The 57,671-nt window shown below is 60.0% G+C and carries 50 protein-coding genes and 1 tRNA gene (2 of these 51 running past the window's edge); 34 read left to right on the top strand and 17 right to left on the bottom strand.

Going from position 1 to position 57,671, the window contains the following annotated elements; genetic code table 11:
- Both ASE04_RS01865 and ASE04_RS01860 read right to left on the bottom strand, forming a co-directional pair.
- Window positions 1-111: the start of an MFS transporter gene (locus tag ASE04_RS01865; protein ID WP_056811017.1), read on the bottom strand. Its footprint begins 1,275 nt before the window's first position; only the first 111 of its 1,386 coding nucleotides appear in the window; its start codon is at window positions 109-111; its stop codon lies off the left edge, out of view.
- Window positions 112-142: 31 nt separating this feature from the next.
- Complete coding sequence (locus ASE04_RS01860; protein WP_056811014.1) at window positions 143-4,918, bottom strand: NAD-glutamate dehydrogenase; 4,776 nt, start codon at window positions 4,916-4,918, stop codon at window positions 143-145.
- A 250-nt stretch (window positions 4,919-5,168) separates the two neighbouring features.
- Here ASE04_RS01860 and pdxY point away from each other — a divergent pair, with 250 nt between their 5' ends.
- Window positions 5,169-6,044, top strand: coding sequence for a pyridoxal kinase PdxY (gene pdxY, locus ASE04_RS01855; protein ID WP_056811011.1), 876 nt, complete (start codon window positions 5,169-5,171; stop codon window positions 6,042-6,044).
- 69 nt (window positions 6,045-6,113) lie between these two features.
- Window positions 6,114-6,755: a carbonic anhydrase gene (locus ASE04_RS01850; RefSeq protein WP_056811008.1), complete on the top strand. Its 642-nt coding sequence runs from the start codon at window positions 6,114-6,116 to the stop codon at window positions 6,753-6,755.
- Between the two features lie 42 nt (window positions 6,756-6,797).
- On the opposite strand, the gene ASE04_RS01845 is transcribed toward ASE04_RS01850, so the two are convergent.
- From ASE04_RS01845 to ASE04_RS01800, 10 genes are all read right to left on the bottom strand, one after another.
- On the bottom strand, window positions 6,798-7,619 hold the full coding sequence (locus ASE04_RS01845) for a lytic murein transglycosylase (RefSeq protein WP_056811005.1): 822 nt from the start codon (window positions 7,617-7,619) through the stop codon (window positions 6,798-6,800).
- Between the two features lie 164 nt (window positions 7,620-7,783).
- Window positions 7,784-8,818, bottom strand: coding sequence for an aspartate-semialdehyde dehydrogenase (locus ASE04_RS01840; RefSeq protein WP_056811002.1), 1,035 nt, complete (start codon window positions 8,816-8,818; stop codon window positions 7,784-7,786).
- A gap of 319 nt (window positions 8,819-9,137) precedes the next feature.
- Complete coding sequence (locus ASE04_RS01835; RefSeq protein WP_056810999.1) at window positions 9,138-10,364, bottom strand: OpgC family protein; 1,227 nt, start codon at window positions 10,362-10,364, stop codon at window positions 9,138-9,140.
- 98 nt (window positions 10,365-10,462) lie between these two features.
- Complete coding sequence (locus ASE04_RS01830; protein ID WP_056810995.1) at window positions 10,463-18,982, bottom strand: GH36-type glycosyl hydrolase domain-containing protein; 8,520 nt, start codon at window positions 18,980-18,982, stop codon at window positions 10,463-10,465.
- A gap of 300 nt (window positions 18,983-19,282) precedes the next feature.
- The gene (locus tag ASE04_RS01825) at window positions 19,283-20,059 is read right to left on the bottom strand and encodes a crotonase/enoyl-CoA hydratase family protein (RefSeq protein WP_056810991.1); all 777 of its coding nucleotides are present in this window, start codon (window positions 20,057-20,059) and stop codon (window positions 19,283-19,285) included.
- Window positions 20,059-20,934 carry a hydroxymethylglutaryl-CoA lyase gene (locus ASE04_RS01820; protein WP_056810988.1) on the bottom strand — a complete coding sequence of 292 codons (876 nt, stop codon included), beginning with the start codon at window positions 20,932-20,934 and terminating at the stop codon, window positions 20,059-20,061. The genes ASE04_RS01825 and ASE04_RS01820 overlap by 1 nt, the downstream gene beginning before the upstream one ends.
- The gene (locus ASE04_RS01815) at window positions 20,931-22,922 is read right to left on the bottom strand and encodes an acetyl/propionyl/methylcrotonyl-CoA carboxylase subunit alpha (RefSeq protein ID WP_056810985.1); all 1,992 of its coding nucleotides are present in this window, start codon (window positions 22,920-22,922) and stop codon (window positions 20,931-20,933) included. Before ASE04_RS01815 ends, ASE04_RS01820 begins: the two co-directional genes overlap by 4 nt.
- 8 nt (window positions 22,923-22,930) lie before the next feature.
- Entirely contained in the window at window positions 22,931-24,538 is a 1,608-nt protein-coding gene (locus tag ASE04_RS01810; RefSeq protein ID WP_056810982.1) for a carboxyl transferase domain-containing protein, read from the bottom strand.
- A gap of 35 nt (window positions 24,539-24,573) precedes the next feature.
- Window positions 24,574-25,737, bottom strand: a complete 1,164-nt coding sequence (locus ASE04_RS01805; protein WP_056810978.1) for an isovaleryl-CoA dehydrogenase — start codon at window positions 25,735-25,737, stop codon at window positions 24,574-24,576.
- A gap of 231 nt (window positions 25,738-25,968) precedes the next feature.
- Window positions 25,969-26,283, bottom strand: coding sequence for a DUF6074 family protein (locus tag ASE04_RS01800; RefSeq protein ID WP_056811313.1), 315 nt, complete (start codon window positions 26,281-26,283; stop codon window positions 25,969-25,971).
- Window positions 26,284-26,448: 165 nt separating this feature from the next.
- On the opposite strand from ASE04_RS01800, the gene ASE04_RS01795 reads away from it, so the two are divergent.
- The 4 genes from ASE04_RS01795 to ASE04_RS01780 are packed head-to-tail and all read left to right on the top strand — an operon-like array spanning window position 26,449 to window position 29,079.
- On the top strand, window positions 26,449-27,093 hold the full coding sequence (locus tag ASE04_RS01795; protein ID WP_056810975.1) for a lysophospholipid acyltransferase family protein: 645 nt from the start codon (window positions 26,449-26,451) through the stop codon (window positions 27,091-27,093).
- Entirely contained in the window at window positions 27,090-28,040 is a 951-nt protein-coding gene (locus tag ASE04_RS01790; protein ID WP_056810972.1) for a phosphatidate cytidylyltransferase, read from the top strand. Before ASE04_RS01795 ends, ASE04_RS01790 begins: the two co-directional genes overlap by 4 nt.
- Entirely contained in the window at window positions 28,037-28,429 is a 393-nt protein-coding gene (locus ASE04_RS01785) for a hypothetical protein (RefSeq protein ID WP_056810968.1), read from the top strand. Before ASE04_RS01790 ends, ASE04_RS01785 begins: the two co-directional genes overlap by 4 nt.
- Window positions 28,426-29,079, top strand: a complete 654-nt coding sequence (locus ASE04_RS01780; protein WP_056810964.1) for a CDP-alcohol phosphatidyltransferase family protein — start codon at window positions 28,426-28,428, stop codon at window positions 29,077-29,079. The genes ASE04_RS01785 and ASE04_RS01780 overlap by 4 nt, the downstream gene beginning before the upstream one ends.
- Before the next feature lie 156 nt (window positions 29,080-29,235).
- On the opposite strand, the gene ASE04_RS01775 is transcribed toward ASE04_RS01780, so the two are convergent.
- Window positions 29,236-30,003, bottom strand: a complete 768-nt coding sequence (locus ASE04_RS01775; protein ID WP_056810960.1) for a class I SAM-dependent methyltransferase — start codon at window positions 30,001-30,003, stop codon at window positions 29,236-29,238.
- A gap of 326 nt (window positions 30,004-30,329) precedes the next feature.
- Here ASE04_RS01775 and galE point away from each other — a divergent pair, with 326 nt between their 5' ends.
- Window positions 30,330-31,313 carry a UDP-glucose 4-epimerase GalE gene (galE, locus tag ASE04_RS01770; protein WP_056810958.1) on the top strand — a complete coding sequence of 328 codons (984 nt, stop codon included), beginning with the start codon at window positions 30,330-30,332 and terminating at the stop codon, window positions 31,311-31,313.
- Window positions 31,314-31,325: 12 nt separating this feature from the next.
- A complete protein-coding gene (locus tag ASE04_RS01765) occupies window positions 31,326-32,846 on the top strand; it encodes an alkaline phosphatase family protein (RefSeq protein WP_056810955.1) in 1,521 nt (506 codons plus the stop codon).
- 4 nt (window positions 32,847-32,850) lie between these two features.
- Here ASE04_RS01765 and ASE04_RS01760 read toward each other — a convergent pair whose 3' ends face one another.
- Entirely contained in the window at window positions 32,851-33,360 is a 510-nt protein-coding gene (locus ASE04_RS01760; RefSeq protein WP_056810951.1) for a DUF1993 domain-containing protein, read from the bottom strand.
- 261 nt (window positions 33,361-33,621) lie between these two features.
- Here ASE04_RS01760 and ASE04_RS01755 point away from each other — a divergent pair, with 261 nt between their 5' ends.
- The 12 genes from ASE04_RS01755 (at window position 33,622) to copC (ending at window position 43,984) form a co-directional block, all read left to right on the top strand.
- Window positions 33,622-34,671 carry a dipeptidase gene (locus ASE04_RS01755; protein WP_056810947.1) on the top strand — a complete coding sequence of 350 codons (1,050 nt, stop codon included), beginning with the start codon at window positions 33,622-33,624 and terminating at the stop codon, window positions 34,669-34,671.
- A gap of 53 nt (window positions 34,672-34,724) precedes the next feature.
- Window positions 34,725-36,368 carry an ABC transporter substrate-binding protein gene (locus ASE04_RS01750; protein WP_056810945.1) on the top strand — a complete coding sequence of 548 codons (1,644 nt, stop codon included), beginning with the start codon at window positions 34,725-34,727 and terminating at the stop codon, window positions 36,366-36,368.
- Window positions 36,369-36,386: 18 nt separating this feature from the next.
- A complete protein-coding gene (locus ASE04_RS01745; protein ID WP_056810942.1) occupies window positions 36,387-37,454 on the top strand; it encodes an ABC transporter permease in 1,068 nt (355 codons plus the stop codon).
- Window positions 37,451-38,386: an ABC transporter permease gene (locus tag ASE04_RS01740; RefSeq protein WP_056810939.1), complete on the top strand. Its 936-nt coding sequence runs from the start codon at window positions 37,451-37,453 to the stop codon at window positions 38,384-38,386. Before ASE04_RS01745 ends, ASE04_RS01740 begins: the two co-directional genes overlap by 4 nt.
- Window positions 38,383-39,216 (top strand): ABC transporter ATP-binding protein, encoded by an 834-nt coding sequence (locus ASE04_RS01735; RefSeq protein WP_056810937.1) that lies wholly within the window; start codon window positions 38,383-38,385, stop codon window positions 39,214-39,216. Before ASE04_RS01740 ends, ASE04_RS01735 begins: the two co-directional genes overlap by 4 nt.
- A complete protein-coding gene (locus tag ASE04_RS01730) occupies window positions 39,213-39,962 on the top strand; it encodes an ABC transporter ATP-binding protein (protein ID WP_056810934.1) in 750 nt (249 codons plus the stop codon). Before ASE04_RS01735 ends, ASE04_RS01730 begins: the two co-directional genes overlap by 4 nt.
- 160 nt (window positions 39,963-40,122) lie before the next feature.
- The gene (locus ASE04_RS01725; RefSeq protein WP_056810932.1) at window positions 40,123-40,305 is read left to right on the top strand and encodes a hypothetical protein; all 183 of its coding nucleotides are present in this window, start codon (window positions 40,123-40,125) and stop codon (window positions 40,303-40,305) included.
- A 120-nt stretch (window positions 40,306-40,425) separates the two neighbouring features.
- Window positions 40,426-40,587 (top strand): hypothetical protein, encoded by a 162-nt coding sequence (locus ASE04_RS31105; RefSeq protein ID WP_200960668.1) that lies wholly within the window; start codon window positions 40,426-40,428, stop codon window positions 40,585-40,587.
- A 226-nt stretch (window positions 40,588-40,813) separates the two neighbouring features.
- Window positions 40,814-41,182 (top strand): hypothetical protein, encoded by a 369-nt coding sequence (locus ASE04_RS01720; protein ID WP_338012481.1) that lies wholly within the window; start codon window positions 40,814-40,816, stop codon window positions 41,180-41,182.
- A gap of 85 nt (window positions 41,183-41,267) precedes the next feature.
- Window positions 41,268-42,638: a PepSY-associated TM helix domain-containing protein gene (locus ASE04_RS01715; protein WP_056810926.1), complete on the top strand. Its 1,371-nt coding sequence runs from the start codon at window positions 41,268-41,270 to the stop codon at window positions 42,636-42,638.
- A gap of 11 nt (window positions 42,639-42,649) precedes the next feature.
- The gene (locus ASE04_RS29785; protein ID WP_082597224.1) at window positions 42,650-43,552 is read left to right on the top strand and encodes a copper uptake system-associated protein; all 903 of its coding nucleotides are present in this window, start codon (window positions 42,650-42,652) and stop codon (window positions 43,550-43,552) included.
- Window positions 43,553-43,618: 66 nt separating this feature from the next.
- Complete coding sequence (gene copC / locus ASE04_RS01700; RefSeq protein ID WP_056810925.1) at window positions 43,619-43,984, top strand: copper homeostasis periplasmic binding protein CopC; 366 nt, start codon at window positions 43,619-43,621, stop codon at window positions 43,982-43,984.
- 140 nt (window positions 43,985-44,124) lie between these two features.
- Here copC and ASE04_RS01695 read toward each other — a convergent pair.
- A tRNA-Ser gene (locus ASE04_RS01695) sits at window positions 44,125-44,214 on the bottom strand.
- Between the two features lie 302 nt (window positions 44,215-44,516).
- On the opposite strand from ASE04_RS01695, the gene rplU reads away from it, so the two are divergent.
- From rplU to ASE04_RS01675, 4 genes are all read left to right on the top strand, one after another.
- Window positions 44,517-44,834 carry a 50S ribosomal protein L21 gene (rplU, locus tag ASE04_RS01690; protein WP_007528566.1) on the top strand — a complete coding sequence of 106 codons (318 nt, stop codon included), beginning with the start codon at window positions 44,517-44,519 and terminating at the stop codon, window positions 44,832-44,834.
- 34 nt (window positions 44,835-44,868) lie between these two features.
- Window positions 44,869-45,138 (top strand): 50S ribosomal protein L27, encoded by a 270-nt coding sequence (gene rpmA, locus ASE04_RS01685; RefSeq protein WP_056810922.1) that lies wholly within the window; start codon window positions 44,869-44,871, stop codon window positions 45,136-45,138.
- 126 nt (window positions 45,139-45,264) lie between these two features.
- Window positions 45,265-45,921 carry a GNAT family N-acetyltransferase gene (locus ASE04_RS01680; protein WP_056810919.1) on the top strand — a complete coding sequence of 219 codons (657 nt, stop codon included), beginning with the start codon at window positions 45,265-45,267 and terminating at the stop codon, window positions 45,919-45,921.
- Window positions 45,918-46,505 (top strand): GNAT family N-acetyltransferase, encoded by a 588-nt coding sequence (locus tag ASE04_RS01675; RefSeq protein WP_056810916.1) that lies wholly within the window; start codon window positions 45,918-45,920, stop codon window positions 46,503-46,505. Before ASE04_RS01680 ends, ASE04_RS01675 begins: the two co-directional genes overlap by 4 nt.
- 40 nt (window positions 46,506-46,545) lie before the next feature.
- On the opposite strand, the gene ASE04_RS01670 is transcribed toward ASE04_RS01675, so the two are convergent.
- A complete protein-coding gene (locus ASE04_RS01670; protein WP_056810915.1) occupies window positions 46,546-47,409 on the bottom strand; it encodes an endonuclease/exonuclease/phosphatase family protein in 864 nt (287 codons plus the stop codon).
- Window positions 47,410-47,493: 84 nt separating this feature from the next.
- Here ASE04_RS01670 and obgE point away from each other — a divergent pair, with 84 nt between their 5' ends.
- From obgE to modC, 7 genes are all read left to right on the top strand, one after another.
- Complete coding sequence (obgE, locus tag ASE04_RS01665; protein ID WP_056810910.1) at window positions 47,494-48,576, top strand: GTPase ObgE; 1,083 nt, start codon at window positions 47,494-47,496, stop codon at window positions 48,574-48,576.
- Window positions 48,563-49,732, top strand: a complete 1,170-nt coding sequence (gene proB / locus ASE04_RS01660; RefSeq protein WP_056810907.1) for a glutamate 5-kinase — start codon at window positions 48,563-48,565, stop codon at window positions 49,730-49,732. Before obgE ends, proB begins: the two co-directional genes overlap by 14 nt.
- Complete coding sequence (locus ASE04_RS01655; protein WP_056810904.1) at window positions 49,725-51,008, top strand: glutamate-5-semialdehyde dehydrogenase; 1,284 nt, start codon at window positions 49,725-49,727, stop codon at window positions 51,006-51,008. Before proB ends, ASE04_RS01655 begins: the two co-directional genes overlap by 8 nt.
- A 37-nt stretch (window positions 51,009-51,045) precedes the next feature.
- Complete coding sequence (locus ASE04_RS01650) at window positions 51,046-51,657, top strand: nicotinate-nucleotide adenylyltransferase (RefSeq protein ID WP_244490311.1); 612 nt, start codon at window positions 51,046-51,048, stop codon at window positions 51,655-51,657.
- A 404-nt stretch (window positions 51,658-52,061) separates the two neighbouring features.
- Window positions 52,062-52,847, top strand: a complete 786-nt coding sequence (gene modA / locus ASE04_RS01645; protein ID WP_056810898.1) for a molybdate ABC transporter substrate-binding protein — start codon at window positions 52,062-52,064, stop codon at window positions 52,845-52,847.
- A gap of 70 nt (window positions 52,848-52,917) precedes the next feature.
- Window positions 52,918-53,619, top strand: coding sequence for a molybdate ABC transporter permease subunit (gene modB, locus ASE04_RS01640; protein WP_056810895.1), 702 nt, complete (start codon window positions 52,918-52,920; stop codon window positions 53,617-53,619).
- Window positions 53,616-54,680: a molybdenum ABC transporter ATP-binding protein gene (gene modC, locus ASE04_RS01635; protein WP_056810892.1), complete on the top strand. Its 1,065-nt coding sequence runs from the start codon at window positions 53,616-53,618 to the stop codon at window positions 54,678-54,680. Before modB ends, modC begins: the two co-directional genes overlap by 4 nt.
- Here modC and ASE04_RS01630 read toward each other — a convergent pair.
- Window positions 54,618-55,055, bottom strand: a complete 438-nt coding sequence (locus tag ASE04_RS01630) for a winged helix-turn-helix domain-containing protein (protein ID WP_082597223.1) — start codon at window positions 55,053-55,055, stop codon at window positions 54,618-54,620. The two genes, modC and ASE04_RS01630, sit on opposite strands and share 63 nt — an antisense overlap.
- A 198-nt stretch (window positions 55,056-55,253) precedes the next feature.
- Between ASE04_RS01630 and rsfS the strand changes: the two genes are divergently transcribed.
- The 3 genes from rsfS to ASE04_RS01615 form a co-directional block, all read left to right on the top strand.
- Window positions 55,254-55,697 (top strand): ribosome silencing factor, encoded by a 444-nt coding sequence (rsfS, locus tag ASE04_RS01625; RefSeq protein ID WP_056810889.1) that lies wholly within the window; start codon window positions 55,254-55,256, stop codon window positions 55,695-55,697.
- A 103-nt stretch (window positions 55,698-55,800) separates the two neighbouring features.
- Window positions 55,801-56,283 carry a 23S rRNA (pseudouridine(1915)-N(3))-methyltransferase RlmH gene (gene rlmH, locus ASE04_RS01620; RefSeq protein WP_056810887.1) on the top strand — a complete coding sequence of 161 codons (483 nt, stop codon included), beginning with the start codon at window positions 55,801-55,803 and terminating at the stop codon, window positions 56,281-56,283.
- A gap of 121 nt (window positions 56,284-56,404) precedes the next feature.
- Window positions 56,405-57,671: the 5' portion of a murein hydrolase activator EnvC family protein gene (locus ASE04_RS01615; RefSeq protein ID WP_056810884.1), read on the top strand. Its footprint extends 179 nt past the window's final position; the window shows 1,267 of its 1,446 coding nt (coding positions 1-1,267); it begins with the start codon at window positions 56,405-56,407; the stop codon falls past the right edge of the window.

The following is a 57,671-nucleotide window of genomic DNA, read 5'->3' as shown; positions in this document are numbered from 1 at the left end:
CGTAACAACTGTAAAGAACGGTTGAGCCGCCCAGTCGAAGAACATCCAGCCCCAAATGCCTGCCCTTGTGGCTTTTGCAGGTCGGGCTCCCGTCCAGTCAATGCGATTCACCGGTCTGCTCCAATTTTTGGAGCGGACTGTCTCACCTCATCCCATCTCGTGCAAGGTCGGTCAGCAAACCGGCAGCAACTGTTATGCGGGCGAGGTTTGGATCGCCGTTTTCGCTGAGCGTGGAGAGTTCCTCGGCGATGCGGTTGATCTTGATACGATCGCTCGCATGCCAGGCATGAACGGGGAGCTTCTCGCTGCCATGATTGGAGAGGGCTGACACAACGATGTCCCGCCTTGCGCTGGCAATCTGATCGAGGCTGCGCGCAAGCGCCAGATAATCGTAATGATCCGACGTGACGATCCGGCCGCCGGCAGCAAGCAGACGCCCAATTCTGAAGGTCTGGCTTACGGCGAAGTAGCTTTCCGCGGAGCGTACCAGCGGCTCGCTGGTTCGTTCGGCGATCTGCATGATCTCGGGCACAAGGACGAACCGCAGTAGATGCGCGATCTCGGCGGCAAGCTTCTCCGGAACGCCGGCGCTCTGGTACTCGCCTTGGCGAGCTTCGAGTTCCGGAACAACCTGCCCGGCAAAGACCGGCTGCAGTTTCTTGAGTGCCGCGCGCAGTCGCTCGATCGTCTCGGACATGTCGCCCTTGGTCATCTGCATCTTGAGCAGGAGGCGGGTCAGCACCGTGAAGACATGGCTGATCTCTTCGTAGATCCTGTTCTGCATCGCACCTGATATCTTGCCGTCCAAGGCGTCGGTCTCGGCCCAAAGCTTGGTGAGGTCAAAGCCGTCCCTCGCAATGATCGCGGCACGGACAACCTCCGGCGCAGCGGCAGCCGTCGCATCCATCATGCTGACCACGAAACCAGGCCCCCCCCGGTTGATGGCATCATTGGCAAGAACGGTGGCGATGATCTCGCGGCGCAGACGGTGGCTTCCGATGTCGGCGGCGTTCGTCTTGCGCATCTTGGCGGGGAAGTATTGTGACAGGGTTGCCGCGAAATAGGGATCGTCGGGCAGTTCACTGGCTGCCAAGGCGTCGAACAAGACGATCTTTGCGTAAGACAGCAGCACGCCGATCTCAGGACGCGTCAGCGGCTTGGATGCGGCATAGCGTTCGGTCATGACGGTCTCGTCCGGCAGCAGCTCGACCTTGCGATTGAGCTGCTTGGCGGCTTCCAGCACATTCATGAAGCGTGCGAGTTCGAGGCCGTTTGCCGTCCCTTTGCGTTCGATCAGCGATATTGCCAGCGACTGCAGATAGTTGTTCCGGAGAACGAGATCTGCGACTTCACTTGTCATCGAGGAAAGAAGCTGGTCGCGCTTTCCTCTCGTCAGGCGCCCATCGTGCATGGCAGCCGCTAGAGCAATCTTGATGTTCACTTCAACGTCGGAGGTGTTGACGCCGGCGGAGTTGTCGATTGCGTCGGAGTTGCAGCGCCCGCCTCGCAGACCGTAAGCGATACGGCCGCGCTGGGTGACCCCCAGGTTTGCGCCCTCACCGATGACCTTGGCACGCACGTCCTCCGCGCTGATGCGGATGGGGTCGTTTGCGCGGTCGCCCACTTCGGCGTCGGTCTCGAAGGCCGCCTTGACGTAGGTTCCGATGCCGCCGAACCAAAGCAGGTCAACCTGGCTCTTCAGGATGGCGGTGATGATCTCGAATGGTGTCGCGACTGTCTTGTCGATCCCGATCACGGCCGCTGCCTGCGGGGTCAGCGAAACGGATTTCGCCGAGCGTGAGATAATCATCGCCCCTTCGGAAAGAACGCTCTTGTCGAAGTCCTGCCAGCTCGATCGCGGCAGGTTGAACAGGCGTTGCCGTTCGGCCAGCGTGTTTTCCATATCCGGCTCCGGATCGATCACGATGTCGCGGTGATCGAATGCTGCGACCAGTCTGATCTTCGGAGACAGAAGCATACCATTGCCGAAGACGTCGCCGGACATATCGCCCACCCCTGCAACGGTGAACGGCGTCGTCTGGATGTCGATGTCCATTTCGCGGAAGTGGCGCTTCACCGTCTCCCACGCGCCGCGCGCCGTGATGCCCATCTTCTTGTGATCGTAGCCGGCAGAGCCGCCAGAGGCGAATGCATCGTCGAGCCAGAAGCCGGCTTCCTGAGACAGCGCGTTGGCGGTATCGGAGAAGGTTGCAGTGCCCTTGTCGGCGGCGACAACGAAGTACGGATCGTCGCCATCGAGCCGAACCGTATTGTCGGGAGGCACGATATCGGCGCCGGAAATGTTGTCGGTGATCGAAAGCAGCGTGCGGATATAGGTCTTGTAGGCTTCGCGACCAGCATTGAAGATTTCATCGCGATTGCCGCCGACCGGCAGCTTCTTGGGATAGAAGCCGCCCTTTGCGCCGACGGGTACGATGACGGCGTTCTTGACCTGTTGCGCCTTGACCAGGCCAAGCACCTCTGTGCGGTAATCTTCCGCGCGGTCCGACCAGCGCAGGCCTCCGCGAGCGACGCGACCGAAGCGCAGATGCACACCCTCGACCTCAACACCGTAAACGAAGATTTCGCGGAACGGTTTCGGCTGCGGCAGGCCTTCAATCAGCTGCGGATCGAGTTTGAACGAGAGCATCGCTTTCGCCGAGCCATCGGCGCTGCGCTGGAAATAGTTGGTGCGCAGGGTGGCGTCGATGACGTTCACATAGCGGCGCAGGATACGGTCATCGTCCAGGCTCGGCACGTCTGCGAGAGCGCTTTCGATCTTGTCGTGAAGCTCGACCACCTTCTTTCCGCGGTTCTTTTCAGACAGCTTGGGGTCGAGCGCCTCGTGGAACAGGCGGAAAATTAGCGCGGCGATAGCCGGATACTTGTCTAGCGTATTCGCGATATAGTCCTGAGAGTAGGCAATGCCGGCCTGACGCAGATAGCGCGAATAGGCGCGCAGGACACTCGTCTCGCGGGCCGAGAGGCTTGCCGACACGATCAGCCGGTTGAAGCTGTCATTGTCGATGACGCCGCCGAAAGCTGCCAGAAAAGCCTCTTCGAGTGTGGCACCGTGGCGCTCCAGGTCGATTTTGCCGCTTCCCCGTGCCTCCAGTTCCATATCGTGAAGAACAACCAGTCGTTCCGAACCGTCGTTCAACGTGACATCGATTTCGAATGTGCCTTCGCTGACGACGTTGAAGCCGAGGTTCTCCAAGAGCGGCACGCGTCGAGACAGAGCCAACTGATCGCCGGCATGGAAGATCTTCAGGCAAAGCAGATCCTTGCCGTCCTTCGACCGCGTATAGAAAGCGATACGGATCTGTTCGCCGGATGCGCAGGCGGTGATGTCGGCGAGATCGCTGAAGGTTTCTTCCGGTGGAAACAGGTCCTGGAAGGCATGGCTTACGGAAATACGCGGTGCCTTCGGCCCGGCAAGCAGTTCAAACTGGCTGTCCCAGCGCGCGGTGATTGCGCGGATCGCTTCTTCGAGTCTTACCTGCGGGATACGCGCCGTCTTGCCGCCGGAGCGGCCGATGATGAAATGGACGCGCGCGACGCCGCCTTCCGGGAACGCCGGATAGTAAGCCGAAACGCGGCCGTCATAGACGGTCTTCAGGAAGGTGCCGATCCGTTCGCGTACGATAGAGTCATACTCTTCGCGCGGCACATAGACGATAACCGAGACAAACCGATCGAAATGGTCGATGCGCGGCAGAGCCCTGACCCGTGGTCTGTCCGCGAGATCATTGATCTGCTCGGCAAAGCCTGCGAGCAGGGTCGTGTCGATCTGGAACAGATCATCGCGCGGGTAGGATTCCAGCGTGTTGTCCAACATGCGGCCGGAGTGGCTCATCGGGTCGAACCCGAAGTGATCCTTCACCTTCGCGATCTTCGATCGCAGGAGCGGAATCTCCGCCGCCAGGGACGTGTAGGCCGTCGAGGTGAAAAGCCCGACAATGCGCAGTTCGCCGGTTACATTTCCATCGGCATCGAAGCGCTTGATCCCGACATAGTCCATGTAGGCGCGGCGATGCACGATCGACTTCACATTCGCCTTCGTCACGATCAGGAATTCGGGACCGTCGAGGAAGGCCAGAATCTCAGGTGTTGTCGTGACCGCGTCCTTGCCGGTGCGAAGCACCAGAACATCGGGGTTGGCAAGTATGCCCAGTCCGGTTCCCTTGCCGCGTTCGACCTTGGCGTTGGAACCTTTCCCAGAATAGACGTACTCACGCATTCCGAGGAAGGTGAAATTGGCATCGCGAAGCCATTTCAAGAATGCCAGGGCCTCGTCGCGATCAGCCTTGCGTCGGCCAGCGTTGTGCGATGCGAGTTCGTCGATGACGGTGCTCAGTTTTGCAAGCATGGGCTTCCAGTCGGAAACCGTCAGTCGCACCTGCTCAAGCACTAATTTGATGCGCTTGATGAGATCCGCGGATTGCGCTCCGGTCAGCGGCGCGAGGTGGAGCTGTATATGGCTGACGCGGTTGGCGGGTTCGCTGGCATGGTCGGATGAATAGAGCTCAGCGGCCCTTCCCGGCTCGATGACCAGGATCGGATGCACCGCCATGAAGAGATCGCGATAGGTGCTCGTCACCTCGCCCATCACTGACTCATAAAGGAAGGGCATATTGTTGTCGGTGACCGATAGGATCGAGACGGCGATGCCATCGGGTTCGACGTTCGCGACGGTCTCTATGCTGATGCGCGGTGCAGTGCCGGTCCAGGCGGAAAGCTCCTGGGCGCAATGGATCGCGGACAGGGCGAGCATTTCCGGCGTATAGCGCTCGAGATCATCTCCGCTGGCGCGGCCAAACAGCACCTCGGGTGCGAGAAAGTTCTCTCCCGTCGCTGCCGCGATCTTCGCGGCGCTTTCGATCTGTTTCTCTCGTTTAGGATTATTTCGAGCAGCCATTGAAAATGTTTCCTCACTTCCCTGATTTCGGGAGACTAGCAGAAGATTTGGCGGAAAAATCTCTAAAATAGTGGCATCGGAGATAGTTTTCGTGCGTTTTTATCGCAATTCTCGCCGGATTCGAAAAGGTTAGGACTCGCTAAATCCGCACCGGCCGTTCCCGCAAGACAGATCATCTTCTCGTGACGAAGAGTTGACAGTCGAACAGTAAAAAGACGATCAACGCGAGGCCACAAACGGATCGGATGCCATGTCGCAGAATGCCGCAGGAACAGTCATCGTCATCTCCAGTCATGTCGTGCGTGGCTCCGTTGGAAATCGTGCTGCGGTCTTCTCTCTCGAGACACTGGGGCATCAAGTTTGGGCATTGCCAACGATCGTGCTGCCGTGGCATCCGGGTCATGGCCGATCGACGCGTTTGACCTTTGCCGAAAGCGACTTCGACGCGGCGGTTGACGATCTTATTCGCGCCCCGTGGATCGGCGAGGTGAAAGCGGTTCTGTCGGGCTACTTCGGAAATGCGGCGCAGGCTCGCTCGGTGGCGCGGCTTATCACCGCTCTGCGGGAGCAAAATCCTGAGCTGCTTTATGTTTGTGATCCAGTTATGGGTGACTTTGGCGGCCTCTACGTTCCGCAGGCAACCGCCGAAGCGATACGTGACCATCTGATACCGCTGGCGTCGCTTTCAACGCCCAACCGCTACGAACTGTCCTGGCTGGCTGGCGCGCCGCTGGAAAGCAACATCGACATCATGGATGCGGCGCTTTCACTGGGGCCACCGCGAATGCTCGTTACCTCTGCGGTACCCATGATGGCCGGAGGAACGGGAAACCTTTACTTGTCCGGGCGGCATGCGCTGCTCGCCGAGCATCGCATGATCGAGAATCCGCCCAACGGCTTGGGCGACCTGCTGGCAGCTCTCTTCCTCTCGCGCCTGCTCTCAGGCATGGAGGACGAAAAAGCCCTGCAGCTTGCGACAGCCAGCGTCTATGAGGTGCTGGCGCGCGCTGTGAAGCGCGGCAGTGACGAGCTCACGCTGGCCAGCGATGCATCCAGCCTTTCCACTCCAATGGCGATGGTGCAAATGCGTCGGCTTATCCATCCTGCGCAGAAACATCGGCGCTAGATATCGAGCGGCTGTCATTCTAAAGTGTGGCGGTTGATATTGTTGGGTCCTGACTATAAGCGGAGAGCTATGCTGCGTTTTCCAAATACCCTTCTAGACGGCTATCGAAACTTCATGAGCGGGCGTTATGCCGATGCCCGCGATCGATACAAGACGTTGGCTGAGAATGGTCAAAGCCCGAGCACGCTGGTCGTTGCCTGTTCCGACTCCCGGGCAGCTCCGGAACTGATCTTCGATTCAGGACCGGGCGAGCTCTTCGTCGTCCGCAACGTTGCCAACATGGTCCCGCCCTACGAACCGGACGGTCATTTCCATGCGACCTCTGCAGCGCTGGAATTTGCTGTTCAGGTTCTGAAGGTGTCGGATATCGTCGTGATGGGTCACGGTCGATGTGGTGGCATCCGGGCCGCGCTCGATCCGAACGCTGAGCCGCTTTCGCCGGGCGATTTCATCGGTCGTTGGATGTCACTTGTGCGGCCGGCCGCCGAGCAGATCCAGAGCAATGACGTGATGACTCCGTCGGAACGGCAAACCGCGCTGGAGCGCGTTTCCATCCGTAATTCGATCGAGAATTTGCGGACGTTTCCCAATATCAAGGCGTTGGAAGACGCTGGTCAGATCCAGCTTCATGGTGCCTGGTTCGATATTTCGACCGGCGAGCTCTGGGTCATGGACGCCGAGACGCGGGACTTCATTCGTCCGGACGCCTGATAAGAAGCGCGTCGAGGTCTCCCCCGACGCGCTCTGCGAACGTTAGTTCGCGTCGATCTGCTGACCGATATAGGCGATAGCCTGCTGATACACGGTTGCGGCATTCCAGCCCGCGATGGCCGTGAAGTTCGGCTCGCCCGGCTGATAGCCGGCGCCGGGCTGCCAGCCGTGGCCCTTCAGGAAGTTCGCTGTGGAAGCCAGCGCGTCCGCACGCGAGCCGACCATGTCGACACGACCATCACCATCACCATCCGCGCCGTAAAGAACGACGTTACGGGGCAGGAACTGCGTCTGGCCGATCTCGCCGTGCGCGGCACCCCGTGCCTGCGGGTTCAGGTAGCCTTCGGATACCAACTGTAGAGCGGCGTAGAGCTGGTCAGTAAAGTAGGCGGAGCGGCGGCAATCATAAGCCAGGGTCGAAACAGCGGACATGGTGTGCTGATTGCCCATGTAACTGCCGAAGCCGGTTTCCATGCCCCAAATCGCGATCAGTGGGCCGGCCGGAACTCCGAAGCGGCGCTCGATCGTTGCGAAGAGCTGTGCGTTTGCACGCTTCATGGATTTGCCGCGCGTGATGATTGTCGCACCGCCGCGCTTCTGCATGAAGGCGTCGAAGGAAAGCTTGAAGCTTTTCTGGCCGCGATCAGCCGAAATCGTCGGGCGATTGTAGACGACGTTGGCAAAGGCCTTGTCGAGGACAGAAGGGCTCACGCCATTGGCTGCGGCTTCCTGCTTGAAGGAGACGACCCAAGCATCGAAGCCTGCGCCGGTATTGCCGCACTGTGCCGCTTCGGCTATCGCCGGAACGACGTGGAAAATGGACGCAGCCGCTATCGTGGCTAACAAAAGTCTTTTTAAGCGCATGAAGATACCCCGATCCCGATCTACCCAGCCACGGACAGGCTACACCTGACGCTTGGCGATATTGTCACGGCAACTCTTGCAAGCCCGGAAAACGGTTTTGATTCCGCGCCTGAAATAAGCCCGACCTTTAGACCGGGCTTATCAAGACATGGTTAACAATTCGTTCAGGCGACCTGCTTGCGCGGCTTTACGAGGCCACGATTTACCAGCAGTTCAGCGATCTGAATCGCATTCAGGGCAGCGCCCTTGCGCAGGTTGTCGGAGACCACCCATATGTTCAGGCCGTTCTCGACCGTCGCGTCCTCGCGAATGCGCGAGATAAAAGTCGCGTCTTCGCCAGCGGATTCGTAAGGCGTGATGTAGCCGCCGTTCTCGTGCTTGTCGATGACCTGGCAGCCCGGTGCTTCGCGAAGAATATCGCGCGCCTGATCCGCAGTGATTTCGTTCTCGAACTCGATGTTCACGGATTCAGAGTGGCCGATAAAGACAGGAACACGCACGGCGGTGCAGGTTACCTTGATCTTCGGATCGAGCATTTTCTTGGTCTCGGCAAGAACCTTCCACTCTTCCTTCGTGTAGCCATCTTCCATGAACGAATCGATGTGCGGGATGACGTTGAAAGCGATGCGCTTGGTGAACTTCTTGTTCTCGATCGGATCGGCGACGAATACCGCGCGGGTCTGATTGAAGAGTTCGTCCATGCCGTCCTTGCCAGCGCCGGATACCGACTGGTAGGTCGACACGACGACGCGCTTGATCTTCGCGAAATCGTGCAGCGGCTTCAAAGCGACGACCAGCTGGGCGGTCGAGCAGTTCGGATTTGCAATGATGTTGCGCTTGGTGAACTGCGTGATGGCGTCCGGATTGACCTCCGGCACGATCAGCGGCACGTCGGCGTCATAGCGCCACGCGGACGAGTTATCGATCACGACGCAGCCCTGCGCACCGATCTTCGGCGACCACTTCTTGGAGACCTCGCCGCCAGCAGACATCAGGCAGATATCCGTATCGGAGAAATCGTAGTTCTCGAGATTGGCGACCTTCAGCGTCTTGTCGCCATAGGAAACCGTCGTTCCCTGCGACCGGGCCGATGCCAGCGCTACAACTTCATCTACCGGGAAACCACGCTCGGAAAGGATGTTGAGCATCTCTCTGCCCACATTTCCGGTCGCTCCCGCTATCGCAACTTTAAAACCCATTTCTCAAGCTCTCTTTCTCTTCTCTCCTCTTGTCCGGTGAGGGGGAAGCGGCGAATGGATCGCGGCTTCCTGTCCCCAGCCGGGCCGGGGAGAGAGCGGCAGGCCAGAGACGTCAGACGGTTTTCGTCGTCGTTTTGGCCTTGGTTTTGGAAGAAACCGGAACGGCAATATCCATCCCGGCACTTGGTGCCTGGTCATTGCTCACAGCAATGGCGTGTTCGTCGCGAACCATGGATATTCCTTTTCCAAAGCTGCTCATAAAAGATTTTGCCCAAGAGTCAAGAATTTTGCGCCGCGACGCGGGCCAATACCGCCTGTCTCACTTTCGTTTCATATCCCGCATATGGCTGGCGCGAACCGGCACCGGTTGCATCCCGCGATGGGCCAGCTGGGGGCGATCTGCCCGGCCAAGCTTGCGCTTGCGCTCAAGGTGGTACGCATAGGCAAACTGCAGGGCGATGCCGAGGACGACGAAGATCGGACCAACGATCTGATCTCGATTGTTGATGTAGAGGATGACCTGCCCGACCATGGCAAGGATGGTACCGGCGACGAAGATGTTCAGCGAATGGCGACCGAAGATTACCAGGGGATTGTCTTCCGAGCGGCGCAGAAGCTGGGAGAGAGCCGGAATGTTGATCACGAGGTAGGCAAGCGCCAGGACATGCAGAAGACGCGGTAGCGACAGGAATGTCTTGTCGAAGCCGGTCAAGACAGGGGGCAGGCCTAGGGAAGCAAGAGCGTTTCCGAGGCCCCAGTACTGGCCGACCACCCAAACGAACGACAGTGCGACATAGCTCGCCGACAGAAGCATCAGGAGCGGGTGAGCCGGAAGCTTTCCGCCATTGCGAACATGCATCATGCCGACGATGCCGATCGTGAACAGGAATTGCCAGGACAGTGGGTTGAGGAACCAGTACCCCTCGATCAACGTATTGTGAGGAGCAATCTCGAAGACGCCGGCAGCCAGCCAGACGCTACCCGATACTGCCAGTGCGAGGAGCGGGCTCCGGGCATTCAACAGCAGGACAACGGGTACGATCAGCATCAGCGCGCCGTACATGGGCAGGATGTTGTTGTAGCCAATCTGATGCCCGAGCAGTAGCAGCGAGGGAATTCCAGCCTGCAGGTTCGTGAGGACTGCAAGGATATTGATCTCACACAGCAGACCCGGACGGTGGAATATCCAGGCGCCCGTCAGGAAGAGCGCAAGGGTCATGAACGTCGTGATCATATGCGCGAGGTAGAGGGTGAAGGCACGCTTGGCAGCCTTTTTGGCCGTTACCAGCCATGACGCAACTTCGAAGCGGGCGCCGTAGGCAAGTCCGACAGCGATTCCCGAAATCAGGACAAATGCCTCGGCCGCGTCGGAGAAGCCGAAGTTCTTGGTCGTGAGGGCCTCGAAAATCTGCCCTGGGACGTGATTGATGAAGATCGTTATCAGCGCCAAGCCCCGGAGAACGTCGAGCCTCGTATCGCGCTTCCCGTTTGCGGCGGCCGAAATGGTAGCCTTCCCGACATGATTAGTGTCTGGCCGTGATAACATGAACCTCTCCTGCTTTCCGTCTTGCAAACGCCGTTGCGGCCAAAAGGTTTCCCTTTTGGCCGCAACGAAACGCCGGATGGTAAGCTTGAAGATGCTGGTTATCCGACCGGATATCCCTCGTCGGGATCGGTGACTTCGCGTCCGTTGATGGTCACATCGTAACCGCGCGGATGGGACGATTTTGAGACCGAAATGAGATATTTAGCGCCCGAATGCTCTATCTCCGCCGAGAAGCCTTCCCACGCGCTCGGCAATGCCGGACGAACATGAAGGCGACCATCCTTTAGCCGGATTCCCAAAATGCCCTCGATGGCAGCGCGATAAAGCCAGCCGGCCGAGCCTGTGTACCACGTCCAGCCGCCGCGACCCGTCAACGCGCCTTCGCCGTAGACATCGGCAGCAATGACATAGGGCTCGACCCGATAGCGTTCGGCCGATGCGACATCGCGGGCATGGCTGATCGGGTTGAGAAGATCGAAGCAACGCAATGCGTCGTCGCCTCTATTGAGCTCGGCAAGTGCCATGACCACCCAGGTTGCCGCATGCGTGTACTGCCCTCCGTTTTCGCGCACGCCGGGCGGATAGGCCTTGATATAGCCCGGGTCCTTGGCGGAGTTGGCAAAGGGTGGCGTGAACAGCCGGATGATCCTTGCGTCGAAGTCGACAAGCTTCGAAAGAACCGACTCCATCGCCTTGGCGGAGTGGGCCGTGTCGCCTTCACCGGAAAGAACGCTCCACGACTGCGCGATGGAGTCGATCTGGCATTCGAGGCTTTCCTTCGATCCCAGCAAGCTGCCATCGTCGAAGGTGCCGCGGCGGTAGTGGGCACCATCCCAGGCGGCGGTTTCGAGTGCCGCCTTGAGTTCCTGGAGGTGTGTTGCCCAGCGCGTGGCCCGAACCGTGTCGCCGCGTTCCTCGGCGTAAGCGCCGAACGAGCGGAGCGCGCCGGCAAGGAACCAGCCGAGCCATACGCTCGTGCCCTTGCCGCCAATGCCGACGCGGTTCATGCCGTCGTTCCAGTCGCCGCCAAGGAAGAGCGGCAGGCCGTTGGCACCCTTGCGTTCGATCGCAAGATCGAGCGCCATCGCAGCGTGCTCGTAAACGCTCACCTTGTCTTCGGAAATCTCCGGCCGGTAGAACGAGTCGTGCTGACCTTCAAGGAGTTCTGGCCCTTCGACGAAGGCCAATTGCTCGTCGAGCACGCTCTTGTCGCCTGTGACGGTGCAGTAGTGATGGATGGCATAAGCCAGCCAGACCACGTCGTCGGAGATCATCGTCCGAACGCCAGCGCCGGTGCCCGGCAGCCACCAATGCTGCACGTCTCCTTCACGGAACTGCCGTGAGGCCGCATTGAGGATCTGCTTTCGCGCGATCGATGGCTCGTGCAGCACGAAGGCAAGCGAATCCTGCAACTGGTCTCGGAAGCCGAATGCCCCGCTCGCCTGATAGAAGGCCGTCCGGGCCATGATGCGGCAACCGAGGCTCTGATAGGGCAACCACGTGTTGACGAGGTTGTTCATGCCCTGGTCAGGCGTGGAAATCTGCAGCTTGCCGGTGAAACGCTGCCAGAAGTCGCGGTTCGCATGAACCGCATCATCGAACTTGACCTGCTTCACTCCGGCAATGACGGCGCGCGCCTCTTCCCTTGTGGCGGTATCGCCGAGGTAGAAAACAATGTCGCGTTCTTCACCGGCTGCGACCTCGATGTCGATCGCAAGCGCAGCCGCCGGATCGCCGTCGAGTTCGCAAGCGCTCGAGAGCACAGCACCGCTATTTACAGCCTTCGGCGCCTGGATGGTTCCCGCCTTGCCGATGAATTCGCGGCGGCTGGCGGTGAAGCTCGAGATCTTTTCACTCGCGGCGCAGAAGGCAATCCGCCCAGAGTAGTCGATGCTGTAGTTGTTACCCGCGAAAAGGGCATCAGCTTCGGCGTCATGCTCCGAGAGGATGAATGGGGCCGTCTTCTGCGAGTTGTTGCCGAGGACCCATTCAACATAGCCGTAAAGGCGCAGTTTCTTCGCCGTGGCGCCGGTGTTTCGTAGCCGGAGCCGCTGTAGTTTCACCGGCCGTTCGCGGTCGACCGTCTGCGTCAGCTCAAGCGCCAGCTCGTTCTGAACGCTCGAGAAGACCGAGTAGCCGAGGCCATGCCGCGCTTCGAAGCGAACGTCCGGCCGCTGAGAAAGGGCAGCATAAGGTGTCATGACGGCACCGTTATCCCGGTCCACGACATAGATCGCTTCGCCGGGCCGGTTGATGACAGCGTCGTTCGACCATGAGGTCAGCTGATAATCGCGCGAGTTGGTGCTCCAGGTGAAGCCAGCGCCTTCCGCCGACACGTGGAACCCGAATTTCTCGTTCGAGATCACGTTGATCCACGGATGCGGCGTAAACGTGCCGCCTGCCAGGCGCACGACATATTCACGGCCGTCGCCGGAGAAGCCGCCGATGCCGTTCCAGAAGTTGAGATCACCCTCTTCTTCGATCTGTACACCCGGAACCGCTGCCGGCGCTGCAGGCGTGATGCGCTTGGTCGGAGGCTTTGCGCGATCTGCCCGCTCCAGCTCCTGCTGCTCCTCCTTGGAGGGGGCAAACAGGGCGACGGCACGGTTGATCTGATCGATGATCTTGCCGTTCTTGGCGTGGAAGGTGACGCGCGACGCGGAAATGAGCGCGTGGTACGTCGCCTCTTCCATCAGATCCTTGCGAACCGTGAAGATATGCTGCCTCAAGCCATCGGCCTGGCCCAGACGACGCACGTTCTCCGCCATCTGGTCGACCGCGTGCTGCATGTCCTGAGCATAGGAGGAAGCCCGCTCATTCATGATGACAAGGTCTGCCGTCACGCCGCGTGAGCGCAGGTATTCTTGGGCCAGCAGCGCTTCACGGGCGATATCGAGGTCCATGTCATCATTGATGCGCAAGGTGAAGATCGGGAAGTCACCCGAGATCGCCAGCGGCCACAGCGAGGACTGCGACTGCATGCCTGCTTCGACCGCTGCGGCATCAGCGCGTAGATGCATATCCGGATAAACGAGGTGGCGGCCGAGATACTGGAAGGCCGCCGCCTGTTGCGACGTCACGCCGACATGGCGCATCTGCACCTGCGTGCGCGTCCATGCCTGGACGAGTTCGTGATTGAAGGCATCAGCGTGCCTGTAGCGGTTGACGGCCTGATCGACCTCGTTGCGGGTCGGCGCGGCGATCGTCCAGAAAATCACGCTGACCTTCTTGCCGGCCGGGACGCGCACGGTGCGCCGCAGAGACAGGATCGGATCGAGCGTAAAGCCGTCTGTGCCCGAAAGCGTTGCACCGGCATCGAAAGCCGCGGCATTAGCCAAGCTACGGCCGCGTCCCAGGAACTTGCGACGGTCGGTCTCGAACTCCGTGTGACGCGATGTGCCGGCACTGTCGACGATTAGGTGTGCAACGGCCATGTTCGGCTCGTTCGGATCACGCTTGTTGCGTTCGGCACGGATGACGTCGCCCCGCTTGCCGACTTCCGTCTTCACGAACATGCGCGCGAAGGCGGGGTGAGCGTTGTCGGTATCATCGGTCGTCAACACGGGCTCAAGGTAGGATGTGACCTCGATGAAGCGATCTTCGGTGCCGCTGTTGATCAGCGTCAGCCTGCGGCCTTCCGCATCGTGTTCGGTGGCAACGATGCATTCGACTTCGCTGGTCAGATCGCCGACGGTCTTGGTGAACTCCGCCTTCTCGTCAGCGAAGAGAACCTTGACCTGCTCGCCTTCGACGCTCTTCGGTTCCGCCGTCGTCGACCACCATTCGTTGGTCGTCGTGTCGCGCAGGAAGATGAAGCTGCCCCAGCGATCTTCCGTTGGGTCGGATTTCCAGCGCGAAACAGACTGGCCGTTCCAGCGTGCGTAACCGGCACCTGTTGCGGTCAACATCAGGGAATAGTGACCGTTGGAGAGGAAGACCACTTCCCGGTCGCGTTCCGACGGATTGTAGATCTTGCGTAGTTCCGGACGCAGCAGATCGTCATGGATACTGGCGGGCGTATCGGATTCATGTTTGCCGCTCATGACGGGGATGTCGCGCGGTGCCTTTTCCTGGAGAAGAAGTTCCGCAGCCTCGATGACCGGATCCGAGTGGAAGAGTTCCCGGAGATGGCCGTTGAAGGCAACGTTGGCAACGGCCGCGATCGACATGCCGTGATGGTGTGCATAGTAGTTGTGGACGATCGCGCAGGTCTTGCCTTCCGGCACGCGCGTCGGCGTGAAGTCGACCGCGTCATAGAAACCATACTTGCCGAGCGCGCCGAGCTTGCGCAGACGCTCGAGGTTCTCGAGTGCGGCTTCCGGATTGTACTGGCTGGCGAGAAGCGAAGCGTAAGGCGCGATGACCGCATTGTGGCCGAGGCCGCGCTTGAGGCCGAGCGATGGAACACCGAAGTTGGTGTACTGATAGTTCAGGTTATGGTCGCGCGCATTGAAGGCGGCTTCCGAGATACCCCACGGGATGCCAAGCTTGCGGCCATAGTTCATCTGCTCGACGACAACCAGATTGTTGGTCTGGTTGAGAATGCCGCCGCCGCGCTCCTGCATGACGAGTGGCGGCATCAGATATTCGAACATCGAGCCGGACCAGGAGACAAGTGCGCCACGCGATCCGACCGGCACGACCTGGCGACCGAGACGGTACCAGTGCTCCGTCGGCAGGTCGCCCTTGGCGATGCCGAAGAGGCTGGTCAGACGGCATTCGGAGGCGAGCAGATCGTAGCAGGCCTGATCGAGCTCGGCGCTCTCGACACGATAGCCGATCGACAGCAGGCGACGTTCCGGACGGAACAGGAAGCCAAAATCCATCGAGAACGCGAGATCGCGTGCCTTGTCGCGCAGTGCGACCAGGCGCGGCCGCAGGGCGTCGATGTTGGCGAGGTCGAAGGTGCTGTCGGAGATATGCGCTTCGCAGACCTTTACCAGCGATTCCGCCCAGCGGGTGACCTCGGCGCTCAGCGCCGACTTGACCTCGTGGTCGAGGTTTGCCGCCAGTTTCTGGATGTCGCGGGCGAGGACTGCCAGGTTGATGATGCGGATCGACGCGAACTCGTGTTCTCGCTTCACGGCTGCGAGCGCATTCTGGAAACCGATGATGCGTTCTTCCAGGCGGCGGCGCAGCGGACGCACGGTCTTGCGGTCGTCAGGCAGTTCCGCCAGCGCTTCCGCAAGGATGCCCGCGGTATCGCCAACGCCGTCGAGGTTGCCCTGCATATGCGCCGAAGGCGCTTCCGCCCAGTTGCGGCAAGCGGACGAGATGGCGATCAGGTGACCGGCGAGGTTGCCGCTGTCGACGGCGGAAACGTACCGCGGCCCAAGCGTCTGCAGCGTGTCGGTGTGGTACCAGTTGAACAGATGGCCGCGGAACTTCTCCATCTTGTCGACGGTCGCGATCGTCTGCTCGAGCCGTTCGAGCGTCTCCTCGAAGGAGAACCAGCCGAAATGTCGTCCGGAAACGACCGAGAGAAGGTAGACGCCGATGTTCGTCGGCGACGTGCGCGCGGCCACGATGATGTGCGGTGTTTCCTGAACGTTGTCAGGCGGCAGGTAATTCTGTTCTACCGTCGTGAACGCTTCGTAGTAGCGCCAGGTGCGGCGCGCGATCTTGCGAAGCTCGCTGGAAACGGCATCGGGGACGTGCATCCGATCTTCCGTCTCTGCCGATTGGCTGACGTAATAGGCGACGAGCGGAGAAAGGATCCACAGCAGCGCGAACGGGATGCCGACGAGATATGCCTTGTCGCCGGAGAGGGCCGCGAATGCTAGGGCGAGCATGGCGAGAACGGGCGCATGCCACATCGCTTTGTAGTAGGACGCGACCGTGCCCTGCTTGCCGGCCTGCACGCTCGCTGCTGTGCGCCACTGGAGCATCAGCTTGTGGCTGAAGAACAGACGGTAAATCGAGCGACCGATCGCATCCGCCATCATGCAGGCGGAGTCGGCGATGAACACGATGCGCAATGCCACCTGGGCATTCGCTGCGCGGATATCCGACCAGACTGTGTAAAGGTGGGCGCGAGCCACGATGTCGCTCGTCCGCGGGATAATGCCGTTGATCAAAGATAGCGTCGGGGCAACGAACAGGCAGAAGATCAACAGGATCTGCCACACCAGCGCGCCGAGCGGGTCCATGAAGTACCAGCCAAGCACAGATGCGAAGAACCAGGCGATCGGCGTCAGCGAACGGCGCAGGTTATCGAACATCTTCCAGCGGCCGAGAGCGGTGACGCCGTGCTTGGGGTTGAACATGTAAGGAAGTAGCTGCCAGTCACCACGCGCCCAACGATGCTGGCGGGAGGTTTCCACCTCGTAGCGGGTCGGGAAGTCTTCGACCAGTTCAAGGTCCGTGACGAGTGCGCAGCGTGCCATCGAACCTTCGAGAAGGTCGTGGCTGAGAACCGCGTTCTCTTCGATGCGACCCTTCAGAGAGGCTTCGAAGGCATCGACGTGATAAAGACCCTTGCCGGTGAAGGTGCCTTCGCCGGCAAGATCCTGATAGACGTCCGAGACCGTGAAGACATAGGGGTCGAGGCCGCGGTTGATCGAGAAGACGCGCTGGAAGACAGAGGCATCCTTGCCTGTTGTCAGCGACGGCGTCACGCGGGGCTGCAAAACGCCGTAGCCGCTTTCGACGCGTCCGGTCGCCGGGTTCAGCACCGGACGGTTGATCGGGTGATAGAGCTTGCCGACAAGCTTCGTAACCGTGTCGCGCATCAAGCGCGTGTCGGCGTCGAGAGTCATTACGTACTGGACGTTCTCAGGCACGACGTTGGCGCCCGGAAGATAGGTCGTGTCGCGGTCGCCGCGCAGGAGCAGATTGAGCTCGTGCAGCTTGCCGCGCTTGCGTTCCCAGCCCATCCATGCGCCTTCGGAAGGGTTGTACAGGCGGCGGCGGTGCAGGAGGTAGAAACGCGTCTTGCCATCGTAAGCGTAGCGTGCCGACAGATTGGCGATTTCGCGGCGGGCGTAGTCAAGAACTTCCAAGTCCGCAGCGGTTTCTTCGACCTGGCTGTCCGGCCAGTCGCTCAGCAATGCGAAATAGATTTCACCACGCGGGTTCGCGAGGTAGTGAACCTCGATGTTGCGGACAAGTTCGTCGACGCTATCCCGGTTCGATATCAGGCAGGGAACGACGAGCAGCGTCCGGGCGTCTTCGGGAATGCCTTCCTTGAACTCGTAGCCGACGAGGCGTGCCGGGGTAACGAAGAAGGAAAGCACGGTGTTGAAGAGACCGGTCGCGCCTTCGGATGCCGGCAATGCGAACATGATCAGCAGGAGTGCGATTTCAGCCGGGCCCATGCCCGCGTGCGACATGAAACGCCCGACGATGACCATGGCGATGATGGTCAGCAGAACCACGGGAACCGCGATCGACAACCAGTTGAATTTGCGTACGGCACGGACGAAGTGCTGGACCAGTGTGGGACGATAGGTCGCTCTCGCCTCGAGCTTCGGGCGCTGCATTCCCGCCAGGAAGCCGCCAACGTTCGGTTCGTGAGGCTGTGGCTCTTCGGCGCTGCGCGCCTCGTCCGTCATATCGAGCGCGAGCTGCGCGATCTCCATTTCGCTCATCGTCGAGCGCTTGGCGAGCTTCTCAATCTGTTTGCGATACTTGTTGCGTGATCCGGAATCCAGAACGCCGTAGTCCGAGTTTTCCCAGAGCAGCCTGTCCACATGGCTTACCTGCTCTACCCAGACCGACCATTCCGTGTCGTCGATCTCGCGCAGGCTACGGATGATGTTGCCCATCGTGACGTTACCGGAGGACAGGCGGCTGTGCTCCGCCATCGTCGTACCTTCGGTATCTCGTCCCAGCGCTTCCAGCCGGTCGTCGAGCCACGCAATCGCGAGGCTCGACGCCTGCGAGCCATCCCGCATGCGGTAGAGGAACTGCGTCGAGAACGTATTGTCTTCCGCCAGCGATTCCAGCGACTTCAGGTATTCCGCCGCTTTGCCAGGCTCGGTCAGGCGCACAAGCGCATCGGCGGCATCATTTGCCTGCCGGCGCATGCGACGGCTGCGTTCGACGCGGATCGAAATGCGCCGCAGGTTCTCGACGAGGACGTATCGAACGAGGGATGGCAGTGCCCAGAGTTCGCCGATCCGCAGCGTCTCTGTTTCCTGAAAGCCGTCGACGAGCGCCGTCAGGCTTTCCTGCGAGATTGTACTGTGCGTATGCGCAACATAGAGCCACGCCAGCGCAAGCGTCCGCGGAACCTGGACGCCGCCGACCGAGATCGTCGGCAGTTCGCGGTAGAACTGCTTCGGAAAATCGCGGCGGACTTCCTGGATCGCCTCTTCGACGATGTAGTGGTTATCCAGCAGCCATTCAGCGGCTGGCGTAATCGTCTCGCCGGATTCCACATCCGCCGCCGTCGTCCGGTAGACGCGCAGAATTTCCTTCTCGTTTTCCTTATGCCGAGCAAAAAAATCGAAGGGAGCAAAGGCGGGCAACGACGCCACACCCTCACGCGCTACGGAAGCGCCCATCGCCTTTATGTCTTCGATAGAAAGATAGGTCGAACGGATCGAGTCATTATGATCGATCTGCTTCGGTTCGGACTCGCGGGATGAGCTCGGAGACGTGGCGGAAATAGACATGGGTCGGTTCTGGATCCAGACGAGGTTGTGGTGATCAGCGTTGCCTTGTGCACTGCCGAATATGACTGCCGCATGAACAATTTCACGTCCTTAGCCGTGAAAGCCAGACGAAACGCGCGCAATAATCATCAACGATGCGAATCGATTTAGACGCACAAACAGACGGGCTGCGTGGAAGGCGAGGAACGGCCCATCCCCCACGGAGCCAAACGGGAAAGTTGGACACTATCGGAATAAATCAAGTCAAGAGTTTTCACCGTCGTAGCCGTCGATGGCAGGGCCCGGGCTCGATCGCTCATCCTAAACGCCGCCGGATGCACGTTCCGCGAAGAAGGCTGCGATCTTCGTTTGGGCTTCTTCCGTCTCCCAGCTATCGGCGAGCTTGCGAACGACGTCGTCGATGACTTCGGCGGTGACCTCGCTGGATAGGGAAGCGACCAGTGACTTCGCGCGAGCGGCCGCTTGCGGCGATGCGGCAAGAAACTCGTCGATTTCACTATTCAAGGCGGCATCGAGATCATCGCTGGCAACCAGGGTCACAAGTCCGATCTTCAAAGCAGTGGCCGCGTCGAAGAGTGCACCCGACACAAAGAACCGGCGGGCGGCCGGCGCACCAATCCGGGCGATGACGTAGGGGCTGATCGTAGCCGGTATGATGCCCAGCCGAACTTCGGTCAGGCCGAAACGCGCGTGCGGGCTCGCGACAGCGCTGTCGCACACGGAGATCAACCCGATCCCGCCGCCAAACGCATTGCCCTGGACGCGGGCAATCAGCGGCTTCGGAATATCGTTGAGGGCCTTGAACATCATAGCAAGTCGCCTCGCTTCAGCCATTCGCTCAGTTCGCGATGCGGTAAACTGCGATCGCATCCAGTCGAGATCGCCGCCGGCACAGAAGCTTTTGCCGTCGCCTGCCAGCACAATAAGGCGGACGGCGGGATTTGCCCCAAGGTTCTGTGCTGCTACCGTCAGGTCGTCAATCATCTCAGGCGACATTGCGTTGTGCTTTTCAGGGCGCTTCAAGGTAAGCCGGGCAACGCCCCGTGCGTCGGTGGTGATATCGACCGTCTTCGGCATCACTCCGCGCTCCTCAGGCCATGCGCGAACGCGGCCGCTTCCTGCAGTTTGTCCGTCAGCAGGCCGGTGCGGAAGCCTTTTCGCGAGAGGTAATGGGCGACCGCCAGCGTATCCACGTTGCCGGCCGAGCCTGGTGCATAGGGGCACCCGCCAAGGCCGCCGACAGACGCATCGAAGACCCGCAGTCCATGCTCGATCGAGACGCCGATATTCTCAAGCGCCCAGCCATCGGTGTCGTGAAAATGGCCAGCAAGCATGGTTGCCGGGGCGGAAGAGAGAACCGTCAGCAGCATTTTGTCGACCGCCTCCGGACGACCCTTGCCGATGGTATCGCCAAGGCTGATCTCGTAGCACCCCAGCTTGTGCAACTGTTCGACGACATCAGCGGCAGCGTCGGGCGATACCGCACCTTCATAGGGACACTCGACAACGCAACTGACATATCCGCGCAAGGGGACACCCCTCTCCTTGCTCGCAAGCGCGATCGGCCGAAATCGCTCGATGCTTTCGGCAATCGAGCAGTTGATGTTGTGTCTTGAAAAGCTTTCCGAGGCGGAAGCAAAGATCGCTACTTCATCGGCGCCGGCAAGCATGGCGGCTTCGAAGCCGCGCATATTGGGTGTCAGCACCGCATAACGAACGCCCGGCCGGCGCCGTATCGAGGCCATCACCTCGTTGGCGTCCGCCAGTTGCGGCACCCATTTATGGCTGACAAAGCTCGTGACTTCGATGCGTTCGAAACCGCAGTTGGAGATCATGTCGACAAGCGCGACTTTTGCTTCGGTAGGAATGATCCTCTTTTCGTTCTGAAGTCCGTCACGCGGCGCCATTTCGACAATCGAGACGTCACGAGGAAGCAACGCTTGTTCCGTCACGAGCCGGTTTCCTCCGCTTTGAGCGTCAGGAGAACGGTCCCTTCGCCGACATGCTGCCCTTCATAGACATCGACCAGATCGATCGTCCCATCGCGTGGCGCAACCAGGCTGAGCTCCATCTTCATGGCTTCCATCACGACGAGAGGCGCGCCTTTGGAAACCACGGCACCTTTCTCCGTCCGGACAATTTTGACGAGACCGGGCATGGGGGCGACCAAACGGTCTTCGCTCTCGTCATCTTCTGCTGCTTCGCTGAGTGGATCGGGAAGGCGAAATGCGTGCGTTAGACCGTCCAGGTGCAGGGTCAGATGGCGAGAGACGGCGCCTGCCTTCACCTCGACCTGCCTGCCGTCGACTTCCGCCTTGTACGCCCCCTCGCCACGGCCAACGATTTTCACGGGGATGACGCGACGGCCGTCATGGACAGCGAAGAAATCGAAACCCTTGGCGGCAACCCGCAGACTTGCGTGGCCACCTTCATATTCGAGCGTGACGATCCGCTGCATCTCGCCCCAAAGCTGCCAGTGGCCAAGGGCCGACCAAGGATTCGCCTGAGCCGGCGGGGAAGTCGTTTCGAGCGACAGCACAGCGGCAAGGGCGATTACGCCATCTTCAGGAGCACGGGTTTCCGTCAGTTGCTGGAAATTTCGGTCGATGACGCCTGTGTCAGGGTGTCCGGCATTGAATTCCTCCAGATTGGCCAGGCGCCCGAGAAATTCGAGATTGGTGGTGACGCCGGCCACATAAGACGTTCTCAACGCCCTGTTCAGCCTGGAAAGGGCAGCCGCTCGCGTCGCCCCATGAACAATGATTTTTGCAATCAGGGGGTCGTAGTAAGGTGATATCACATCTCCGGCCCTTACTCCGCTGTCGATGCGGGCGCTGACGTCGGTAAACTCGAGCTGTTTCAGTGTCCCGGTGGCCGGCAGGAAGCCCCTGGCAGCATCCTCGGCGTAAAGCCGTGCTTCGAACGCCCAGCCGTAAATCTCCAGTTCTGATTGCTTCATCGGCAGCGGCTCGCCGGCCGCGACCCGAAGCTGCCATTCGACCAGATCGACGCCTGTTATTGCCTCGGTTATCGGGTGCTCCACCTGGAGGCGCGTGTTCATCTCCATGAAGTAGAAGCGGTCCGGCGACAGCCCGCTCGAGACGTCGGCGATGAACTCGACGGTTCCCGCCCCCTGATAACCGATCGCGCGGGCCACACGTACGGCGGCGTCACCCATGGCGCGTCGCATCTCCGGCGTCATGCCAGGCGCGGGTGCTTCCTCGATCAACTTCTGATGTCGTCGTTGTAGAGAGCAGTCCCGCTCGAAGAGGTGAACAACGTTGCCATGCTGGTCGCCGAAAACCTGGACTTCAATGTGTCGAGGTTGAAGGAGATAGCGTTCAAGAAGGATCGCATCGTCGCCGAACGAACCTTTCGCTTCTCGCTTGGCCGCCTGCAAAGCTTCGGAAAAGTCTTCTTCGCGGTCGACGCGGCGCATTCCCTTGCCACCTCCGCCCGCGCGCGCCTTGATGAGAACCGGATAGCCGATCAAGGCCGCCTGATCGGCAAGCAGGCCCTCCCCTTGCTCCGCTCCGTGATAGCCGGGCACCACCGGGACGCCGGATTGTTCCATCAGGCTTTTTGCGGCGTCTTTCAGTCCCATTGCACGGATTGCCGATGGCAATGGACCGATGAAGACAATGCCGGCCTGTCCGACCGCAGCCGCAAAATCGGCGTTCTCCGAGAGGAAGCCGTAGCCGGGATGGATGGCGTCGGCGCCGGTACGCTCTGCCGCCGCGACGACCCGCTCGATGGAGAGGTAGCTGTCTTCGGCGGGCGCTCGACCCAGACGAACAGCCTCATCCGCCATCTCGACATGCAGGGCACCGACATCGGCGTCGGAATAGACAGCAACGGTCGCGATGCCCATGCGCCGAGCGGTCCTGATGACCCTGCAGGCGATCTCACCACGGTTGGCTACAAGAATTTTCCGAAACATCGGCGACCTCACATCCGAAACAGGCCGAAGCGCGTGTCTTCGATCGGAGCGTTGAGAGTAGCGGACAGCGAGAGGCCGATCACGTCACGGCTCTTCGCCGGGTCGATCACGCCATCGTCCCATAACCGCGCGGAGGCGTAAAGCGGGTGGCTCTGACGTTCGAAGAGGTCAAGCACGGGTTGCTTGAAAGCAGCCTCTTCATCCTGCGTCCAAGGCGTTCCGGCTCTGGAAAGGGCATCGCCCCGCACAGTTGCCAGTACGCCGGCGGCCTGTTCGCCTCCCATTACGGATATTCGGCTGTTCGGCCAACTCCACAGGAAACGCGGCGAGAACGCCCTTCCCGCCATCCCATAATTTCCAGCACCAAACGATCCACCGATCATCATCGTCAGCTTCGGGACGGCAGTCGTTGCGACGGCAGCAACGAGCTTTGCGCCATGCTTGGCGATCCCTTCGGTTTCGTATTTCCGGCCGACCATGAAGCCGGTGATGTTCTGGAGGAACAGGAGCGGTATCTTTCGTTGAGAGCACAGCTCAACGAAATGGGCGCCCTTGAGCGCGGATTCGGAAAATAGCACGCCATTGTTGGCGACCAGACCGACGGGCATGCCGTAGATATGGGCAAAGCCGCAGACGAGAGTTGTTCCATAGCGTGCTTTGAATTCGTCAAACCGGGACCCGTCCACGATACGCGCGATCACCTCGCGCACGTCGTAGGGCGTCCTGATATCGGCCGGTACGATTCCCGCAATCTCCGCGGGATCGTAAAGCGGCGCTTCGGCAGCCTGGAGTGTGACCGTTGCCTGCTTGCTGCGGTTCAAATTCGCGACGATGCGCCGAGCGATGGCGAGCGCGTGGGCGTCATCTCGGGCAAGGTGATCGGCGACGCCGGATAGCCGGGTGTGCACATCGCCGCCGCCGAGGTCTTCCGCCGACACGACTTCCCCCGTGGCCGCCCGCACCAGCGGCGGACCAGCCAGGAAAATAGTGCCCTGGGCCTGCACGATGATCGCTTCGTCGGACATTGCCGGCACATAGGCGCCGCCTGCCGTGCACGATCCCATGACAACCGAAATCTGCGGAATTCCGGCTGCCGACATGTTTGCCTGATTGAAGAAGATGCGGCCGAAATGCTCCCTGTCAGGGAAAACCTCGTCCTGGTTCGGCAGGTTGGCACCGCCGGAATCGACAAGATAGACGCAAGGCAGCCTGTTCTCTGCGGCAATCTCCTGGGCGCGCAGGTGCTTCTTGACGGTCATCGGGTAGTAGGTGCCGCCTTTGACCGTCGCATCATTGCAGACAATCATGCATTCGCAGCCCTCTACCCGACCGATTCCGGTGATCAGGCCGGCTGCGGGCGCCTCGCTGCCATACATGCCATGCGCGGCCGTGACACTGAACTCGAGGAAAGGCGTCGCCGGGTCGAGCAAGGCCGCGATTCGGTCTCGCGGAAGCATCTTCCCGCGCTTCACATGCCTGTCCCGCGCCGCTGCGCCGCCACCCAGCGCTGCCGCAGCCGCTGCTTCCTCGACGACCCTGATGGCCTCGGCCATGGCGGAGAGATTGGCGCGAAAGCCTTCGGAGTTCGGTGAGATTTGCGATTTGAGGGCCGTCATTTGCCACCGGATCTGGCCAAGGTGAATTTTCTAAATCACGCGGTTTCCGCGAAGAGTTCGCGGCCAATCAACATGCGTCGGATTTCAGAGGTGCCGGCGCCGATTTCATAGAGTTTGGCATCGCGCAGCAAACGGCCGGCCGGATAATCGTTGGTATAGCCGTTGCCGCCGAGCGTCTGTATGGCATCGAGCGCCATGAGGGTGGCCTTCTCGGCCGCGTAGAGAATGCAGCCTGCCGCATCCTTGCGGGTCGTCTCGCCACGGTCGCAAGCCGACGCGACGGCGTAGACGTAAGCGCGGGCGGCATTCATCGTCACGTACATGTCGGCCAGCTTACCCTGCATCAGCTGAAACTCGCCGATCGGCTGGCCGAACTGCTTTCTCTCGTGAAGATAGGGAACGACGACGTCCATACAGGCGGCCATGATTCCCAATGGACCGGCGGAAAGGACGACCCTCTCGTAATCCAGTCCGGACATCAGCACACGTACGCCGCCACCGACAGTGCCGAGCACGTTTTCCGCCGGCACCACGCAGTTCGAGAAGATCAATTCCGATGTATGGGAGCCCCGCATGCCGAGCTTGTCGAGCTTGGGCCCGGTCGAAAAACCGTCGAAGTCGCTTTCGACGAGGAACGCGGTGATGCCGCGTGGTCCGGCATCCTGATCGGTCTTGGCGTAGACCACGAGGATGTTGGCGTCAGGACCGTTGGTAATCCACATCTTGCTGCCGTTGAGCACATATTCGTCACCCCGCTTCTCGGCTTGAAGCCGCATCGAAACGACGTCGGATCCGGCTCCCGGCTCGGATATGGCAAGCGCCCCGACGTGCTCTCCCGAGACCAGCTTGGGCAGGTATCGTCCTTTTTGATCCGGCGTTCCGTTTCTGTTGATTTGGTTGACGCAGAGGTTCGAATGCGCGCCATAACTCAAGCCGACTGAGGCGGAGGCGCGGCTTATTTCTTCCATGGCGACACAGTGGGCGAGGTAGCCCTGCCCGCTGCCGCCATAATCTTCTGCCGTCGTAATGCCGAGCAGGCCCATCTCGCCCATTTCGCGCCAGAGCGACATCGGGAAGCTGTTCGCTGCATCCGATTGCGCGGCAAATGGTGCGATCCGGTCCGAAGCGAAGCGGCGAACGCTTTCGCGCAGGGCTTCCACCTCATCCGGCAATGAAAACTTCAAGCCACCCGAAAACATGCGCTTCCTCCCTGGTGCGGCGCAACTTACGGTTCAAGGCATGCGTTCTTCTCCCTCATCTTGCGCCGTGAGCAGCGGGAATGGTGAAGGTTTAGTATAGATTTTGGGCAGGAACTTTAAAATGGCAAGCAGGATCGGGCGCGGCGACACTCAATCTCGTCATAAAACTTGATGAGGGCGGCCCCATCCGCTGCGGTCGCGGAGGAGCTTTGCAAGCCATTGCGAGTCGTTTTAGCGCTTTACCGCGCGGCCAGCCCGGCTCTCTGCAATAGCTCGCGCCTGATAGCGCTTCATCAAATCGTTCTGAACCTCGGCCTGGAACACCAGTACCTGTTCGCGAACGTCGTCTTCGGAAAAGCCGAGCGCACTCAGTTCGTTTGCAAGACGGCGGCATTCCGTTTTCCAGAAAAGCACCGCATCCTCTCCGTGAAGGCGTTCGAGATCGGCGGCGCAGCGATCAATATCGCCGGCCCTCGAGGCCACGGGAAAAAGGACGATCTCGCTCGTGGTCATTGCCTTCAGGGTCTTCGTTGTTTTTGCCGACATCGATTCGTTCCGTTGTGTTCGCTCCATTCCTACTGAACCATGGTTAACGTTTTCCTCAGCGGCGGGGACGATTCCGCATGCCGCGCAGATCTCGGACAAGCCATCTTCCGATCAATCACGAAGAAGGCTACATATCGAGGTGGGGAAACGCGGGGGGCGAACGAATTGCGGAAATTGATCGCAAAACCAGCGGCGATTGCGATCGTCCTGTTTTCGCGTGCCATAACCGCGGTTCGCGCGATTTGGCCGGCCGAGGGTGTTTTTACGGGACAATGCGTCTATTTCGCCAATCACTCGAGCCACGGTGATTTCATTCTGGTCTGGGCGGTCCTGCCGCCGCGCCTGCGATCACGTGTTCGGCCCGTCGCGGGCGCCGAGTATTGGCTGAAATCCGCGATCAGTCGCTTTATCGGACGTGACGTCTTCGATGCCGTGCTGATCGAGCGCGACCGCGACACGCGCACCGGCGATCCCATCGAAATCATGTCGAGCGCCATCGATGCCGGCTCTTCCCTGATCCTCTTTCCAGAGGGCACGAGGAATCAGACAGACCAACTGCTGCAGCCCTTCAAAAGCGGTCTCTTTCACCTTGCGTACGCACGGCCGGATATTTCACTCGTGCCTGTCTGGATCAACAACCTCAACCGCGTGATGCCAAAAGGCGAGATCGTGCCAATCCCTCTCATCTGCACCGTTACCTTCGGCCAACCCATGCAACTCGCTTCCGGTGAGGCCAAGGAAGCCTTCCTCGAACGAGCGCGCTCGGCACTTCTCGATCTTTCGCCAAACACGCGAGGCGAAAACGCATGAGTGCTGTCGACTCCGATCTCGGGAAGCTCGTGTGCGGAATCCTTGCAATTCTCGTGGTTGCATCCATCGTCGGCTATATTCTGCAGCGCAAGTTTTCGTCCGATGGCTCGAATGCTTCGATCGAGAACCTGAATGCGCGCATCAAGGCCTGGTGGGTGATGGCCGTGCTGATCGGGCTCGCCTTTCTGGCCGGTCGCGTCGGCGTGCTGGTGCTGTTCGGCTTCTGCTCCTTTGCGGCGTTGCGTGAGTTCATCACGCTGACCCATACGCGTCGTGCCGACCACTGGGCTCTCGCCGCCGCGTTCTTCGTGGTGCTGCCGATCCAGTATTATCTGCTCTGGATGCATCAATACGGCATCTTCTCGATCTTCATACCGGTCTATGCATTTCTGCTGATGCCGATCATTTCGGTCCTTCGCGGCGACACCGAGCGGTTTCTCGATCGGATCGCCGAAACACAGTGGGCGTTGATGATCTGCGTCTTCTGCGCCTCGCATGTTCCCGCACTCCTGACGCTGAGCATACCCGGGTATGAAGGGCGGAACGTGCTGCTGATCGCGTTCCTGATCATCATCGTCCAGCTCAGCGACGTGCTTCAGTACGTTTGGGGCAAGCTGTTCGGGAAAACCAAGATTGCCCCGCGGCTGTCGCCGTCAAAAACGGTCGAAGGCTTCGTCGGCGGTGTCGCCAGCGCGACGCTGATCGGTGCGGGGTTGTGGTGGATCACGCCTTTCACGCCCGTGCAGGCAGGCCTGCTTGCGTTGATCATCACGATGATGGGCTTTTTCGGCGGTTTGGTGATGTCGGCGATCAAGCGGGATCGCGGCGTCAAGGATTGGGGCAACCTGATCGAAGGGCATGGCGGGCTGATCGACCGGTTGGATTCCGTGGTGTTCTCCGCGCCGATATTCTTCCACGTCGTTCGCTACTGGTGGTCTGCGACATGAGAGATAGCCTTGCTCGCGTCGCGAACAGCGCAGTCACGCACACTGCCTTCGCCTTCTTTGCAATGGGAAGCTGGGCTCTCTTTGCCAACCGAGCCCATCCCTTCCCCAAGGCTGTCACCGCAGCCGTCATCCAGGGGATCATCTCGGCCTGCCTGACACTTTTCCTGAAGACGGTTGTCGAAAGACTTTCCCGATCGTTCCAAGGACAGACCGCGTTGTGGGCGCCGCCGTTACTTGCCTGCCTCGGATCGAGCGCGATCCTCGCCACGATCCACCTGCTGAGCGGGACACCCGAGGTCTTGAAGACGATCGCCGTACCCTTGCTCGTGTCGACATCGTACGCGACGATCTACAACTACGCGCTTTATCGGAAAAGAGGGCTCGCATGACGGAGACTGGCGATCGGCGACCTTTGGCAAGCCGTGATACGCGCTGGGCGCAGCGCATCGCGCATTGGCTGGCGAAACGATCGATAACACCGAACCAGATATCCCAGGCAAGCATGCTGGCCGCAGCCATAGCGGGCGGCGCGTTCGCGCTATCTGGCGTGAGCGAAGGCGCTCCGCACGTCATCCTGCTTCTTGTGGCTGCAGGTTTTTGCCAAGTGCGACTGCTCTGCAATCTCTTTGACGGGATGGTCGCGGTGGAGGGCGGGAAAGGTGCGGCAGACGGGCCGTTCTGGAATGAATTCCCGGATCGCGTGGCGGATATCCTGATCCTTGTCGGAGCAGGGGCGGCGATCGGATCAATCGGTCTCGGCTGGGCCGCTGCCGCCTTTGCGGTGCTCACCGCCTATGTGCGGGAGCTCGGACGAGCGACCGGGCAACCGAGTGATTTTTCCGGCCCCATGGCGAAGCAGCACCGTATGGCTGTCGTGACGACCGGTGCCGTCATTTCGATTTTCGAACCGCTTTGGGGCAGTAGCGGTCTGGTGCTGTGGGTGGTTCTTTGGATTATCGCGTTGGGAGCCGGTGTAACCGCGCTCCGCCGAGGCCGAAATCTCGTGCGCGGCCTGAAAACCAAGGGCTCGGTGGCCTAGTATAACTTTACGCAGGCGTACCGGATTGGCGGAAAGTGTGCTTGCGGAAAGATAGGGTGCCAATAAAAGAGCTGCGTTGCTTCTCTTTTTCCCCGAAGCAGCCTTGGACTAGCCTCGCTTCGGCGAGGCATTTTTCCGACAAGCCCCCTCGAATTTCTATCGGTATGCTCTCTCGGAGAGGGCGGTTAGTCGCGCCTTGACCAATAGTTCATGGAGAATGCGCCGCCGCATCGGATTTTCGAGCCTAATTGCCTTTGCCCCAAGAAACTCGATTTCGATCTGCTCGAAAACGGCGAGATCCGCCGCGGTTTCAATGGCGTGAGCATAAAGGTCGTGGAAAGGCGTGCGGCATACGTAGGTCTTGTATTTCGTTATGCAGAAAGGCGAAAAAGCGCCCTCGGTCCGGCGCAGGAAGTCGGCAACGCCGACAGTCACTTCCGGCCATGTGGGATTGAACGTGTCGTCGAATACGATGATGCCGTGATCGGCGAGGCAGCCGGCTGCCAGCTTGCTGTCGGACGCGATGTGGTGGAGCAGATGACCTCCATCGACGCTGAAGAAGCGTACGGCGCCCACTTTCTTCGAGATGTCGCCGACCGTCAGAACGGTACTGTCGCTTTGAATGACGGTGTCTTCGTTCACCGTCAGGCCGAGGCGTCGCCCGTTCTCAAGAAAGTCCGCGTATTGTCCTTCGGCGACATCGAAAGAATCGATCGCAATAATCTCCTCGTCGTTTCCGCAGATGTAGCGAAGTAAGAAATAGGATCGTCCATAGTACACCCCGATCTCGGCGACGGCGCCTGCGAGATTTTCGGTGGCCTGGCAGCGCAATAGCGATAGAAAGACCAGCGCATCCGGCGGATCGATGTAACCGTTAACTGACTGCAGTGTGTGGAAGATGAACCTTCTGGCATCGCGATCCATGTTGAGTACCTGCGACAGTTGAAATCGACGTAGCTCAACTATGATTCATTTTAAAAGTGTCAAATTCAAACACAGCTATAACTATAGATCGACAGTCGTCGCTGACGCCGAGCTTTTTATTTCGTAAATGGCGCTGGTCGTTTGGTGAATGCTTTGACCGCCTTTGCCGATCCGGCCTTGGGACTGCGGATAATGGCGACGGAAGACTTTGCTAACCTCGCAAACCGCGAGATATCGCGCGTATCCGAAATGGCATCTTTTTTCTTTTTCTCGCCATCTCCTTCGCCTAAATCTCATTTGTTCGTCGCAACAACAGAAGGTGGTGCATGGCAGGTGAAACTGTTTTGGTCGTCGGGGGAGCCGGTTATATCGGCTCGCACACGTGTCTGGATCTCGCCAACAAGGGCTTCGTGCCCGTCGTATTCGACAATTTCTCGAATGGGCACCGCGAGTTCGTGAAATGGGGGGCCGTTGAAGAGGGCGATATTCGCGACAGGGCGCGGCTTGACGAGGTTCTCGCAAAGCATAAGCCCGCAGCCATTTTGCATTTCGCGGCGCTTATTGAAGTCGGCGAGTCGGTCAAGGACCCGGTCGCATTCTACGAGAACAACGTCGTCGGAACGCTGACCTTGCTTGCGGCCGCGCAGAATGCCGGCATCAAGGCTTTCGTTTTCTCGTCGACCTGCGCCACCTACGGCCTGCCGCAGACGGTGCCGCTGGATGAGAGCCACCAGCAGGTTCCAATCAATCCTTACGGCCGAACGAAGCATATCGTCGAACAGGCTCTGTCCGATTATGCCCAGTACACCGGCTTCCAATCGGTGATCTTGCGGTACTTCAATGCTGCCGGCGCCGATTTCGAGGGGCGCATCGGCGAATGGCATCAGCCTGAAACCCACGCGATACCCCTGGCAATCGATGCTGCACTGGGCCGCCGCCAGGGCTTCAAGGTCTTCGGCAGCGATTACGATACGCGTGACGGAACCTGTGTGCGTGACTACATCCATGTGCTCGATCTTGCCGATGCGCATGTGCGTGCCGTCGAGTATCTGTTGAGGGACGGGGAGTCCATCGCACTCAATCTCGGCACGGGCACGGGCACGACGGTGAAGGAATTGTTGTCGGCTATCGAAGAGGTGTCGGAACGTCCCTTCCCTGTCGAATATGTCGGTCGGCGTGAGGGAGACTCGACCACTCTCGTTGCCAACAACGACAAGGCGCGCGAAGTCCTGGGCTGGGTGCCGAAGCATGATCTCTCCCAGATCATCCGTTCCGCCTGGAACTGGCATTCAAAGTCAAACCATCACTGAGCGCGGCACGCCATGAGCAACAGGCCCAATGTTCTTCTGATCACGGCCGATCAGTGGCGTGGCGACTGCCTTTCCGCGGTTGGGCATCCTTGCGTGAAGACGCCGAACGTGGATGCCCTTGCCGCCGAGGGCACGTTGTTCGCAAGCCATTATGCGGGCGCAGCCCCCTGCTCACCGGCGCGTGCGACGCTCTACACCGGCCTCTACCAGATGAATCATCGCGTTTGCCGCAATGGTTCGCCTCTCGATGCCCGGTTTGACAATCTGGCTTTGGCGGCGCGACGCGCCGGATACGAGCCGACGCTGTTCGGATATACCGATACGGCACCGGATCCCAGGGAGCTCGCTCCCGGGGATCCGCATTTGACGACCTACGAAGGTCTTCTGCCGGGTTTCACCGCGCGGCAGCTGCTGCCCGAACATGAAAAACAATGGCTTTCCTGGCTGCGCGAACGCGGCCATGCCGATGCCCGCGATCGGAACGTCCACGTTCCGGTCGGAGCCACTCCTGGTCAGATATCGAACGCGGCGACGGCCTATTCGAAAGACGAGACGCAGACGGCCTTCCTTGCGGGCGAGTTCATTCGCTGGGTGGGTGAGCAGGACCGGCCGTGGTTCGCGCATGTTTCCTTCCTGCGTCCCCACCCGCCTTTTTCGGTGCCGGCGCCCTACAACGATATGTACGCACCGGAAGATGGGCCGGGCTTTTGCAGGGCGGCCGATCGCGAGACGGAGGAACGACAGCATCCCTATCTCGCCTATGCGATGCCGAGGATGGAACAAGGCAGCTTCGTCTATGGCGCTTCGGGTTCGGTCAGCGATTGGAACGCGAACCAATTCGAAGCCATCCGCGCAATCTACTATGGCATGATCGGCGAAGTGGACGCACAGCTTGGCCGGATTTGGAACGCTCTCAAGCAGTCCGAGGCATGGGACAATACACTCGTCATATTCACGTCGGATCACGCGGAAATGGCAGGCGATCACTGGGCGCTGGGCAAAGGCGGCTACTTTGACGACAGCTATCACATCCCGCTTGTTATCCGCGACCCCCAAATGAAGGCGATCGGAACGCCCGTCCAGGCGTTTACAAGTGCGGCCGATATCTTTCCGACACTCTGCGAGCGCTTAGGTCTTGTGCCGGGCAATTGGCTGGATGGCCGCTCGCTCATGCCATTCGTTTCAAATGGTGCGAACTCATCTTGGCGCGATGCGGCTTTCTGGGAGTTTGATTTCCGCGACGTCGTTCATCGGACCGCCGAAGATCATTTCGGCCTTCGTTCCAATGAATGCAATCTTGCTGTCATCAGGGACGCGCAGTTCAAGTTCGTGCATTTTGCTGCCTTGCCGCCGCTGCTCTTCGACCTCGCGAAGGATCCGATTGAGCTCAACAACGTCGCTGGGGAGGCCGCTTACGCGCCGGTGCGCCTGGCCTATGCGGAGAAGCTGCTTTCGCTGCGAGCCCGCCATCTGGACCAGACACTTGCATACACCGAGCTGACGGAAGCAGGGCCGGTGACCGTCCGGCCCTGAACGCTCAAGCGAAGCGGCCGAGGTAGTCCATTTTGCCGACGGCAACGCCCTGATTTCGCAGAATGGCGTGTGCCATAGAAATGTGAAAATAGAAGTTGGGCAGGGCAAAAGTCGCCAGATACTCGTCGCCACGGAAGGTGAACTTGTTGCCGCCAGGGGCGATCGTGACCTCGTTGGTTTCGGTACCTTCGAGCGCGCCCGGCGCAATCGTCGCGAGGTAGGAATTGGTCTTCGCGAGACGCTCGCGGAGATCGCCGATCGTGGTCTCGTTATCCTCGAACTTCGGCGCATCGGTTGCCGTCAGGCGTGCGATCGCGAGTTTGGCGCTGTCGGTTGCACGTTGGAACTGACCGGAAAACGGCAGCATGTCGGGCGCGAGACGCGCCGCTACTAGGTCGGAAGATGCGATGCCTTTTTCGGCGGCATGGCTTTCCGCCTTGTCCAGATAGGCTCCTAGAATGGTCAGGCCTCTTTGGAACAAGGGGACCGTGAGGCGATACATCGAAATAGGCATTTGTGTCTCCATGAGATGCCGGGGGGCTGCGGCAGCAGATATAGGGTGCGCGCGCTCTGTTTTAACGACGCACAGCAACATACCCCTGCTTATTTTCTTCGCCGTTTGCCGTTGATTTAGACGGCCCTTCGATCTGCGCGCGGCGGCAGGTAGTTCCGGGCTATCACGCTGAAAAAATTTCTCAAAAAAGGGGTGGCGTATTTTTTCAGCTTTTCTATTCTGCCGGCTTCGTATCGCCCGCCCGGGCACACAGGAACAGCAATGCAATTCGTATTCGACGGTCACAACGACGTTCTTCTTCGGCTTTGGACACATGAACGGGAAGGCGGCGATCCCGTCGCCGAATTTTCCAACGGCACCGATACCGGGCACATCGACGGCCCGCGGGCAAAGAAGGGCGGACTGGCCGGTGGCTTGTGCGCAATCTACGTGCCTTCGGGCGATCTGGTTTTTGCCGATCCCGACAAGAACGGTCACTATGTGACACGGCTTGCAGCGCCCCTGGAGCCGCTTTCCTCGCTGAAAATTGCCACCGAAATGGCAGCGATCGCGCTTCGCCTCGATCGGGCCGGCGCATGGCGGTTGTGCCGCACCGTCGAGGAAATCCGGCAAGCGATGTCGGATCAGGTCTTTGCCGCCGTCATGCACATGGAAGGCTGCGAGGCGATCGGGGCCGATCTTGCCGCGCTTGAGGTTTTCTATGCCGCGGGACTGAGGTCGCTTGGACCGGTCTGGAGCCGGCACAACATTTTCGGACATGGCGTACCGTTCGCGTTTCCGATGTCGCCGGATACGGCGCCGGGTCTGACGGACGCCGGCTTTGCGCTGGTGCGCGAGTGCAACCGTCTTGGGATCATGATCGATCTGGCGCACATCACGGAAAAGGGTTTCTGGGATGTCGCCAAGACCACGGACCAGCCACTGGTGACCAGCCACTCCAATGCTCACGCGCTGACGCCGGTCGCACGCAATCTCACCGACAAGCAGCTTGAAGCGATCAGAGAAAGCAAGGGCCTTGTCGGCGTAAATTATGCGACCGCCATGCTCCGCAAGGATGGCCGGTCCGACGGCGACACGCCGCTCAGCGATATGATCCGTCATATCGACTATTTGGTGGAGCGTGTCGGTATCGATTGCGTCTCTCTCGGTTCGGATTTCGATGGCGCGACAATTCCTGATGAAATCGGCGATGCCGCCGGCAATCAGAACCTGATTGCCGCGTTGAAGCGCGCTGGATATGGTGGTGAGGATCTTGAGAAATTAGCCAGCGGGAACTGGCTGAGAATCCTGGGTTCGGCGTGGGGAGAATAGGGCGCCGAAGCCAAGCATATTTATTTTCAATTAGAGCACAGGGGAACAAAACCATGATCATGACCAAATTTAACCGCAGTTTCCGGGCGCTTTCCGCAAGCGCCGCCTTGTCGATCCTCATGATCGCCGCTCCTGCAGCTTTCGCCGAAACGCCGAAAGACACGCTGGTCGAAGGCTTCGCGATCGACGACATTATCACCATGGATCCGGGCGAGGCTTTCGAGCTGTCGACGGCAGAAGTGACGAGCAACACCTATAGCCTTCTCGTTCGTCTCGACATGGCCGACACGTCCAAGGTCAAGGGAGACCTGGCAGATAGCTGGACGGTGTCGGATGACGGCCTCACCTACACTTTCAAGCTGAAGTCTGGCCTCAAGTTCGCATCGGGCAACCCGATCACCGCAGAAGATGTGGCGTGGTCGTTCGAGCGCGCCGTCAAGCTCGACAAGAGCCCCGCCTTCATCATCACCCAGTTCGGCATATCCGGCGACAACGTCAACGAGAAGGCCAAGGCGACCGACGAGAACACCTTCACCTTCACCGTCGACAAGCCCTACGCGCCGAGCTTCGTACTGAACTGCCTCACGGCAACGGTTGCCTCCGTCGTCGACAAGAAACTGGTGCTCGACCACGTCAAGCCGATCACACCGTCGGCTGACTACAAGTATGACAACGACTTCGGCAACGATTGGCTGAAGACCGGCTACGCCGGCTCCGGCGCCTTCAAGCTGCGCGAATGGCGTGCGAACGAAGTCGTCGTGCTCGAGCGCAACGACAACTACTATGGCGAGAAGGCCAAGCTCAATCGCGTCATCTATCGCTTCATGAAGGAAAGCTCGGCGCAGCGCCTGGCGCTTGAAGCCGGCGACATCGACATTGCCCGCAATCTTGAGCCGGGTGACCTCGACGCTGTCGCGAAGAACGCCGACCTTGCCAGCGAAAGCGCGCCGAAGGGCACCGTCTACTTCATCAGTCTGAACTCCAAGAACGAGAACCTGAAGAAGCCGGAAGTCCAGGAAGCCTTCAAGTACCTCGTCGATTACGACGCCATCGGCTCGACGCTGATCAAGGGTATCGGCGAGATCCACCAGACCTTCCTGCCGAAGGGCCAGCTCGGCGCTCTCGACGAGAACCCCTACAAGCTCGATGTCGCCAAGGCAAAGGAGCTGCTTGCCAAGGCCGGCCTGAAGGACGGCTTCTCGGTCACGATCGACGTCCGCAACACGCAGCCGGTCACCGGTATCGCCGAATCCATCCAGCAGTCGGTCGCCCAGGCCGGCATCAAGATGGACATCATCCCCGGCGACGGCAAGCAGACGCTGACCAAGTTCCGCGCCCGCACGCACGACATCTACATCGGCCAGTGGGGTTCGGACTACTTCGACCCGAACTCCAACGCCGACACCTTTACGTCCAACCCCGACAACTCGGACGCCGGCACGGTGAAGACGCTCGCTTGGCGCAACACCTTCGAAGCACCTGAGCTGGACAAGGAAGCCAAGGCAGCCCTGCTGGAGCGCGACAACGACAAGCGTGCGGCGATGTATCAGGACATTCAGAGGAAGTACCTGGCCAACAGCCCTTTCGTCTTTATCTTCCAGCAGACCGAAGTTGCCGGCTACCGCAAGGGCGTGACGAACTTCAAGCTTGGACCGAGCTTCGACACCAACTACGTCGGCCCGATCGGCAAGGAATGATCAGGCAGGACTGATCCATTGAGCATAGTCGAACCAACGACGGAAGCACGGCCGAAACCCGGCCGTGCTCTTCCCATTGCAAAGGCTGTCGGGCGCTTTCTTGTCGCTGCCGTCACCACCTATCTCGGCCTTCTCGCCGTTACCTTCTTCATCGGCCGTGTCGTGCCGATCGATCCGGTTCTGGCCATCCTAGGCGACCGCGCTCCGGCCCATGTGGTCGAGCGCGTGCGGCGCGAAATGGGCTTTGACCTGCCGCTCTACCAACAGTTCTACATCTACCTCAAAGGCATCCTGGCCGGCGATTTCGGAACCTCGGTGCTGACCACCAATCCCGTCATGGTCGATATCAAGCGCGTCTTCCCGGCGACGATCGAACTCGCCACGCTCGGGACCATCATCGGCTCGGTGATCGGCGTGCCGCTCGGCGTGCTCGCAGCCGTCAAGCGCGGCAGCTTCGCCGACCAGATCGTCCGCGTGATCGGCCTGATCGGCTATTCGGTGCCGATCTTCTGGTTGTCGCTGATCTCGCTGGTGATCTTTTACGCCAAGCTGCGCTGGGTGGCCTTCCCCGGCCGCATCGACATCGTTTTCGAGTATACTTTCACGCCGGTGACCGGCTTCTATCTGCTCGACAGCGCCATGCAGGGGCAATGGGATGTCTTCTACGACGTCTTCCGCCACATCATCCTGCCGGCCTCGTTGCTCGGCTATTTCTCGCTCGCTTATATCAGCCGCATGACCCGCAGCTTCATGCTGAACGAACTCAGCCAGGAATATGTCGTGGCCGCGCGCGCCAAGGGCCTGTCGGAAACCCGGGTGATCTGGGGCCATGCGCTTCGCAACGCCGCGGTGCCGCTCGTCACCGTCATCGCCCTGTCCTATGCCGGACTTTTGGAAGGCTCGGTTTTGACAGAGACCGTGTTCTCCTGGCCCGGGATTGGCCTCTACATCACCAATTCCCTGCAGAACGCCGACATGAACGCCGTCCTCGGCGGAACGATCGTCATCGGTACCGTCTTCATCGGGATCAACCTCGTGTCCGACCTTCTCTACCGCACTCTCGATCCCAGGACGCGTAGCCGATGACCGCACCCGCTCAGCAATCTGCACCGATGAGCCGCCGCGAGTGGCTGCTGTCCGATCGGCCGCAGTCCCGGAGACAGGCCCGCTTGGGTCGAGCTTATGTAACGTGGCGGCAATTCACCGCAAACCGCCTCGCAGTCGTTGGCCTGGTGATCATCATCGCGCTGCTTCTGATCGCCGCGTTTGCCAATCTGCTCGCAACCCACTCCCCTGTTATCGGCGATCTCAAGAATGCCCGGCTGCTGCCGCCCGGCACCGAAGGCTATATCCTCGGCACGGACGACCAGGGCCGCGACATCTTCTCGCGCCTGGTTTACGGTTCGCGCCTGACGCTTCTCGTCGTCGTGCTGGTGGCGATCATCTCCGCACCGATCGGGCTGATTATCGGCACGGTGTCCGGCTACGCCGGTGGTTGGGTCGATGCGGTTCTCATGCGCATTACCGATATCTTCCTGGCGTTTCCGAAGCTGGTTCTGGCCCTTGCCTTCGTTGCCGCACTCGGCCCGGGTATCCAGAATGCGATCATCGCCATCGCCATCACATCCTGGCCGCCCTATGCGCGTATTGCTCGCGCGGAAACGCTGACGGTTCGCCGGTCGGACTTTATCGCGGCGGTCCGGTTGATGGGCGCCTCGCCGCTACGCATCATCGTGCGCCACGTGATGCCGCTCTGCATGTCCTCCCTGATTGTTCGCGTCACGCTCGACATGGCCGGGATTATTCTGACCGCAGCCGGCCTCGGGTTCCTTGGCCTTGGGGCACAGCCGCCGCTGCCGGAATGGGGCGCGATGATCGCCTCGGGACGGCGATTCATTCTCGATCAATGGTGGGTCGCTGCCATGCCCGGCATCGCGATCCTGGTGGTCAGCCTCGGGTTCAACCTGCTCGGCGATGGACTTCGGGATGCACTCGACCCCAAGGAAAGCGGACAATGACCCCTCTCCTCACCGTCAACAATCTGAAGGTCAGTTACCCCACGCGTACCGGCGTTGTGGAAGCGGTTCGTGGCGTTTCCTTCTCGCTGCAGAAGGAGCGCCTCGCGATCGTCGGGGAGTCGGGCTCCGGAAAATCGCAGACAGGCCGCGCCATCATGGGGCTGACGCCCAAGCATGGGGTGGTGACCGCCGACACTCTCGATTTCAATGGGATCGATCTCCTTAAGGCGTCTCCTAAGGAGCGGCGGCAGCTGCGCGGCAAGCGCATCGCCATGGTGCTCCAGGACCCCAAGTATTCTCTCGATCCCGTCATGACGATCGGTCGGCAGATCTGCGAGACGCTGCGGACCCACGAGAGTATCAGTCGGAGCGAGGCTCGCGATCGCGCGTTGACCATGCTTGAAGCGGTGCAGATCCGCGATCCCAAACGCGTCTTCGACCTTCATCCGCACGAGGTTTCGGGCGGCATGGGCCAGCGCGCGATGATTGCCATGATGCTGGTCGCGGGCCCCGAACTCTTGATCGCCGACGAACCGACCTCGGCGCTCGATGTGACGGTGCAGCTCGACGTGCTCAGGATCATGGATCGCCTGGTTTCCGAGCGTGGGATGGGGCTGATCTTCGTCTCGCACGACCTCCGTCTCGTCTCATCATTCTGCGATCGCGTCCTCGTCATGTATGCCGGCAAGGTCGTCGAAGAACTGAAGGCTTCCGAACTGAAAAACGCACAGCATCCCTACACGCGCGGCCTGCTGAACTGCATGCCGCAGATCGGCGAAAGCAGACATCCGCTGCCGGTCCTTGATCGCAAGCCGGAGTGGGCGGAATGAGTGCGGCTCTCGCGGTCGATGGCCTCAGCGTCGTCTACGATCACTTCCATGCTCTCAAGAATGTGGGCGTCGACATCGGGGCGGGCGAATCCTTCGGGCTGGTCGGCGAATCCGGGTCGGGAAAATCGACCCTGTTGCGCGCCGTTGCGGGGCTTGCACCGGTAACATCAGGTGAGATCCGCATTCACGGAGAGCCCCTTGTCGGTTCCCGTCGGAGCAAGGCCTTCTATAGGCAAGTCCAGATGGTGTTTCAGGACCCCTACGGATCGCTGCATCCCAGGCAGACGATCGACCGCCTGTTGCTTGAGCCTCTGGCGATCCATGGCATCAGCGACAGTGACCGGCGCATTGCGCGCGCTCTGGACGAGGTCGGTCTCGGCAACGGCTTCCGGTTCCGCTACCCACATCAGCTTTCCGGAGGCCAGCGGCAGCGCGTCGCGATCGCACGCGCGCTGATCGTGGAGCCGTCGATTCTTCTCCTTGATGAGCCGACCTCGGCGCTCGACGCCTCGGTACAGGCCGAGGTGTTGAATCTCCTCGAGCAGGTCAGGCGCGACCGTCAGCTTACCTTTGTGATGGTGAGCCATGACCTCGGTGTCATCACCCATATGTGCGACCGTCTTGCCGTCATGAGAAACGGCGTCGTCGTCGAGAGGTTAACAGCGAGGGAACTTGCGAGCGGTAGCGTTCACGAAGACTACACGCGAAATTTAATGATCGCGAGCAAGGGCTTCGTGCGGGCGTAACCGATATTTTATGAGTGGATTGAATAGCTTATCTGTCTTGCCGTCTTCGCGGTTTATGGTCGATCAAAACACGACCATTCGACTAGACTATTGACAGCTGCCTTACTTCTGTCATGATCCCGTTAACGCTCGTTAATTTTCGTGATCATGGAGATGAGGCATGTTTTTTCTCGGCGGCATGACCATGGGTTATCTCGCGCCACCCGCCAAAGCGGATAGCGCTGCTGCATCGGTTTCCGTTCCGGCAGAAAAGGATCGACGCAAGATCGACGTGTCGAACGCGTCGCAACAACCGAACGCCGTCGAACGCTCGCTGATCTGGGCGTGGCGTACTGTCTGCTAAAATCGGAAAACGGAATTTTCCCCTTAGGCGGGTTTCGAAGCAAAATTATCTCTACCAACTAGATAGAGAATATAAGAAAATAACAGCAAGTTAAAACTTGCAACGAAGCGGAGGCGGCACATGGCAGATTTGGGTATCGCGCATACTCATGCAAACCATCACCGGCCCGTACGCAATCGGAAGCGGGCAACCCAAGGCAAATTGCAATTCATCCTGCATGCGGGATTGATTGCGGCTGCGTTTGTTTTTGTTACCTCATTGGTTTTCGGTCTTATCGGCTGACCCCGTCGCGGCATCCAGGCTTGCTGTTTAACCGAATGGCAGCGGGTCTCCGTCGTATATTCTGCCTCTGTACCGAGGCGCTGGGTCAAGCCAGCTCCGCGCATTTGCCTTGGCTCACAAGCCTCTTTGCCGCATTGAGCTTTCTGCCAAATGTGGCTATCAACGTTTCCGTGCCTACGGCAGGGGAACTATGAGGCGTTTGTTTACGAAGACAAAGCAGTGGTGTGTGCGCATTGTTTGCGCGCTCGCGCTCGTCTTCGTTGGTTTTGCCCATCAACTGCCCGCCCTTGCGGCGAGCCCCGCGCCAGGTGATTTTTCGGCTTTCGTGCTTCCCGATGGAGCGCTGCCGACGCTCTGCGTCACTGTCAGCAGCGAGACTGGCAAAGCCCATCCCGACAAGGCGCATATGAGCGGATGCGAGGCCTGCCGCATCAGTGCGGCCGTGATCCTGCCCATGCCCAGCGAGTTGGGGGGAATTCGCTCCGACGTCCTGCTGAAGGCCGAGCTGCCCATGCGGGCTGTCGTCATCGCCCGCAAGCTTTTGACGCCGAATACCGGCCCGCGAGCACCACCTGCAAGTCTGTTCCACGCTTGAACCCGCGTTGCGGCCGGCAGCCGCAGCGCGCCTTGCATATGCCTGATGCGCTGGTTGCGCGATCGGCTTGGATACGGACCATTTCATGTCTATGACTGGGGCCGCCGGACAGGCGGAACATCAGGGCGGCGTTTCGCTCTATCGCGCCCTTTGGCGCTGGCACTTTTTCGCGGGATTGCTTGTCATTCCCTTCATGCTTAACCTGGCGGTGACCGGGTCGCTGTATCTCTTCAAGGACGAGATCAACGACACCTTCTTCAGCTACCGCTACAACGTTGTCCCAAAGGGCGAGCGTCTTTCTCCCGCCGACGTCACCGAAATCGCAAGGCATGCCTTGCCGAACGGTTCCGTCGTTTCCTACAGGGATCCGGCGTCGGCGGAGCGCTCCGCGATAGTCACCGTCGAGACCGCGGACGGACAGACTTTGGTTTTCGTCAACCCGTATAATGGGGTGGTTCTCGATACGGTCGGAGCGACCGACGAATTCAACTATGTCGTCAAGCGCATTCACAGCCTCGCCTTCTTCGGCCCCGCCGCCAACAGGTTGGTAGAGATCACAGGCGGTTTTGCCATGATGCTCGTGGTCAGCGGGATCTACCTCTGGTGGCCCCGACAACAAAACGGAGGCGTCGTCAGCGTGCGCGGCACACCGAGGCGCCGCGTTTTCTGGCGTGACCTACACGCGGTAACAGGAGCATTCGCGGGCGTGCTGATCTTCTTTCTTGCCGTTACCGGCATGCCTTGGTCCGGCTACTGGGGAAGTAACGTCAATGAATGGCTGACCAGCCACGGTCTCGGTTATCCCGTCGAGCTCTGGGACAATGTCCCGCAGTCCCGCAAGGTCACTGAAGATATCCTGCCGAAGCCCGGTTGGGTCGTCGAGAGGGCGCCTGTTCCGCTGTCGGACATCGCCGCCGCGCAGTCGGCCAAGCCGATCGGGATCAACGCTGCGGTGGAGATTGCCAGGGAGCTCGGCATCCGGCCCGGCTTCGATCTCGCCATACCGGCGACCGAGGCGGGCGTTTACACTGCGGCCGTCTATCCCGAGGATGTCAGCGGTGAACGAACGATCCATATCGATCAGTATTCCGGCAAGCCGCTGGTCGATCTCGCTTTCAGCCAGTACCCTTTCCTCGGCAAGGCCATCGAATGGGGGATCAACGTCCATCAAGGCCAGGAGTGGGGACGGCTCAACCAGTTGTTGATGCTGGCCACGTGCCTGGCGATCATTGTCAGCTGCGTATCAGCGGTGATGATGTGGTGGAAGCGGCGGCCGTCCGGCCGCTTGGGCGTGCCGCCGATGCCGCCGCAACGTTCGGTCTATTTCGGTCTTTGGGTGATCGTTGCGGTGTTTGCCGTGTTGTTTCCGCTGAGCGGCCTCGCCGTGCTGGTGATGGTCGCTTTCGATCAGGTCGTTGTTCGCTTTGTGCCGCCGTTGCGGCGTGTTTTTGCCTAGGAGGCGTTTCGATGAAAAAGCTGTTTCTCGCAGTTCTGATCGTGCTGGCTGCACAAGGCGCCAAAGCACGGGACTATACGGCCGGCGAGATTGTGGTTCTTGGCCCGGCTGTCCGGGCAATGCTGCCCGGCGCCAAGGTGGGCGGCGGCTATCTGGCGATCAGGAATTCCGGTGGGGAAGCGGATGTTCTGGTGTCGGTCAGCTCGGACAGGGCAAGATCGGTCCAGCTGCATGAGATGAGCGTCAACGGCGGCATCATGGTGATGCGCGAGGCCAAGCAAGGCCTGGAGCTGCCGCCGGGCGAAACGGTCGAGCTGAAGCCTGGCGGCTATCACCTGATGTTCATGGACATCGACAAGCCGTTCAAGGAAGGCGAGCAGATACGGGCGACCCTGACCTTCCAGAAGGCCGGCAGCGTCGATGTGGAATTCGCTGTTGGAAGTGCCTTCGGCTCGATCGGCGCAGCCAAGGCGCAGCAGGGAGACATGAAGGGAATGGACATGAGCCACATGGACATGGGGGACGACGCGCAGCAAACGATTCCAGCGAGATTGAAGGCAATGTTCGAAACGCCGGAGAAGCCGCTGACGGTCAACCCTGTCGTTGTTCAGGGAGATTGGGCGATTGCCGGGTGGCTGCAAGATGGCCGCGGCGGTCGGGCGCTCTTGAAGAACAGCCCGCATGGATGGAGCGTCTATCTCTGCAGCGGTGACGGCATCACCGAGGCGAATGCCCTTGAGAAAATCGGCGTCTCCGCGGCCGATGCGTCTGCTCTCTCATCCGCACTGAAGGCGGCAGAGGCAAAGCTCGACACCAAGACGCTGCAGCTTTTCTCCAGTTTCGAGGGGACGGTGCTAATGGAGCAGTCCACCGGTGATGCCGGTCATGGTGGCCATGAGGGCCATGCCCAATGAGAACACGCGTGCCTTGCAGCCCCATCCAACCTTCATTCATCAATTACGCAATCAGGGAGGCATCGAATGCCTAGTTTCACGCTCCGTTTGTTCTGTGCCGCGACAGTGGTTCTCGGTCTCGCCGGGCAAGCGTTCGCGCACGCGCACCTGAAATCATCGGTCCCGGCGGACAATGATGCAGTCACCGCGCCCGGTGAACTGGACCTCACGTTCAGCGAAGAGCTGAACATGAAATTCAGCGGCGCCAAGGTTTCTGCGCCCGATGGCAAGGAGGTCAAGCTCGGCGACATCATGCTGATGGACGGCGGCAAGACACTGATGGTTCCGTTTGCCGGCACGCTTGCGCCAGGTGCCTACAAGGTCGACTGGCATGTTCTTTCAACGGATGGCCACAAGACCAACGGAACATATAGCTTCACGGTGAAACGCTAAGGCAAAGACGTTGGGTTGTTTGAAGGGTTGGGCGAGCTTGTCTCGCCCGACTCCCTTTTGCCCCTAGCGCATATTTGCGCGTCGGCTACCAAATAGCCTTGGCCAAAGGCGACATGTCCAGCTGATCGTAGTGTGTTGAATGGCGGAGAGGGTGGGATTTGAACCCACGGTACCCTTGCAGGCACGCCGCATTTCGAGTGCGGTACATTCAACCACTCTGCCACCTCTCCGCGGTCTGGTTGACGCCGTTAGGCGCGGGCTGTCTCATAGCGAGAGTTTTGCGGGCTGGCAAGATGAAATCTCAAGCTTTTCATCCTTTTGCCTTGACAGTCCCCAGGGCCTCGCGTATCTGCGCTGCGCAATAGGTGTGGAAAAGTCCGCGCCTTGCCATCCTCGCGCTCGCGAGGAGATTTCACCGGCAGTCAGAATTCAAGGCGAAATCCTCTGAAATCCCTGCTCAACATCGACTGATAAAAAGACGGCCTCCCGTTTTGACGCGGGCTGAGCCGGAACGAACATGAAAGGATAAAAAATGTTCGCAGTCATCAAGACCGGCGGTAAGCAGTACCGTGTGGCGGCAAACGACGTGCTGACCATCGAGAAGCTTGAAGCAACCGCTGGCGACGCAATTGAATTCACCGAAGTCCTCGTAATCGGCGAAGGCGCCGACGCTGCGATTGGTGCTCCCTTCGTCAAGGGCGCTTCCGTCAAGGCCGAAGTGGTCGAGCACAACCGCGGCAAGAAGGTCATCGCCTTCAAGAAGCGCCGTCGTCAGAACTCGAAGCGTTCGCGCGGCCATCGCCAGCACCACACTGTTGTCCGTATCACGGACATCGTGGCTGCCAAGTAAGATCACGGGACTTAAGGTTTAAAGGAGAACACCAATGGCACACAAAAAAGCTGGCGGTTCATCGCGCAACGGTCGTGATTCCGAATCCAAGCGCCTTGGCGTGAAGAAGTTCGGTGGCGAAACGGTCATCGCGGGCAACATCATTCTGCGTCAGCGCGGTACGCAGTGGCATCCGGGTTCCAACGTCGGCCTCGGCAAGGACCACACCATTTTTGCGCTTACGGCCGGCAATGTGAACTACCGTACGAAGGCCAATGGCCGCGTGTACGTGTCTGTAATGCCGAAAGCGGAAGCAGCGGAATAAGCCGGTAGCGCTCTAAAACAGCCGGCGTCTCATCGACCCGGCTGAGCGTATCAGGTTCAGTCCAGAAAACAGGGGAGATGGGGCGCCATCTCCCCTTTTTTCTTGTCCAACGAAGGAGGACTGAACATGCAAGGCGAATTGTTGAGGGAGGACCAATCACGGTCTCCCCGGGAAGACCAGCGGTCTCCCAAGGAACGGCTGCGGCCTGAGCGGTTAAGGACCGATTGCCCTGTCTTGTTGTCGGAAAGGCTCGTCATGCGCGCGCCCCACGAAGAAGACATCGACGCCCTTGCCCATCTTGCCAACAACGCCAAAGTCGCCACAATGGTGTCGCGTATGCCGCACCCTTATACGGCCAATGATGCCGCCGACTTCGTGCGACGCACGAAAAACGGCGAGATTGGCAAGTGCGTCTATGCGATCACCAAAGCCGAGAACGGCGCTTTTGTCGGGTGCTGCGGAGTCGAACCGCATCTTGACGGGCGGACCGTCGAGATCGGTTACTGGCTGGGAGAGCCTTTCTGGAATCAAGGCTTTATGACCGAGGCGTGCCACGCCCTGGTCGATATGGTCTTTCGTACGCGGCAGAATGTCGATCAGATCGATGCCCGTTGCCGGGTGATGAACGTCGCGTCGCGGCGGGTCATCCAGAAGTGCGGTTTCCAGTTCCAGGGATCGGGCCTTGCGGCATCCCTGGCGCTCGGCAGCAACGTGCCGGTCGAGTGGTACCGGCTTGATCGGAAGACCTGGATGTCGCTGAGAAGCTGGGGGAGCGTCTTATGAACGCAATCAGTCTTCAGAGACCCAAGAGCCAGTCGATGACGCCCGGGCCCTTGCCCACCATTGCTACCGGCCGGCTGGTGCTCCGCCCGCACCGGCTGAGCGATGCCGATGCGATCGCGGACACGCTGTCCGACTTCGCCGTAACCCGCATGCTCGCGCGTGTTCCCGCTCCCTACGACAGGCAGGACGCGTTCGATTGGCTGGTACCGGTGACGGCTGGCGGTATGCCCGACTGGCAGTTTGCGATCACGACCGGTGACGATGCTCACATCGGCGTCGTCTCGATCGAGTTGCGCCACGGCCTGTGGCACCTCGGCTATTGGCTGAACCGCTTCTACTGGCGGCGCGGCTACATGAGTGAGGCGGTATCGGCCGTATTGGAGCGTTTTTCGCGCCGTATGCCCGAGACCGCGGTTCATTCCGGCGTCTTCGCCGACAATCCGGCCTCGCTGAAGCTGCAGGAAAAGCTTGGCTTTCGCATGACTGGTTGCAGCGAAATCTACAGCTTCGCGCGCAACACCATGGTCACGCATGTTGAGACGATGCTGAAGCCGGGCGCGTTGCAGCAGGCCAAGATCGCCTGAAGAAAGAAGAGGCGTCCCGATGCGTCGGGACGCCTCGCTATCAGCCGCCGATCTCGACCCAGACGGGGAAGTGGTCGGAGCCGACCGAGTCCGTATCGATCTTTGCCGATTTCAGGCGACCCATGAGGCCGCAGCTGACAAAGATGTAATCGAGATGCATGCGTTTGCCATGATCCTTGGGATCCATCCAGCTATAGCTGCCCGGCGGGTAAGCCTCCAACGCCGCAAGCGCGTCGACAGGCGTGCCGATGCGCGGGACGCGACCGTAATAGCCGTCCTTGGCGCCGGCGAGAACGCAGTATTCCGGCGACTCCGGCGTCATGTTGAAATCGCCCATGATGAGGTAGTCCTCGGGCAGCGGCGGATCATCGACGTCGAATTCGGCTGCACCCGAGACGGAGCCGCCTTCGGAGAGGAAGGCGTTGATGCGTTCGTTCAGGTGAACGAGCTGCCGGCTGCGCTCATCGATCGAGACGTGGTCGAGATGCGCAGAATAGACGCGCAGTGCGCCGTTGGGCGTCTCGATGACCGCCTCGGTCGCGCCGCGTTGGAGATTGACCTTGGAGATCGTTCGGCTGCGCGGCAGAAGCAGCGTTCGGGTCGAGAGGATCGGCCAGCGCGAAAGTATCATGTTGCCAAACTGGAAGCGCGTTCCGCGTTGAGGCCAGCCCTCGGAACTCGCTTCGACATGCAGGTCGCAAGCCGGCCCATACACCCAGAAATGGCTGGGAAAAAGCGCCGCCAGGTCCGCCACCATGTCGGCATAATCGTTCCTGACGAAGCCACGGGTTACTTCCTGGAGCGCGATGATGTCCGCGCCCTCGAGGCTCGCGGCGATTCGGTCGAGATCGTAGATGCCATCAAGACCGAAGCCGTACTGTATGTTATAGCTCGCAAACTTCACGATAATCCTTTGACCTCCGATTGAACCGCCTATATCGAAAGCGGCAAGAGGGGCGATGAACAGCCACCGGACGATGGAAGTAAAATGAAATTTCTCGACGAAGCAAAGGTCTATATCAAGTCCGGTGACGGCGGCGGCGGTAGCGTCTCGTTCCGACGCGAGAAGTTCATCGAATTCGGCGGCCCCGATGGCGGCGACGGCGGACGCGGCGGTGACGTTTGGGTCGAGGCAGTCAACGGCCTCAACACGCTGATCGACTTCCGCTTCCAACAGCACTTCAAAGCCACGATCGGCACGCACGGTATGGGTAGAAACCGTACCGGCGCCAACGGCGCGGACGTCACGCTCAAGGTCCCGGTCGGCACGCAGGTTCTCGAAGAAGACCAGGAAACATTGATCTGCGACCTGACGAGAGAGGGACAGCGGTTCCGTATCGCCACGGGCGGCAATGGTGGTTTTGGCAACGCGCATTTCAAGTCGTCGGTGAACCAGGCGCCGGATTGGGCAAATCCGGGTCTTCCTGGCGAAGAAAAGACCGTCTGGCTGCATCTGAAGCTGATTGCCGATGCAGGCCTCGTTGGTTTGCCGAACGCCGGCAAGTCGACCTTTCTTGCGGCCGTGACGCGGGCTCGGCCGAAGATCGCTAACTATCCCTTCACGACGCTTCACCCAAATCTCGGCGTCGCGACCATCGACGGACAGGAGTTCATTCTCGCTGATATTCCCGGGTTGATCGAAGGTGCGCACGAAGGCGTAGGCATTGGCGATCGCTTCCTCGGACACGTCGAGCGGACGCGCGTGCTTTTGCATCTTGTGTCTGCGCAAGAGGAAAAAGTCGGCAAGGCTTATACGACGGTCAAGAGGGAGCTCGAAGCCTACGGTAACGAGCTGACCGATAAAGCCGAGATCGTCGCGCTTTCGCAGATCGATGTCCTGGACGAAGCGACCCTGAAAAAGAAGACGAAGGAGCTTGCCAAGGCCTGCGGCAAGACGCCGTATCAGATTTCGGCAGCGACCGGCCAGGGCATGACGGAAGTCTTGCGTGCTCTGCGCGATATCATCGTCGAGGCGAATGCGGGCGTAGCCGAACAGCCGGCCAAGGCCGTGAAACTCCGCCATCGCGACATGGTCTCCGACGATGAAGGCAAGGCAGATGACGACGCGTAAGTCGCTTGAGCGCTATCGCCGCATTGTCATCAAGATCGGCTCGGCGCTGCTGATCGATCGCAAGGCTGGACTGAAGAAGGCCTGGCTCGATGCGATGTGCCGCGATATCGCGGCGTTGAAGTCAAAGGGCGTGGATGTCCTTGTCGTGTCCTCGGGCGCTATCGCGCTCGGTCGCTCGGTTCTCGACCTTCCCTCCGGCGCGCTGAAGCTCGAGGAGAGCCAGGCGGCGGCCGCCGTCGGCCAGATCGCGCTTGCGCGCGCCTGGTCCGAAAGCCTGTCTCACGACGAGATCGTTGCCGGCCAGATCCTGCTCACGCTTGGCGATACGGAAGAGCGCCGCCGCTATCTGAATGCGCGCGCCACCATCAATCAGCTCCTGAAGATCGGCGCCGTGCCAATCATCAACGAGAACGATACGGTTGCCACCAGTGAAATTCGTTATGGCGACAATGATCGTCTGGCCGCGCGCGTCGCGACGATGACCGGCGCCGATCTCCTGATTTTGCTATCCGACATCGATGGCCTCTACACGGCGCCGCCGCACCTTGATCCTCAAGCGGAGTTTCTCGCGACGATCGCTGAGATCACGACTGACATCGAGGCCATGGCTGGCGGCGCGGCGTCGGAGCTGTCGCGGGGCGGCATGCGCACCAAGATTGACGCCGGCAAGATCGCGACGACGTCGGGTTGCGCAATGATCATCGCGTCAGGCAAGACGGACAGCCCACTTTCGGCGATCGAGAACGGCGCCCGTTCGTCGTGGTTTGCCCCTTCGGGAACGCCCGTGACGGCGCGCAAGACCTGGATTGCCGGTCAGTTGCAGCCGGCTGGCGAGCTTCATGTCGACGAGGGTGCTGTCACCGCGCTTGGCGCCGGCAAGAGCCTGCTGCCCGCAGGCGTGCGCAAGGTCGTCGGGCTTTTCAGCCGTGGTGATACCGTGGCCATTGTCGGTCCGCAGGGGCGAGAGATCGCGCGCGGGCTTGCCAGCTACGATGCCGAGGAGGCACGACAGATTACCGGCCGCAAATCGGCGGAGATCGAGGCAATCCTCGGCTACGCAGGGCGGGCGGCAATGATCCATCGCGACGACATGGTGATGACGTCGCAGATCGGTTCAAAATCTGAAAGGCAGAAGAAGGACACAAGCTATGCTTGATACTGTTGCGCAGAGCCCTGACGTTGACGCGCTGATGAACGACATCGGCCGCAAAGCCAAGGCTGCCGCGCGACCGTTGGGCTTTGCGTCCACCGAAGCCAAGAACAATGCGCTGAACGCCATGGCGGATGCGATCCTGGCCAACAAGGATCATATCCTTGCGGAGAATGCCAAGGATCTGAAGGATGTTGCCGGCACTGAGATGCTGGCGTCCTTCGTCGATCGCTTGACGTTGACCGAGAAGCGCGTTGCGGAAATGGCCGAAGGCATCCGTGCGATCGCCGCCCTCAAGGATCCGGTCGGCGAGGTGATCGCCGCCTGGGATCGGCCGAACGGCCTGAAGATCGAGCGCGTGCGGACGCCGCTCGGCGTCATCGGGGTGATCTTCGAGAGCCGTCCGAATGTGACGGCGGATGCCGGCGCGCTCTGCCTGAAGGCCGGCAACGCGGTCATCCTGCGCTGCGGTTCCGACTCCCGGCGTTCGTCGCAAGCGATCCATGCCTGCCTCGTGCAGGGTCTGAAGGCTGCCGGGCTGCCTGAGCACGCCATCCAGCTTGTTCCGGTGACTGATCGCGCTGCCGTCGGCGCAATGCTGCGCGGATTGGATGGCGCTATCGATGTTATCGTGCCACGCGGCGGAAAGAGCCTTGTTGCGCGCGTTCAGAACGAGGCGAGGGTGCCTGTCTTCGCGCACCTCGAAGGACTTTGCCATATCTACGTGGATGCCTCGGCCGAGCTCGATATGGCGAAGGAGATCGTCGTCAATGCGAAAATGCGGCGCACAGGTATCTGCGGCGCGGTGGAAACCATTCTGGTCGACCGCGCCGTGGCGAGCACGCATCTTCGCCCGCTGCTCGATGCGCTGGCGGGTGCAGGTTGCGAGATCCGCGGTTCGGCTGCGGTCATCGAGGCAATGCCCGGCGCAAAGGCTGCGACCGAGGACGATTGGTCGACGGAATATCTGGATGCGATCGTGTCGGTTGCCGTTGTCGACGGTATTTCCGGGGCGATCGAGCATATCCAGACGTATTCCTCCAACCACACCGAGGCTGTCATTGCTGAGAATCCAAGCGTGGTCGAGCGGTTCTTCACCGAAGTCGATTCCGCGATCCTGCTGCACAATGCATCGACGCAGTTTGCCGATGGTGGCGAGTTCGGCATGGGGGCGGAAATCGGTATCGCGACCGGCAAGATGCACGCCCGCGGCCCCGTCGGCGTCGAGCAATTGACGTCCTTCAAGTATCGGGTGCACGGCACCGGACAGACCCGGCCCTGACGTGACAAACGACGAAATCGACCGACATTATCTTCGCATGCCGCATACGGAGCGCGGGATGGTCGTCGGTCTTTTCGGCGGCTCGTTCAATCCGCCGCATGCCGGGCATGCGCTGGTTGCCGAAATTGCGATCAAGCGGCTCGGTCTTGATCAGTTGTGGTGGATCGTTACGCCGGGCAACCCGCTCAAGGATCGGCGAAATCTGTTGCCGCTCGCAGAGCGCATCGCGCTGAGCGAGCGTCTTGCCCCCTACCCCTCGATCAAGATCACCGCGTTCGAGCGGGATTTTGCGACGAGCTTCACGGCAAACACCTTGGCCCGCGTCAAGGCGCGCAATCCGCATGTCCATTTCATTTGGATCATGGGGGCGGACAGCCTGAAGACCTTCCATCATTGGCAGCGCTGGCAGGATATCGTCAACACATTCCCGATCGCGGTCATCGACCGGCCAGGGTCGACGTTGTCCTTCCTGTCATCGAAGATGGCGCGGACATTTGATTTCGCGCGCATCGACGAGGACGATTCACGCGCACTTTGGAAGCGGCAGGCACCGGCCTGGACCTTCATCCATGGTCCGCGCTCTGGCCTCAGCTCTACGGAAATCCGTGCGAATGGGAATGACGTCGTTCTCAGCCGCCAACGGTCCTAAAGTAAAAAGCCCGACGGGGGAGGATCCGTCGGGCTTCTAAACTTGATCGACAACTGGGAGGAGGAGTGCTGCCGATCCATATCGAACGGCTATGGGAGGAGGAGATCGCCGTTCGATGATTGTGTTTTAGCAAACGGTGACGTTCAGCGAAATAGAGAATGTTGCATCGCAGCAATGCACTTTCTGCATGTCTGCGTAGAGTGCTGATTAAATGTGCTGATTTATTCAGCAGCAGCAACTGCTGCAGTTCTTCCTTCTCTCTAATTCGGGGCAAACCCGCGCGCTTCTCGAACGCAAAACGGCGCTTGTTGAGAGCTGTTATGTTTTTCAGAATACAGCGCTAGCCAAATGCCTGACGTCGTTATATCTCTTCAGATATTTCGAAGCTTGGGGAGCAATTTCTGATGTTTAGCCGTCGTCAATGGGTTAAGTTTGCCGTCGTTGCCGTTTCGTCCGCGTGGCTCGGCGCATATGCACCGGCTGCCATGGCTGCCGCGAAAGTCACGATCTTCGCGGCGGCCAGCCTGAAGAATGCCCTGGATGCAGCCAACGCCGAATGGGCAAAGGAAAGCGGTAAGGAAACCGTGGCTTCCTACGCTGCCAGCTCGGCGCTGGCGAAGCAGATCGAAGGCGGTGCGCCTGCCGATATCTTCATCTCGGCGGATCTCGACTGGATGGACTATGTCGCCAAGAAGAACCTGGTCAAGTCGGATACGCGTGCAAACCTGCTTGGCAACAGCATCGTGCTGGTCACGGCCAAGGACAACGCCAAGCCCGTCGACATCAAGCAGGGCTTCGATCTCGCGACCCTACTTGGCGATGGCAAGTTGGCGATGGGCGAAGTGAAGTCCGTGCCGGCAGGCAAGTATGGCAAGACGGCGCTGGAGAAGCTCGGCGTTTGGTCGTCGGTTGAAAGCAAGGTTGCCGGTGCAGAAAGCGTGCGCGCTGCGCTGGCGCTCGTCTCGCGCGGCGAGGCTCCGTACGGGATCGTCTACCAGACCGACGTTTCTGCCGATCCGGGTGTTGCAGTTGCCGGCACTTTCCCCGCGGATTCGCACCCGCCGATCATCTATCCGGTTGCCATTCTCGCTGAAAGCAAGAATGCCGATGCTGCTGCCTATCTGGACTTCCTGAAATCTGACAAGGCTGCGCATTTCTTCACGGATCAGGGCTTTACCATCCTGAAATGATTGGTCATTTTCAAACCTGACCTCGACAGGAGGCCCACTTATGTGGGCCTTTTGATTTTGGAGATATCGATTGCACGCCTTTGGTCTCAGTGACGATGAGTGGACGGCGATCCTGCTCAGTCTGCAGGTGTCGGTCGTCGCCATGCTTGCCAGTCTGCCGTTCGGCATCGCCGTGGCGCTGGTGCTGGCGCGTGGCCGCTTCTGGGGGAAATCGATCCTGAATGGCATCGTTCATTTGCCGTTGATTCTGCCGCCTGTCGTGACCGGGTTCATTCTGCTTGTTCTCTTCGGTCGCCGCGGTCCGATTGGCAGCTTTCTCGATCAGCACTTCGGAATCGTGTTTTCGTTTCGCTGGACGGGGGCTGCACTCGCCTGTGCTGTCATGGCGTTTCCGCTGATGGTGAGGAGCATCCGGCTTTCCATCGAGGCGGTCGATAAGAAGCTGGAAGAAGCAGCCGGGACACTCGGGGCCAGCCCGCTGTGGGTCTTCCTCACCATCACCCTGCCGCTGACGTTGCCGGGGATCATCGCGGGGATGATCCTGGCGTTTGCCAAGGCCATGGGAGAGTTCGGTGCAACGATCACGTTCGTTTCCAATATTCCAGGCGAAACGCAGACCCTGTCAGCCGCAATCTATTCCTTCACGCAGGTGCCGGGCGGCGACGCCGGTGCGCTGCGTCTGACGATCATTGCGGTCATCCTCTCAATGGCTGCTCTGTTGGCGTCTGAGTTTCTTTCTCGCATTGTGGGTCGGAGGGTCGATCCGGAATGACGCTCATCGTCGAAGCGAAGCATCGTTTGGGAGGGTTTGAGCTGGATGCCAGCTTCTCCTCGGAGCGCGGCATCACCGCGCTTTTCGGGCGTTCCGGCTCAGGCAAGACGTCGATGATCCGGATCATCGCCGGGCTGACCCGGCCTGAGAAGGGCCGTGTGGAGCTCGATGGCGATGTTCTGACGGATACCAGCAAGCGGGTTTTCGTGCCCAAGCACCGGCGACGTTTCGGCTACGTCTTCCAGGAAGCGAGACTGTTTCCGCATCTGAGCGTGCGGCAGAATCTCTTCTATGGCCGGTGGTTTGCACCTGCAGGCGAGCGCTCCGTCCAGCTGGAAAGGATATCCGAGCTCCTCGGGATTGATCATCTTCTTGCCAGAAGCCCTGGAAATCTGTCGGGCGGCGAAAGGCAGCGCGTGGCGATTGGTCGTGCCCTGCTCTCATCTCCTCGCCTGCTTTTGATGGACGAGCCGCTCGCTGCTCTCGACGAGGCCCGCAAGACGGAAATCATGCCCTACCTAGAGCGCCTGCGCGACGAAATGGACATTCCGATCGTCTATGTCAGCCACTCAGTCGCCGAAGTTGCGCGCCTCGCCAATCAGGTGGTTGTCATGCAGGACGGCGCCATAACGGCGGTCGGTTCGGCCGAGAGGGTCCTCATGCAGCCGTCTGCATCGCTTGATCGGCACGAACTGGGGGCGCTGCTGCATGGGACCGTTGATAGCGTCGACAGCGAACATCGCTTGGCGACGATTGCCCTCAAAGGTTCCAAGCTGCATGTGCCCGGCCTGCTGCAACCCGGCAAATCCATTCGGGTGCGGATACCTGCACGCGACGTGATGATTGCCACCGTGCAGCCAGAGGGGTTGAGCGCGCTCAATGTGCTGCAGGGGGTCGTTCGGACCATCAACCCGGCCGATGACGCGACCGTAGACGTTACGATCGACTGCCTTGGCGATGAAGTCCTCTCGAGAATAACCAGCTTTTCCGCAGAGCGTTTAGGCTTGAGAGCGGGAGCGCCGGTTTTTGCCATCATCAAGACTGTCGCGCTCGAGGTTTGACCCGCTCGCGGTTTCTGCTGTCGGAGCGCGATTGGCGTCCAGCCAGGCAAGGTCGTCCGCCAGCATCGAGCGCATGGTCTGCTCCATCTGCCGAAAGCGTGACAGGAGTTCGTCCCCGAACGCAGTCAGCGAGGCGCCGCCGCCTTTCTGGCCGCCGCGCTGCGATTCAACGACGGGTTCCTTGAACATTCTGTTCATGTCGCTGACAAGCAGCCAGGCGCGACGATAGGACATGTCCATGGCGCGGCCGGCGGCGGAAATCGAGCCTGTTTCCCTGATGTGTTCCAGAAGCTCCATCTTCCCGCGACCAAGGCGATCCTCGTGCGGAAAGCTGATGCGAAGGATGGGCGTAAGCGCGTCGTCGTTTGCTTTCATCGTCGTCTTTGCGTTTGAATGCTTCGCCACTTTACGTGGAGCGATCTGGACTGTACACCAGCGCCAGCATATCGCCCGACAAGATCGTGCTCCCGCGCCAATTTCGACGTTCACGCTTTGTGATCGTGTGCGTCTTGAAACATATACAATTTGGTGCCTATCTTAATCATGATTTGGTTCGCCAAATCAGTGATGTGCATGTTTTGTCATTCCGAGAAAGGGAAAGCACTGACAACAGTACACGCCAAGGGAAAAACGCACGCCGTTGTCCCGAAGAGCCCGGAACGTAGCGCCGATGCCGCCGCCCGCGCCCTGCAAGCCGTCCTCACTAGCCTTGAGGACTCGAAGGCTGAAGATATTGCCACTATCGACATCGCCGGCAAGTCAGCACTGGGAGACTACATGGTCGTCGTCTCCGGTCGCTCGAGCAGGCATGTCCTGGCGATCTCGGATCACCTCCTCACAGACCTGAAAGACGAGGGCTTCGGTACGGCCCGCGTCGAAGGTCAGGATGGCGGAGATTGGATTCTGATCGATACCGGCGATATCATCGTGCATGTTTTCCGTCCTGAGATCCGCGAGTTCTACAACATCGAAAAGATGTGGGCAGCGCCGGAGATCGACGAGGAAACGCTGCACTGACAGCCTATCTGGACGAGGCATCCAAGGCCTGATAGACGGCCGCCATTGGGCTGGAGCGACGATGTCGTGACAGCCCTGTGGTGCCAGTGCAGGAGGGGATGCCATGCGGATTGGTCTCTTTGCCGTGGGCCGACTGAAGTCCGGCCCGGAGAAGGATCTTGCGTCCAGATATTTTGATCGCTTTGCCAAGGCCGGCCCCGCGGTCGGTCTCGAGTTCTTGCGCGTCGCGGAGGTCGCCGAAAGCCGTGCTTCGAACGCGGACACACGGAAACGTGACGAGGCTCAGCTGCTTCAGAAGTCGCTCGCGGACGGCAGCGTGCTTGTTCTTCTCGATGAACGAGGAAAGGCGCTGGATAGCGAGGGGTTCGCGAATCTGCTCGGGACCTATCGTGATCAGGGCAAACGTGACCTGACGATCGCGATCGGTGGCGCTGATGGCCTCGATCCGTCGCTCTATGATCGCGCCGACGCCGTATTATGCCTCGGCAAGATGACTTGGCCGCACCAGCTGGTGCGGACACTGATCGCCGAACAGCTCTATCGCGCCGTCACCATTCTTTCAGGGCATCCCTATCACCGGGTCTGACCACCGCATTCCGCTCACGCAGGTTTGTGTTGTCCGACCGGCTGCGCTCGTTCAATGTTTCTGGAAACGCGCGCCAAATCAGCTTAGTCTCCGCGCGATTTAAGAGGAATTTTCCGAGAGCATGCCCAAAAGTGCGTCCAGGCGGAATTACTTGGTCTTGCCGTCCGTGACGGCTGGCTTTGGCGCGGCCTTGCTCGTGTTTTCGTGCCTGCTTGTCAGCGACGCGGCTTTGGGACAGCAGGCTCCGCCGTCTCCACCTCAGGCTTCAGCCCCTTCCTCGGTACCGCTTTCTGAAGCGCCGCCGCCTGATGCCGCTGCCGAACTGGCAAAGAAGCGTGACGAGACGCGGACAGAGCTCGAAGCCTTGTCGAAGACGATCAATCTGTCGTCCGACAAGGTCGAGCAACTGCAGAAGAGCATTGCCGATCTCGACAAGAGTGCCAGCAGCGTTCGTCAGGCTCTGATCGATTCAGCTGCGCGCCGGAAATCGCTTGAGAAGCAGATCCTCGAAAGCGAAAAAAAGCTCGCCGATCTCGGCGTCAAGGAAGACGGGGTGCGCCACTCGCTTCACGAGCGCCGCGGTCTTCTCGCCGAGGTTCTCGCCGCCCTGCAGCGGATGGGCAGAAACCCGCCGCCGGCCCTGCTGGTCACCCCCGACGATGCGCTTGCTTCAGTCCGAAGCGCCATTCTGCTCGGTGCCGTCGTGCCGGGCATCCGCAAGGAGACAGATAAGCTTGCCGCGGATCTCGCGAGCCTGTCGGCCTTGCAGACGGCGAGCGCGGCCGAGAAGGCAAGCCTGACCTCGACGATGACCAACAGCGTCGAGGAAGAGCGACGCATGGATCTTCTGCTGGCCGAAAACGAAAAGCTCAGCCGCAGCAATGCCGCCGAACTCGAGGCGGAACGGAAGCGCTCGGAGGAGCTTGCCAGTAAGGCGACGAGCCTGGAAAGCCTTGTTGCCTCCATGGAAAGCCAGATCTCTTCGGTACGCGAAGCCGCCGCGGCGGCGCGCCAGGCCGAGGAAAATCGCAAGCTTCTGACCGACGAGCAGCGGGCCCAGGCCAAGGCGCTGGCGGAAAGCGGAGTGCCTGATAAAAACCGCATTGCGCCCGCATATGCGTTCGGAGATTTGAAGGCTAAACTCGAACTTCCCGTGGCGGGAGATATACTCCGTCAGTTCGGCGATGCCGATGGAACCGGGCACGAGGCCATGGGAATGACGCTTGCGACCAATCCGGAGACGGTGGTCACCGCACCCGCCGACGGGTTGGTGGTTTATGCCGGCGCATTCCGCAGCTACGGGCAGATGATCATTCTCGATGCAGGTGACGGATATCACCTCGTTCTGTCAGGGATGGAATCGATCAGCACGCGCCAGGGCAAGTTCG

Origin of the sequence: Rhizobium sp. Root708 (assembly GCF_001429725.1) — a bacterium.
In the GTDB taxonomy this organism is placed as follows: domain Bacteria; phylum Pseudomonadota; class Alphaproteobacteria; order Rhizobiales; family Rhizobiaceae; genus Rhizobium.
Note: the sequence above shows the minus strand (reverse complement) of the source record. Positions and strands in the feature narration are given on the sequence as shown.

Bases quoted from the DNA above. Each gene is read 5' to 3' on its own strand.
- ASE04_RS01860 (WP_056811014.1), bottom strand. From the start codon at position 4,918: ATGGCTGCTCGAAATAATCCTAAACGAGAGAAACAGATCGAAAGCGCC.
- pdxY (WP_056811011.1), top strand. From the start codon at position 5,169: ATGTCGCAGAATGCCGCAGGAACAGTCATCGTCATCTCCAGTCATGTC.
- ASE04_RS01850 (WP_056811008.1), top strand. From the start codon at position 6,114: ATGCTGCGTTTTCCAAATACCCTTCTAGACGGCTATCGAAACTTCATG.
- ASE04_RS01845 (WP_056811005.1), bottom strand. From the start codon at position 7,619: ATGCGCTTAAAAAGACTTTTGTTAGCCACGATAGCGGCTGCGTCCATT.
- ASE04_RS01840 (WP_056811002.1), bottom strand. From the start codon at position 8,818: ATGGGTTTTAAAGTTGCGATAGCGGGAGCGACCGGAAATGTGGGCAGA.
- ASE04_RS01835 (WP_056810999.1), bottom strand. From the start codon at position 10,364: ATGTTATCACGGCCAGACACTAATCATGTCGGGAAGGCTACCATTTCG.
- ASE04_RS01830 (WP_056810995.1), bottom strand. From the start codon at position 18,982: ATGTCTATTTCCGCCACGTCTCCGAGCTCATCCCGCGAGTCCGAACCG.
- ASE04_RS01825 (WP_056810991.1), bottom strand. From the start codon at position 20,059: ATGCCGAAGACGGTCGATATCACCACCGACGCACGGGGCGTTGCCCGG.
- ASE04_RS01815 (WP_056810985.1), bottom strand. From the start codon at position 22,922: ATGTTTCGGAAAATTCTTGTAGCCAACCGTGGTGAGATCGCCTGCAGG.
- ASE04_RS01810 (WP_056810982.1), bottom strand. From the start codon at position 24,538: ATGACGGCCCTCAAATCGCAAATCTCACCGAACTCCGAAGGCTTTCGC.
- ASE04_RS01805 (WP_056810978.1), bottom strand. From the start codon at position 25,737: ATGTTTTCGGGTGGCTTGAAGTTTTCATTGCCGGATGAGGTGGAAGCC.
- ASE04_RS01800 (WP_056811313.1), bottom strand. From the start codon at position 26,283: ATGTCGGCAAAAACAACGAAGACCCTGAAGGCAATGACCACGAGCGAG.
- ASE04_RS01790 (WP_056810972.1), top strand. From the start codon at position 27,090: ATGAGTGCTGTCGACTCCGATCTCGGGAAGCTCGTGTGCGGAATCCTT.
- ASE04_RS01785 (WP_056810968.1), top strand. From the start codon at position 28,037: ATGAGAGATAGCCTTGCTCGCGTCGCGAACAGCGCAGTCACGCACACT.
- ASE04_RS01780 (WP_056810964.1), top strand. From the start codon at position 28,426: ATGACGGAGACTGGCGATCGGCGACCTTTGGCAAGCCGTGATACGCGC.
- ASE04_RS01775 (WP_056810960.1), bottom strand. From the start codon at position 30,003: ATGGATCGCGATGCCAGAAGGTTCATCTTCCACACACTGCAGTCAGTT.
- galE (WP_056810958.1), top strand. From the start codon at position 30,330: ATGGCAGGTGAAACTGTTTTGGTCGTCGGGGGAGCCGGTTATATCGGC.
- ASE04_RS01765 (WP_056810955.1), top strand. From the start codon at position 31,326: ATGAGCAACAGGCCCAATGTTCTTCTGATCACGGCCGATCAGTGGCGT.
- ASE04_RS01760 (WP_056810951.1), bottom strand. From the start codon at position 33,360: ATGCCTATTTCGATGTATCGCCTCACGGTCCCCTTGTTCCAAAGAGGC.
- ASE04_RS01755 (WP_056810947.1), top strand. From the start codon at position 33,622: ATGCAATTCGTATTCGACGGTCACAACGACGTTCTTCTTCGGCTTTGG.
- ASE04_RS01750 (WP_056810945.1), top strand. From the start codon at position 34,725: ATGATCATGACCAAATTTAACCGCAGTTTCCGGGCGCTTTCCGCAAGC.
- ASE04_RS01740 (WP_056810939.1), top strand. From the start codon at position 37,451: ATGACCGCACCCGCTCAGCAATCTGCACCGATGAGCCGCCGCGAGTGG.
- ASE04_RS01735 (WP_056810937.1), top strand. From the start codon at position 38,383: ATGACCCCTCTCCTCACCGTCAACAATCTGAAGGTCAGTTACCCCACG.
- ASE04_RS01730 (WP_056810934.1), top strand. From the start codon at position 39,213: ATGAGTGCGGCTCTCGCGGTCGATGGCCTCAGCGTCGTCTACGATCAC.
- ASE04_RS01725 (WP_056810932.1), top strand. From the start codon at position 40,123: ATGTTTTTTCTCGGCGGCATGACCATGGGTTATCTCGCGCCACCCGCC.
- ASE04_RS31105 (WP_200960668.1), top strand. From the start codon at position 40,426: ATGGCAGATTTGGGTATCGCGCATACTCATGCAAACCATCACCGGCCC.
- ASE04_RS01715 (WP_056810926.1), top strand. From the start codon at position 41,268: ATGTCTATGACTGGGGCCGCCGGACAGGCGGAACATCAGGGCGGCGTT.
- ASE04_RS29785 (WP_082597224.1), top strand. From the start codon at position 42,650: ATGAAAAAGCTGTTTCTCGCAGTTCTGATCGTGCTGGCTGCACAAGGC.
- copC (WP_056810925.1), top strand. From the start codon at position 43,619: ATGCCTAGTTTCACGCTCCGTTTGTTCTGTGCCGCGACAGTGGTTCTC.
- rplU (WP_007528566.1), top strand. From the start codon at position 44,517: ATGTTCGCAGTCATCAAGACCGGCGGTAAGCAGTACCGTGTGGCGGCA.
- rpmA (WP_056810922.1), top strand. From the start codon at position 44,869: ATGGCACACAAAAAAGCTGGCGGTTCATCGCGCAACGGTCGTGATTCC.
- ASE04_RS01680 (WP_056810919.1), top strand. From the start codon at position 45,265: ATGCAAGGCGAATTGTTGAGGGAGGACCAATCACGGTCTCCCCGGGAA.
- ASE04_RS01675 (WP_056810916.1), top strand. From the start codon at position 45,918: ATGAACGCAATCAGTCTTCAGAGACCCAAGAGCCAGTCGATGACGCCC.
- obgE (WP_056810910.1), top strand. From the start codon at position 47,494: ATGAAATTTCTCGACGAAGCAAAGGTCTATATCAAGTCCGGTGACGGC.
- proB (WP_056810907.1), top strand. From the start codon at position 48,563: ATGACGACGCGTAAGTCGCTTGAGCGCTATCGCCGCATTGTCATCAAG.
- ASE04_RS01655 (WP_056810904.1), top strand. From the start codon at position 49,725: ATGCTTGATACTGTTGCGCAGAGCCCTGACGTTGACGCGCTGATGAAC.
- ASE04_RS01650 (WP_244490311.1), top strand. From the start codon at position 51,046: ATGCCGCATACGGAGCGCGGGATGGTCGTCGGTCTTTTCGGCGGCTCG.
- modA (WP_056810898.1), top strand. From the start codon at position 52,062: ATGTTTAGCCGTCGTCAATGGGTTAAGTTTGCCGTCGTTGCCGTTTCG.
- modC (WP_056810892.1), top strand. From the start codon at position 53,616: ATGACGCTCATCGTCGAAGCGAAGCATCGTTTGGGAGGGTTTGAGCTG.
- ASE04_RS01630 (WP_082597223.1), bottom strand. From the start codon at position 55,055: ATGAAAGCAAACGACGACGCGCTTACGCCCATCCTTCGCATCAGCTTT.
- rsfS (WP_056810889.1), top strand. From the start codon at position 55,254: ATGTTTTGTCATTCCGAGAAAGGGAAAGCACTGACAACAGTACACGCC.
- rlmH (WP_056810887.1), top strand. From the start codon at position 55,801: ATGCGGATTGGTCTCTTTGCCGTGGGCCGACTGAAGTCCGGCCCGGAG.